The sequence below is a fragment of the Ventrimonas faecis genome (assembly GCF_040096075.1).
GTDB lineage: Bacteria > Bacillota > Clostridia > Lachnospirales > Lachnospiraceae > Brotaphodocola > Brotaphodocola faecis.
Genome location: NZ_JBBMFJ010000002.1, coordinates 1 through 57,671 on the forward strand (window position 1 = coordinate 1; position 57,671 = coordinate 57,671).

A 57,671-nucleotide genomic window follows, 5' to 3' on the forward strand; every position below is an offset into this window, starting at 1 on the left:
CAGGCAAAAATCCCATTGCCGAAGGCAATTTTCAATGGATTTTTGCCCGTAACTGTGAGGGTACTGAACAGTTACGGCTGAACGAAAATAAATGGGTGAAATGGAACAGAAAGCAGCAGGAAAGAAAATGGAAGTATATGTATCCGTGATGCGGGTGGATGCCGCACTTACAAAAAAAGAAGAGGACGAATTAAAGAGCCGTCTGTCCGCGGCAAGACAGGAAAAAATAGAACGGCTCCGGTACGAGGCAGATAAAAGGCTGTCTTTGGGTGCCGGTCTTCTTCTGGACCAGGGACTGAAACGGTTTGGTCTCCGGGAACAAACCGAAGCATTTGGAACTGTGGAAAACGGAAAACCATGCCTGCTGTGTCATCCGGAAATTCAGTTTAATCTGTCTCATTCCGGCTCCATGGTCATGGCCGCTTTCTCTTCCTGTCCGGTGGGCTGTGATGTGGAGAAAAAGCAGAAGGCGCGCATGGATGTGGCGAAGCGCTTTTTTGCTCCGGCGGAGCAGCGGGTTCTTCTTTCGGCGAAAACAGAGGAAGAACGGGATCTTCTGTTCAGCCGCCTGTGGACCTTAAAGGAAAGTTATCTGAAAGTGGGAGGCCAGGGAATGGCTATGGCCCTTGACAGCTTCACAATGGAACTTGGCGGGCAGCCAAGGCTGGTGGGAACGGAAGAAGGCCGGTACCGTTTTCAGGAGTTCTCCCTTTTTGATTACTGCGCGTCCGTGTGTGTGCAGCGGAAGGAACCGGGGAAAGGCGAGACGTTTTTTTTCTCTTTTCAAAACCTGGAAGATATGGTATGATACCGATAGAATTTAAAAGGAGACGTATGACCATATGGACATGAAACGAGTGTTTTTGAAGTTAAGCGGTGAAGCACTTGCCGGACCGAAAAAAACCGGTTTTGACGAAGATACAGTCAAAGAGGTTGCCAGACAGGTGAAGATTTCCGTCGATGCGGGCGTACAGGTCGGCATCGTCATCGGAGGAGGCAATTTCTGGAGAGGACGCACCAGCGACGCGATTGAGCGTACCAAAGCAGACCAGATCGGCATGCTGGCTACCATCATGAACTGCATTTATGTTTCGGAGATTTTCCGCAACGCAGGCATGAAGACCGAGGTTCTGACTCCGTTTGTATGCGGCGCGGTAACAGAACTGTTTTCCAAGGATAAGGCAAACCGTTATTTTGAGGAAGGCAAGGTTGTCTTTTTCGCAGGCGGCACCGGACATCCGTATTTCTCTACCGATACCGGCATCACACTGCGCGCGGTCGAGATGGACGCAGACTGCATTCTGCTTGCGAAATCCATCGACGGTGTCTACGACAGCGACCCGGCCAAGAACCCGGACGCAAAGCGTTACGACACCATCAGCATTCAGGAGGTCATCGACAAGAAGCTTGCGGTGGTAGATCTGACAGCATCCATCATGTGCATGGAGCACAAGATGCCAATGGCAGTATTCGATTTAAACGAAAAAGACAGCATTGCAAACGCAATGCAGGGAAAAATAAACGGCACCATCGTGACCGTCGATTAACAGGAGGAAACTATGCAGGAACACTTAAAGTTATACGAGGACAAAATGGAGAAATCCCTGGACGTGCTGCTTGACGAATACGCATCCATCCGCGCAGGCCGTGCCAACCCGCACGTTTTAGACCGCTTACGCATTGACTACTACGGAACCCCAACCCCGATCCAGCAGGTCGGCAACGTAACCGTTCCGGAGGCACGCATGATCGTGATCCAGCCGTGGGAGAAGAGCCTGTTAAAAGAGATCGAGAAAGCAATCCTGGTTTCCGATCTGGGCATCAACCCGACCAACGACGGCAACGTGATCCGTCTGGTATTCCCGGAGCTGACCGAGGAACGCCGTAAAGATCTTGCGAAGGATGTCAAGAAAAAAGGTGAGGGCGCAAAGGTTGCCATCCGCAACATCCGCCGCGATGCCATGGACAGCATTAAGAAAATGGAAAAAGCAGGCGACATCTCTGAGGATGATTTAAAGCAGGGCGAGGAGAAGATCCAGAAAATCACCGACAAGATGATCGAGAAAGTGGACAAGGCCATTGAGACAAAGACCAAGGAGATCATGACCGTCTAGTCCCTGGGAATGAATGAGAGCAGAGAGGGGGAGAGCGATCTTCCCCCTTTTCTTTGCTCCGTTGACGCTGGCACTTCATGTGCGAGGTCATTCGCATGGGCGTTTTACAATGCATGGATATATGGAGGAATACAAATGTCTGAACGATTAGAGGGAATGGTGATCCCGAAGCATGTAGCCCTGATTTTAGACGGCAATGGCCGCTGGGCGAAAAAACGTGGCCTGCCGCGTTCTATGGGACACAAGGAAGGCTGCGTGACCGTGGAGAAGACCGTAGAGATTGCGGCCCGCATGGGAATTGAATATTTAACCGTATATGGTTTTTCCACGGAGAACTGGAAGCGTTCCGCGGAGGAGGTGGGCGCGCTGATGCAGCTGTTCCGCTTCTATATGGTGCGTCTGTTAAAGGTGGCGTCTGCCAACAATGTCCGCGTGAAAATGATCGGAGACCGCACCCGGTTCGACCAGGATATCATTGACGGGATCAACCGTCTGGAATCCGAGACGAAGGACAACACCGGCCTGACTTTTGTCATTGCCGTAAACTACGGCGGCCGGGACGAGATTACCCGGGCCATGAAGAAGCTGGCTGCGGACTGTGTGAGCGGAAAACAGAACCCGGATGAGATTACGGAGCAGACGGTGGCTTCTTACTTAGATACCGCAGGCATGCCGGATCCGGACCTTTTGATCCGTACCAGCGGCGAGATCCGCCTGTCCAATTATCTTTTATGGCAGCTTGCCTACACGGAAATTTACGTGACGGACTGCCTGTGGCCGGATTTTGATCAGGAAGAGCTGGAGAAGGCCATTATTGCCTATAACCAGCGTGACCGCCGTTACGGTGGAGTGAAACAGGCATAAAAAGGAGGGGACCGGATGTTTACAAAACGGCTTGTAAGCGGTATTATTCTCGTTATTCTTGCTATTATAATAGTGGGAAAGGGCGGTGCCCTTCTGTACGGAGTTACCGCGTTAATTTCCCTGATCGGTCTGTTTGAGCTGTACCGGGTTCTGAAGATTGAAAAGAACGCCATGGGCGTGGTAGGGTACCTCACAGCCATTTCCTATTATGGCCTGGTCTGGTTTGACGGCCACCATTATGTGACCCTGATGGCCATTGCGGCCCTGATGGTCATGATGGCCATTTATGTATTCACGTTCCCGAAATACCGGACTGAAGAGGTGGCGGAATCCTTCTTTGGCGTGTTTTATGTGGCGGTGATGCTGTCCTATCTGTATCAGGTCCGCGCCATGGGAGATGGAAAGTATCTGGTATGGCTGATCTTTTTAAGCTCCTGGGGCTGCGATACCAGTGCCTACTGTGTCGGCATGCTGCTTGGAAAACACAAGCTGGCTCCGGTCTTAAGCCCGAAGAAATCCATTGAGGGAGCTGTGGGTGGCGTGGCAGGCGCCGCGCTTTTAGGCTTTTTGTTCGCCACGGCATTTGGTGGCAAGATGACGGAGCTGATGTACCCGCGCCTGGCCTGCACGCTGGCCTGCGCCATTGCGGCAGTCATTTCCCAGATCGGGGATCTGGCAGCATCCGCCATTAAACGAAATCACAACATTAAGGATTACGGCAACCTGATCCCGGGACACGGCGGCATTCTGGACCGGTTCGACAGCATGCTGTTTACGGCTCCGGCAATCTTCTTTGCCCTGCTGTTTCTGCCGTAGCATAAATACCGGCAGAAGTGTTCTTTCTGCCGGTATCGAAACTTACATGCCATCTCATGGAAAAGTGGGCTGGCAAAAAGGAGAGTACAAATGAAGCGTATTGCGATTTTAGGTTCTACCGGCTCCATCGGCACTCAGACCCTGGAAGTCGTAGAGAACAATCAGGATATTCAGGTAACCGCTCTGGCGGCCGGAAGCAACATCAGGCTGTTGGAGGAGCAGATCCGCAAATTCCATCCGACCTTAGCATGTGTCTGGGATGAGAAAAAGGCTGCGGAGTTAAGAACAAACATCGCGGATCTTTCTGTAAAGGTGGTAAGCGGCATGGACGGTCTGCTGGAGGTTGCCGTGCAGCCGGAGGCAGAGATTCTGGTTACCGCCATTGTCGGCATGATCGGCATCCGCCCGACCATTGCGGCCATGAAGGCAGGAAAAGATATTGCCTTAGCAAACAAGGAGACTCTGGTCACGGCCGGACACATCATTATGCCGCTGGCAAAGGAAGTTGGCGTGAAGATCCTTCCGGTGGACAGTGAACACAGTGCCATTTTCCAGAGCTTAAACGGCGAGGACAAAAAGGCCATCGACAAGATTCTTTTAACCGCGTCCGGCGGCCCGTTCCGCGGTTGGACAAAAGAGCAGCTGGCTGGTGTACGCCCGGAGGACGCCTTAAAGCATCCGAACTGGACCATGGGGCGGAAAATTACCATTGATTCCTCTACCATGGTCAACAAGGGCCTGGAGGTCATGGAAGCCCGCTGGCTCTTTGGCGTGGAGATGGACCAGGTGCAGGTGGTGGTGCAGCCGCAGAGTGTTATTCATTCCATGGTGCAGTTTGCGGACGGCGCGGTTATTGCACAGCTGGGTACCCCGGATATGAAGCTGCCAATCCAGTATGCGTTATACTACCCGGAACGAAGATTTTTGCCGGGAGAGCGTCTGGATTTCGCGAAACTGGGAAGTATTACCTTTGAGAATCCGGATATGGAAGTGTTCCGCGGCTTAAAGCTGGCTTACAAGGCCGGAAAGCGCGGCGGTTCCCTGCCGACGGTTTACAACGCGGCTAATGAGTGCGCAGTAGGAAAGTTCTTAAACCGTGAGATTTCCTATCTGACCATCATTGACATGATCGAGGGTGCCATGGAGCACCACAGGGTGGTGGAGAACCCGGATGTAGACGCCATTCTTGCGGCAGAGCGGGAGACTTATGAATATATAGAAAGCAGGTGGTAGTGTGTTGAATATTCTTGCAGCAGTGCTGCTGTTTGGATTTATTGTACTGGTGCACGAATTCGGACATTTTCTGCTGGCGAAATGCAGCGGAATCGGGGTTGTGGAGTTTTCTGTGGGCATGGGCCCGCGCATTTTCAGTGTGGAAAAGGGCGAGACCCGCTATTCCATCAAGGCGCTGCCCTTTGGCGGTTCCTGTATGATGGTGGGAGAGGACGCGGAAAACACGGATCCGAAGGCTTTTAACAACAAGCCGGTGTTATCCCGCATTGCGGTTATTGCGGCGGGGCCGGTTTTCAACTTTATCCTGGCGTTTCTGTTTGCCATGATCATTGTGGCACAGATTGGCCATGACGCGCCGGTCTTAACTGGAGTCATGGAGGGAAGCCCGGCAGAGGAAGCCGGACTTCAGGCCGGAGACTGCATCACAAAGATTAACGGACGCCACATCACGGCGTACCGGGATATCATGCTGTACACCTTTTCCCATCCGGGTCAGGAGATGAAGGTGCAGTTTACAAGACCTGCAGAGGCGGGAACGAAAGAAAGTGATGGTCCTACCAGCGGTTTTGTGACACTGACCCCGCGGTTCAGTGAGGAGTACCAGTCCTACATGATGGGCGTGCAGTTTGGCGGATACCAGAAGATTCATGGGATTGGCCAGCTCATTCATTACAGCGCCTATGAGGTGAAATACTGTGTCGTTTCTACCATTGACAGCCTGGGCATGCTGTTTCGCCGCCAGATCCGTGCAGATGAGGCGGTAACCGGTCCGGTTGGCATTGTCAACATGGTCGGGGAAACCGTGCAGGAGAGCCGCCAGATCAGTGCCCGCGCGGTCGTGCTTACGCTGGCGAACTGGGTGCTGCTTTTAAGCTCCAGCCTTGGCATTATGAACCTGCTGCCGATTCCGGCTTTAGACGGAGGCCGTCTGGTGTTTCTGCTCATTGAGCTGGTGCGCGGCAAGCCGGTGGATCCGGAAAAAGAAGGCATGGTGCATATGGCCGGCATGGCCGTTTTAATGGCACTGATGGTGCTGGTATTGTTTAACGATATTCGAAATCTGTTATAAAAAGGGGAAGAGCATATGGAACGGAGAATGACGAAGGAGATCCGGATCGGAAACCGGAAGATTGGCGGGGGAAACCCGATTCTGATCCAGTCAATGTGCAACACGAAAACGGAAGACGCGGCAGCAACCGTGGCCCAGATCTTAAGGCTGGAGCAGGCTGGCTGCGATATCATCCGTGTGGCTGTGCCGACCATGGAAGCGGCAGAGAGCTTAAAGGCCATCAAACGCCAGATCCATATTCCGCTGGTGGCAGACATTCATTTTGATTACCGCCTGGCCATTGCAGCCATGGAGTGCGGAGCAGACAAAATCCGCATCAATCCGGGCAACATCGGAAGCGCGGAGCGGGTGCAGGCTGTGGTGGATAAGGCAAAGGAATACGGCGTGCCGATCCGCGTGGGTGTCAACAGTGGTTCTCTGGAAAAGCCGCTCATTGAAAAGTATGGCGGCGTGACGGCAGAGGGCATTGTGGAGAGCGCCCTGGAAAAGGTAGCCATGATCGAGCAGATGGGCTACGACAATCTGGTCATCAGCATCAAGTCTTCTGACGTTCTTATGTGTGTGAAAGCCCACGAACTCATCAGCAAAAAGACGGATTATCCGCTCCATGTGGGCATTACCGAGTCCGGTACCCTGACTTCCGGCAACATCAAGTCCGCGGTAGGCCTTGGCATCATTCTGCATGAGGGCATTGGCGATACCATCCGTGTTTCCTTAACCGGAGACCCGGTGGAGGAGATCAAGTCCGCAAAGCTGATCTTAAAGACCCTGGGACTCCGGAAGGGCGGCGTGGAAGTGGTTTCCTGCCCGACCTGCGGAAGAACCAAGATCGATCTTATCGGTCTGGCAAACCAGGTAGAAAATATGGTAACGGAATTTGACCAGCTTGACGTGAAGGTGGCCGTGATGGGCTGTGTCGTCAATGGACCGGGTGAGGCCAGAGAGGCGGATCTTGGCATTGCCGGCGGCTGCGGCGAGGGACTTCTGATCTGCAAGGGCGAGGTGATCCGCAAACTGCCGGAGGACCAGCTGTTATCTGCCCTTCACGCGGAGCTGGCTGCACTTGCGAAGGAACAGGGGAAGTTGTAATACATGAAAGCATTTTTGGAAGTATTTCCGGGATTACATATGACAGACCAGATGCAGGAGCTTTTAACCCTGGTAAACGTGGACCGTGTGTCCATGACCAGGGATAGAAGCTCTCTTCGTGTTTATATCGTAAGTCCCCGTCTGATCGACAAACGAAATATCTGGTCGCTGGAAAAAGGAATCCGGGATCAGCTGTTTCCGGGCAAGCAGATCCAGATCCGTATTTTTGAGAAATACACGTTGTCGGAGCAGTATACGCCGGAAAAGCTGCTGACGGCCTACCGGGACAGCTTACAGGCGGAATTAAAAGAGTACAGCATTGTAGAGTATTCCATTTTCCGAAAGAGCAACTGCACCTTCCCCAAGCCGGATCTTCTGCACATGACGGTGGAGGATACCATGGTGAACCGGGACAAGGCCGGGGAACTGAAGCGCGTGCTGGAAAAGGTGTTTTATGAACGCTGCGGACTGCCGGTGGAGGTAGAGTACGAGTATGTGTCCCCAGTCCGGGCCAAAGCGTCGATCCAGAGAGAGCTGCAGGCGCAGCAGGAAGCGGAGCGCATGACGGCGAAGGTGGCGGCGGTGCTGGGACTGAACGAGGCCACCGTAACGGACGGCGCCTATGCAGGAGCCGCGGACGGAAGCGGCGTGCAGGGTGGTGCCGGGCAGAACGGCGCTCATGGAGGCGGTGCCGGGGCAAATGGAGCAGCAAGAAGCCAGAAAAATGGCAAGGCCGGCAGCACCGGAAAGACGGGGGCTGCTGCGGCTGGCAAGGCAGCAGGCGGAAACGCCCAGGGTGGTAAATCCGGCGGCTTCACCGGCGGCGAGGCGAGACCCGGGCAGCTGCGTTCCGGCGGCAAAAAAGACTTTAAGAAGAATGACTGGAGTTCCGGCGGTTACCGCAAGAAATCCGACAACCCGGATGTGCTGTTTGGCCGTGACTTTGAGGATGACTTTACCACCATTGAAAAAATTGAAGGCGAGATGGGTGAGGTAACCGTGCGCGGCAAGATCCTGGACAAGGACAGCCGGGAGCTGCGCAGCGGAAAGACCATCATTATCTTCCATATTACGGACTTTACGGACACCATTACGGTCAAGGTTTTTGCCAATGAAGACACGCTGGAGGACTTAAATGCAGCCATTAAGCCGGGGACCTTTATCCGGCTCTGCGGCATGACTACCATTGACCGGTTTGACGGTGAGCTGACCATCGGCTCCGTACGCGGCATCAAAAAGGCAGAGGATTTCACCAGCAAGCGCATGGATCACAGCCCGGTAAAACGGGTGGAGCTGCACTGCCATACCAAGATGAGCGATATGGATGGCGTGTCCGATGTGGCCAGCATCATCAAAAAGGCCAAGGAGTGGGGCATGGAGGCCCTGGCGGTTACCGACCATGGCTGTGTGCAGGCCTTTACCGAGGCCAGTCACGCCCTGGACAAGAACGACCCGTTTAAGATGCTCTACGGCGTGGAGGGCTACCTGGTAGACGACATGAAGGACCTGGTTGAGAATCCGAAGGGACAGACTTTCGCGGATTCCTTTGTGGTGTTTGATATCGAGACCACCGGTTTCAGCCCGGAGAAGCATAAGATTATCGAAATTGGCGCGGTCAAGGTGGAGAAAGGCGTCATTACCGATAAATTCAATACCTTTGTCAATCCGGACGTACCGATTCCCTTTGAGATCGAACAGCTGACCGGCATCAACGACAACATGGTGCTTCCGGCGCCGAAGATCGATGTAATTCTGCCGCAGTTCCTGGAGTTCTGCGAGGGCTGCAGCCTGGTGGCACATAACGCTTCCTTTGATGTGAGCTTCATCGCCCGGAACGCGGCGCTTCTCGGACTGCCCTTTGACCCGACGGTGCTCGATACCGTGGCGCTGGCAAGACATCTGCTTCCGAACTTAAACCGTTTCAAGCTGGATACGGTGGCGAAGGCTCTGAATATTTCGCTGGAGAACCATCACCGGGCGGTGGACGATGCGGGCTGTACCGCAGAGATCTTTGTGAAATTTATTGAAATGCTGAAGGACCGGGGTGTGGAAAATCTGGAGCAGTTAAACAGCATGAGTACGCTGAATGCGGACATGATCAAGAAGCTTCCGACCAACCATATCATCATCATTGCGAAGAATGAAGTAGGGCGCATCAACTTATACCGTCTGGTATCCTGGTCCCACATCGATTATTTCGCAAAGCGTCCCCGGATTCCAAAGAGTGTGCTGAACCAGTACCGGGAGGGACTGCTCATCGGTTCCGCCTGCGAGGCGGGCGAGCTGTACCAGGCGCTCCTTCGGGGACTGCCGGAGACAGATATCATCAAGATCGCGAATTTTTATGATTTTCTGGAGATTCAGCCGCTTGGAAACAATGCCTTTATGCTGCGGGATGAAAAGAGCCCGGTGAAAACAGAAGAAGATCTGAAGGATTTAAACCGCCGCATTGTAAAGCTGGGAGAAACCTTGAATAAACCGGTCTGCGGCACCTGCGATGTACATTTTTTAAATCCGGAGGATGAGGTATACCGCCGCATTCTGATGGCGGGTCAGGGCTTCTCCGACGCGGACCAGCAGGCACCACTGTACCTGCGTACCACGGAGGAGATGTTAAAGGAATTTGACTACCTGGGCCCGGACAAGGCAGAGGAGGTCGTCATCACCAACACCCGCATGATCGCGGATATGTGCGAGAAAATCTCGCCGGTACGGCCGGATAAATGTCCGCCGGTTATTGAAAATTCCGATGAGACTCTGCGTAAGATCTGTTACGATCAGGCGCATGAGATGTATGGCGAGGATCTGCCGGGAATTGTTTCGGCGCGTTTGGAAAAGGAGTTAAACTCCATTATTTCCAACGGATTCGCCGTGATGTATATCATCGCCCAGAAACTGGTTTGGAAGTCCAATGAGGACGGCTATCTGGTTGGCTCCCGAGGTTCTGTAGGTTCTTCCTTTGTGGCAAACATGGCAGGTATCACGGAGGTTAACTCCCTAAGCCCGCATTACCTGTGTCCGAAATGCCATTATTCGGATTTCGACTCCGAGGATGTGAAGAAGTTCTCCGGTATGGCGGGCTGCGATATGCCGGATATGCGCTGCCCGAAGTGCGGAGCCATGATGACAAAACAGGGCTTTGATATCCCGTTTGAGACCTTCCTGGGATTTAAGGGAGATAAGGAGCCGGATATCGACTTAAACTTCTCCGGTGAGTACCAGAGTAAGGCTCATGATTACACGGAGGTTATCTTCGGAAAAGGACAGACCTTCCGCGCGGGAACTATTGGTACCCTGGCGGACAAGACAGCGTTCGGTTTTGTAAAGCGCTACTACGAGGAGCGCGGTGTTCACAAGCGAAACTGTGAGATTGACCGCATTGTACAGGGATGTGTCGGTGTGCGGCGTACCACCGGACAGCATCCGGGCGGTATTGTCGTACTTCCGATCGGAGAGGAGATTTATTCCTTTACCCCGGTCCAGAGGCCGGCGAACGATATGACAACCTCCACGGTTACGACGCATTTCGATTACCACTCCATTGACCATAACCTGTTGAAGCTGGATATTCTGGGCCATCAGGACCCGACCATGATCCGTATGCTGCAGGACTTAACCGGTCTGGATCCGGTAAAGGACATTCCGCTGGATTCCCCGGAGGTGATGTCCCTGTTCCAGAACACCTCAGCTCTTGGCATTACGCCGGAGGATATTGGCGGCTGTAAGCTGGGCGCGCTGGGTATCCCGGAGTTTGGTACGGATTTCGCAATGCAGATGTTAATTGACGCGCAGCCCAAATACTTTTCCGACCTGGTCCGTATTGCCGGACTGGCCCATGGTACGGACGTATGGCTGGGTAACGCGAAGGACCTTATCTTAAGCGGGCAGGCTACCATTCAGACCGCCATCTGCTGTCGAGATGATATCATGGTATATCTGATCCAGATGGGGCTGGAGGAGGGACTTTCCTTCACCATCATGGAGAGCGTGCGAAAGGGCAAGGGCCTGAAGCCGGAGTGGATTGAGGAGATGAAGAAGCACGATGTGCCCCAGTGGTACATTGATTCCTGCTTAAAGATTAAGTACATGTTCCCGAAGGCCCACGCGGCGGCCTACGTTATGATGGCATGGCGTGTGGCATACTGTAAGGTATTCTACCCGCTGGCTTACTACGCAGCGTTCTTCAGCATCCGTGCCAACGGCTTTTCCTATGAGCTGATGTGCCAGGGACGGGATAAGCTGGAGTACCATCTGGCGGACTTTAAGAAACGCGCGGATTCCCTCTCCAAGGCAGAGCAGGATACGCTGCGTGACATGCGTATCGTCCAGGAGATGTATGCCCGGGGCTATGATTTCATGCCCATTGACATTTACCGGGCCCAGGCAGACCGCTTCCAGGTCATCGACGGTAAGCTGATGCCGTCCTTAAGCAGTATTGCCGGACTGGGACTGAACGCGGCAGAGGGTGTGGTATACGCGGCCAAGGACGGCCCATTCCTTTCCAGGGAAGATTTCCGTGCCCGCACCAAGGTCAGCAAGACCATCTGCGACCTGATGAGTGACCTGGGGCTTCTTGGGGATCTGCCGGAGAGCAACCAGCTGTCGCTGTTTGACTTTTAAGGAACCGTCGGCGCTTTCTCGGGTGCAGACAATATTTTTCGACAGAATACGCAAAAGAGATTTACAAGCAGAGGCATCCCTGGTTATAATAAATTAGTTAGAGTTTTATCAGTTAGAAATTCGCAGGAGATTTTTGAAATCTCAGAATAGAAATAAAGGGAAAGTGAGAAACAAAAGATGGGAATTGTAGTGATCGGCGCTGTATTTATGGATTTGAAGGGATATTCCACATCCCCGTATATCCCCTCCGGGCGGAATGCCGGAATTATCGTGCAGAACCACGGCGGAGTGTCCAGAAATGTGGCGGAGGATATCGCGAATGTGGAGCTGAAGCCGACCTTTGTAAGCCTGGTAGATGACAACTCCATGGGAGAGGACATTATCCGCAAGCTGGACCGCCATAAAGTCAATACGAAATACATCCGCAGACTGCCGGATGGCATGGGTACCTGGCTGGCGGTATTTGACCATGAGGGAGATGTGGTGGCCTCCGTGTCCAAGCGCCCGGATTTGGCACCCATCGGAGACATTTTAGACCAGCAGGGAGACGAAATCTTCAAGGATGCGGACAGCATTGCGGTGGAGATCGACATCGACAAGGAAATCATCAAGAAGATTTTCTACTATGCAGAGAAATACCAGAAGGATGTGTATGCCCTGGTATCCAATATGACCATTGCGGTAGAGCGCAGGGATTTCTTAAGAAAGACCTCTTGTTTTGTCTGCAACCAGCAGGAGGCAGGCATTCTGTTCTCGGAAGACTATGAGAGCAAAACTCCGCAGGAGATGGCAGAGATCCTGGCAGACCGCATCAAATCCGCGCGCATTTCCCGCATGGTAGTGACTATGGGGGAGTATGGTGCTGTCTATGCGGACAGCGAGGGAAATTATGGTTCCGTTCCGGCTTTAAAGGTCGATGTAGTGGACACCACCGGAGCCGGGGACGCGTTTTTCGCAGGTGTCTGCATGGGCCTGACTTACGGAAAGACCATGGAGGAGGCCTGCAAGATCGGCACCCGCCTGTCATCGACCGTTATCACAACGTCTGAGAATATCTGCCCGCGGTTCATGCCGGAGGAGTTCGGACTGAAACCGGTTCAGGATTAAATGAGAAAATTTACGCAGGAGAAACAGATCCTGTGAAATGATACGGAAGGGAAAAGAACATGGAGAGCATCATAATCGGAATTGCCGGCGGATCCGGCTCAGGTAAGTCTACCTTTACAAACAGAATCAAAGCTTATTTTGGAGATGACGTGGCGGTCCTGTACCACGACAATTATTACCGCTGTCAGGACGGTGTACCGTTTGAGAAGCGCGTGAAGGTGAATTACGATCATCCGGATTCGCTGGAGACGGATCTTCTGGTAGAGCATTTAAAGGAGCTGAAGGCAGGAAAGTCCATCGACTGTCCGGTGTATGATTACAGCCAGCACAACCGTTCCAGTGAAACGGTACGGGTAGACCCGAAGCCGATCATCCTTGTAGAGGGAATCCTGCTTTTAGCCGATAACCGCCTGCGTGATCTTCTGGATATCAAGGTTTATGTGGAGGCCGATGCAGACGAGCGTATCCTGCGCCGTATTTCCAGGGATGTATCCGAGCGCGGACGTGACTTAAACGGCATCATCGAGCAGTACTTAACCACGGTAAAGCCGATGCACTATCTCTATGTAGAACCGACCCGTTCCAAGGCCGATGTGGTCATCAACAGCGGAAAGAACGACGTAGCCTTTGACCTGTTTGTATCCAAGATCAGTCGGCTTCTGGAAGAACGGGAAAAAGAAAATTAAAAAATAAAAAAACTATAAAGTTTTAGTTGTGGCCCGTCATCTTTTCTGATACAATAAATCCAAATACTCTGCCGTGACAAAATGTAAAACTGTCACGAAGGAGGCTAAAAGGAGAAACTACAAATGAAAGAAAAGAAAGAACGGGCCAAACGTCTGCCCACTTTTGCGGAATCGATCACACCGATCGTCGCAATGCTCCTGATCCTTACCATCGGAAAAGGCGTATTCGGCTACAGCACAGAGCCGCTTCTGATCATGGTAGCTGCAATCGCAGCATTTATCGCATTCCGTGTAGGCGTTACCTGGGATGAGATGATGGATGAGATCTGCACCAAGATCGCAAAGGGCATGCCGGCCATCCTGATTCTTTTATGTGTTGGCGCTATGGTTGGTACCTGGATGGCAGCCGGTACCATTCCGATGATGATTTATTACGGCGTCCAGATCGTAAACCCGAAATTCATGCTGGTTACTGCGTTCCTGATCGAGGCAGTGGTTTCGGTTGTTACCGGTACCTCCTGGGGTTCCGTTGCAACCATGGGTGTTGCCCTGATGGGAATCGCAAGCGCCCTTGGCGTATCCCTTCCGGCTACCGCAGGCGCCTGCATCGCAGGTTCCTACTTTGGTGATAAGATGTCTCCGCTGTCCGATACCACAAACCTGGCTCCGATCGCGGCAGGCAGCACACTGTATGAGCATATCGGACATATGTTCTACACCACTGTCCCGGCAACCATCGTTTCCCTGGTGGTATATGCCATTGTTGGTATGAACGCAGATGTAAGCGCAGATATTACTTCTGACACCGTTACTACTTTATTAAGCCAGCTTTCTTCCATGTACAGCTGGAACCTGCTGATCATCATTCCGGTAGTGATCGTGCTGGGCGGCTCCCTGCTTCAGAAGCCAACCATTCCGGTTATGCTTCTTTCTACCTTTGTAGCAGGCTTGGAGAGTGTCTTCATTCAGCACGTAGCGTTAGGAGATGTGTTAAAGGCAACCGTAAACGGTTTTAATGTATCCATGATCCACCGTGCAGGATTTGACACCGAGACCTGTTCCGAGGCCGTAACCAAGCTGTTAAACCGCGGCGGTATGAACGGTATTATGAGCACCACACTTCTGGTATTCTGCGCATTCTGCTTCGCAGGTATCATGAGCCGGACTGGCTGTCTGGATGTGGTACTCCAAAAGATCTTAAGCGTGGCAAAGAGTACCGGTGCGCTGATCACCGCAACCGTTGCAGCCTGCATTACCATGGCACTGACCACCGGTAACTCTTACCTTGCCATTCTGATTCCGGGCGAGATGTTCCGTGACGCTTACAAAGAGCGCGGGCTTGCGGCAAAGAACCTGTCCAGAACCCTTGAGGATGCCGGTACCGTAGTTGTACCGCTGATCCCGTGGTCCGCAGCAGGTGCTTACATGGCTTCCACCCTTGGCGTAGAGACTCTGGATTACCTTCCATGGGCAATCCTGTGCTACACCGGCTGGATTTTTGCGATCATCTGGGGCTTTACTGGATTTGGTATTGCCAAGCTCGATGATGAGAAGAAAAAGGAGAACTAAATACGATGTCCAGAGTGCTTTTGATTAAAAACGCGAATCTGTATGATCCGGATCGTAGATGAAAAAGTATTTCCTGTGGCAGAACACATCGATCCACCGGAACTTTCTGTTCCGGTGGAAGTTGTTTCTGCAGATGGAAAAGCACTGGTAAAAGGCACCTTTGAGACAGACTGACAGAAGCTTTGAAATAGAAAAGCGGAAAAGAAAGAGACAGGAGAATTGACATTATGATCAAGTTACTGAAAAATGCGAATGTGTACGCACCGGAGAAACTGGGAAAGAAAGATATCCTTATTGAGGGGGAAAAAATCCTTCTGATGCAGGATACTATTGAGGGATATGAGGGACTTCCGGGAGTGGAAACCTATGATCTGGAGGGAAAGACCGTTGTTCCGGCTTACATTGACATGCACGTGCATATCACAGGCGGCGGCGGAGAGCAGGGTCCGGCATCCCGTGTACCGGAATCCCAGCTCAGTGAATTCTTCAAAAATGGTATTACCACGGTAGTCGGACTTCTGGGAACCGATGGCGTAACCCGCAGTGTGGAAAATCTGGTCGCAAAAGCTCGCGCCCTGACCGAAGAGGGCATGACCGTGTATACTCTGACCAGTTCCTATGGTTACCCGCCGACCACCCTGACCGGAAGTGTAGAGCGCGATATCATCCTGATTCCGCCGATGATCGGTGTGAAGGTAGCGGTATCGGACCACAGAAGCTCCAACCCAGGCGGAGAAGAGCTGATCGCGCTGGCTACTGCAGCGCGCAGAGCCGGCTTACTCAGCAATACCCCTGGCCTGGTAACCATGCACATGGGTGACGGAGAGGGAAGACTGGATCCGATTTTCTATGTGCTGGATCATTCCGACGTTCCAGCCAAGAACCTGCTGCCGACCCACATCTTACGCAATCCTGGCCTGATTGATGCCGGCGCGGATCTGGTACGCCGTGGCGGCTACATTGACTGCACCGCCGGCGCCGATGATGTGGAGGTCGAATCCGATGCTCTGAAGCTCTATGAGCTGTTGCACCGCGAAGGTGTGAGCCTGGATCATGTAACCATGTCCAGTGACGCGTTCGGAAGCCAGCCGCGCTTCAACGAAGAGGGCGAGTGCATTGGCCTGACCTACGCGTCCCCGAAGTATCTGCACCGTACCATCCAGATTCTGGTAAGAGAGGGCATGCCGCTGGAGGATGCCTTACAGCTTCTGACCAGCACTCCGGCCGTACTCCTTGGCAAAGAAGGAATTAAGGGCTGTGTAGCGGAAGGCGCAGACGCAGACCTTCTGGTACTGGATGAGAATCTCAACATCAACAGCCTGTTTGCCCGCGGCAAGGTCGCTGTGTGGGAGCAGGAAGTGAAGATGAAGGGCAGATTCGAGCAGTAAGGAAAAACATACAGGAGAGGGACTGTGACTGACTTATACTTTTTTATACTGACTGCCATCAACCTGTTCGTCCTGATTTTTATGTGCGGTCTGGTGAAGTTAAGCGAAACCCTGAATCCCAAACAGGCAAAAGGGTTTCTTGCCACATTTATTCTGATTGGCGGAATCTCCATACTGGAGATGATTTCCGTGCTGGTGGATGACGGACCGGTCTGGCTGCGCTGGCTGAATGTGATGTCCAACTATCTCGGATTCGGCCTGACACCGGTTGTCCCAATCTGTCTGGCTTATACGCTGGAACGTTCCGAGCGTATGTCCTGGGGGTTGAAAATTGCGGCGGCTGCAGAAATTCTGTATCTGCTGGTTCTGACGGTCTCCCTTTTCTCCAGCGGACTGGTATTTACGGTGGATGCGGCAAATCACTATTCCAGACAGAAGGGGTTCTACATCTACATGATCATGTATTATGCGGGAATTATGTATTTGCTGGTAAAAACGCTGGAGATGGCGCGAAACTTTCAGAATCGTGGGAAGGAGCTGATTTATAGCCTGACTGGGTTTCTGGCAGTGGGAACTCTGGTCCAGGTGCTGATTCCATCGGTACATATTACCTGGCTTTGTGTCACGCTCATTGCGGTGCTGTATTTTCTGTACTGCAATGAGATGTGGAACCAGTTAGACGGCCTGACCGGGTTGCTGAGCCAGAAGAGCTACTTAAACCGGACTCTGAATCTGCGTCCGGAGGACCGGATGCTGATTGTGCTGGATCTGGACGATTTTAAGTATATCAACGATACGTACGGCCATTTGGCCGGAGACCGGTGCCTGAGGGAAATTGCCGGATGCCTGAAAAAAGCCTATAGCCGTTATGGAAACTGTTACCGCATTGGAGGAGATGAATTCTGTGTTCTTTTGCGGGAACCGGAAAAGGAAGAACTCTGCAAAGAGAAATTCTTCTGGGTGATGGAAAAACGCAGAAAGGTGGTTTCCATTCTGCCGTTTGTCTCCTATGGCAGTGCGGAGCTTCTTGAGCAGGAGAGTATCCGCGACACCAAGGCGAGAGCAGACCAGAAAATGTACGAGGATAAAAAGGAACACAAGGAGAGAAAGGGCAGATGATGAACAGTCCCATTATCGAGTTTGATGTGCACGGAATGCGCACGGAAGATGCGGTTGCGGCCATTCAGAAAAAGGTGGATCAGGCCGGAACTGCCGTCTACAAGATCCGGGTGATCCACGGATACAATGGCGGTACCCGGATCCGCTCAGCTATCCGGGAAGAGTTCAGTTATGGACGGGAACCGAAGGTAAAGCGCATCACAATGGGCGCAAATGAGGGGATTACGGAACTGATTTTGCGGGAATTATAAAAGAGAATGAACGTGGTGGTTGTGGAATGAAATTCATTTCGCAGCCGCCACGTTTTTCATTTTCGTCATTTTTACCAATAAAAATCAGGGGGAAAACGAGAGGAAAAAATCATGCAGAAATCTTGTGTACTTGTCGACAAGTGCACAAATGGAGGAGAGAAAGATGGAGGAAGAGAAACAGTTGTCAAAATAATAACGAAATAAAAAGCAATTTGGGAGGTCCAATACGGGTTTTTACAGACAAAAAGTATGTTTACATCGACATGTTTGCATTGTCTTGATGTAATTTGCGTATTTTTCTGATTTTCTGTCAGCATTTTTTCTTTATTTTAAAGTGGATCAACCAATTACACTTTGTTAAGAAAATTACGCCCAAAAACGGTGAGATTTTCTTGTAAAAGTTACATATTGAACAAAAATGTCACTCTGAATATAATCTGAGTATCAAAAATGACCGCGGACATGAAAAACGTAATGAAATTTCAATCTCGAGATTTACTGAATGGGTTAGCAAGTACTGGTATTGGTTTAGCGAATTTTGGAGGTGTTTCTATGTTTTTTCTGTTTCTGCTGGCGATGATCCCGATTCTCTGGCTGGTGATCGCACTGAGTGTTTTAAAGATGCCAGGGCACAAAGCCTGTTTTCTTGCGTGGGTCCTGACAGCACTGTTATCCATGTTCTGCTGGAAATTTCCGGCAGGGAATATGGCAACGGCAACGCTGGAAGGTGTGCTGAATGCATTATGGCCGATCTGCCTGGTCATCATTGCAGCGCTCTTTACTTACAATCTAATCTTAAAGACCGGTGCAATGGAAGAGATCAAAAAGATGCTGGCCAGTGTATCGACCGATAAGCGCGTGCTGCTTCTTTTGATTGGCTGGGGCTTTGGAAACTTTATGGAAGGTATGGCGGGCTTTGGAACCGCGGTTGCGATTCCGGCATCTATGCTGGCTGGTATCGGTGTGGATCCGATCGGAGCAGTAGTCGGGTGTCTGGTTGTCAATTCCACGCCCACCGCGTTTGGTTCTGTCGGAGTTCCGACGGTGACACTGGTTTCCGTAGCGGGAGTGGAGACCATGGCATTATCCACCCATGTGGCAATGCTTCAGGCAATTCTGGTCATCCTTTCTCCATTCCTTCTGGTGGTGATCGGTTCCAGAAGCATCAAAGCACTGAAAGGCATGCTTCCCATGATCCTGATTGCGGCGCTGTCTTACCTGATTCCCTGGTATGCGGCGGCCTGCTTCATCGGACCGGAGCTTCCGGATATCATCGGTTCCATCTGCTCCATGGTCTGCATCGTGCTGGCATCAAGAGTGCTGAACCGCGAACCGGCTCCGGAGTATTCCATTGAGGTATCCGGGGAGACAGAGGGACACAGCTTCTCCGTGGGAGAAGGCTTAAAGGCCTGGTGCCCATTCGTTCTGATCTTTATTCTGCTGATGGCAACCTCCAACCTGTGTCCGCCAATCCATAACGCGATTGCCGGAATCAAAACTTCAGTGCAGGTATACAGTGGTGAAAACGCCGGAAAGCTTTCCTTCAGCTGGATCAACACACCGGGTGTGATCATTTTCGTGGCAGCCATCATCGGCGGCCTGGTACAGGGATCTACACCTGGAGTCATGGCAGGGGTACTTGCAGAAACCCTGAAAAAATACTGGAAGACCATCGTTACCATCTGTTCCGTCATGGCAACCGCAAAGATTATGAGCTACAGCGGCATGATCTCTGACATTGCAACCCTGCTGGTGGCAATTGCCGGAAGCGCGTATCCGTGTATCGCGCCACTGATCGGAGGGGTAGGAGCTTTCGTAACCGGCTCCGGCACATCCACCTGTGTCCTGTTTGGCGGACTGCAGAGCCAGACGGCAGTATCCCTGGGATTTGATCCGTCCTGGATGGCAGCAGCCAATGTATGCGGCGCCGGTATCGGCAAGATGGTGTGCCCGCAGAGTATTGCAATCGGCGCGGGAGCCATCGGAGCAGTCGGATCAGAAAGTAAGATCCTGGGAGCGGTATTTAAGTATTTTGCACTGTTCGTAGTGCTGGCCGGTGCCATCTGCTACGCAGGCGTGCTGATGGGGATCTGATCCCTCAGCACTTGATAATTAAGATAACAATTTCTGAAAGGGAGGAATCAACATATGAGTTACATTATTTCTGAAGACGGCAAGGAGCTTTTAAAAGATGTCCGTGATTTCTGTGTGAACGAAGTCAAAGAGCAGGTAAAGGAATACGATATTTCCGGTGAATGGCCAAAGGAGATTTACGATCAGGCCATCGAGATGCAGCTTCACATGATGGATGTGCCGGAAGAGTACGGCGGACTTGGCCTGGATCATATGGATCAGGCAGCCATCGTAGAGCAGATCGCCTGGGCGGATGCCGGTGTGGCAGTTACTTTAAACGGTAACGGACTGGCTTTAAAACCGGTACTTCTGGCAGGCAATGAAGGGCAGAAACAGAAATGCTGCGATATCATCATCAACGGAGGTTTTGGTTCTTTCGCACTGACCGAGCCGAACGCGGGATGTGACGCGGGAGCAGGAAAAACTACCGCAGTCCGCGAGGGCGATGAGTATGTATTAAATGGAAGAAAGTGCTTTATCACCAACGCCAGCGTGGCAGATTTCTTTGTAGTGACTGCCATGACCGCAAAGGATCAGGGAACCAAAGGCATTTCCGCTTTCCTGGTATATAAAGGAACCCCGGGCTTAAGCGTTGGCAATCATGAGAATAAGATGGGTATCCGCTGCTCTACCACCAGCGATGTAATCTTGGAGGATGTCAGAATTCCGGTGGAGAACCGTCTGGGTGAGGAGGGAACCGGATTCATTACCGCTATGAAGACTCTGGATCTGGCACGTACCTGGTGCGCAGTCATCGGTGTCGGCGTAGCACAGAGATGTATCGATGAGGCAGTGGCTTATTCCAAACAGAGAGTACAGTTCGGAAAGCCGATCTGCAAGAATCAGGCAATCCAGTTCAAGATTGCGGACATGGAGATCCGTACCGAGGCTTCCAGACAGCTGATCGCGCACTCCATCCGTCTGGCAGACATGGGACTTCCGTTCAGCAAAGAGTCAGCAGCAGCCAAATGCTTCACAGGTGATTCTGTGATGCAGACCGCTATCGATGCCGTACAGATTCTGGGCGGTTACGGTTACAGCCGTGAGTATCCGGTAGAAAAACTCATGCGCGACGCGAAGATCTTCCAGATCTTTGAGGGAACCAATGAGATCCAGCGTATGGTAGTCGGCAGAGCCGTGATTGGAAAGTAAGACAGGAAAGATATAGCAGGAGGATATAGAATATGGATATTCTGGTATTTGTAAAACAGGTTCCGGATGACAGCGTGGAGATCCATCTGGACGGGGCTGGCGTACCGGCAGTAAAAGATGTAGAGAAGGTAACCAACGCGTTTGATACTTATGCACTGGAGCTTGCAGCCCGCTACACCGAGGCAAACGGAGGTGAGGTGACTGTGGCAGCCATCGGTACTGAGGACTGCACCAGCATGATGAAGAATCTGCTGGCAGTTGGCGCAAAAAAAGCATACTTATTCAAAGATGATGTTTTCGCAGGCGCAGATGAGGGCGCGGTTGCGGCTTATCTGGCAAAGGCAGTAAAGAAATGCGAAGCAGAGAACGGTCAGCCCTACGGCATGATCCTCTGCGGCAAGGAATCCACCGATGAGATCAGCGGCCAGGTTGGCGCACGTCTGGCAGAAATCCTGGGAACCGGATTTGTATCCAGCGTGATCGAGGTAGAGCCGCAGGAGGAAGGCCTTGTGGCAAAGCAGGAGACTGAGGAAGGCTACATCCGCTACAGCGTGGCACAGCCGGCAGTCTTCACCATTGCAAAACCGGCTTATGATCCGCGTTATCCAAACATCAAGGCAAAGCTGGCAGCCAGAAAAGCCGTGGTTCCGGTATTTACCGCAGCAGACGCAGATGTTTCCAAAGAAGAAGCAAAAGTATCCTTAAAGAGCTACAGTGAGCCGCCGAAGAGAACGGCAGGTGTTCGCATCAAAGAAAAAGAAGCAGCAGAAGCTGTCCGCAAGGCAATGGAAAAAATGCTTCAGGATAAGGCATTGTAAGGAGGAAACCGCAGATGAAAGTACTGGTATATATTGAGACAAAAGAAGGAAGCCCGGTACAGGGAAGCCTGGAGCTTCTGACCGCCGCAAAGGAACTGGGAGAAACCCTGGCGGTTGCGGTAGAGGATAAAGATGCCGCAGAGAAGGCAGCAGCTCTTGGCGCAAAGGTTACGGTATTAAAGACCGGACATGCTTCTGAGGATGCACAGACTGCAGCCTTAGAGGGATACATCAGGGAAACTCAGCCGGAGCTGGTTCTGTTTTCTGGCACCCAGATCGGAAAAGACCTGGCACCGCGCCTGGCACAGCGTTTCGGCGCAGGCTGTGTGACCGATGTAACCGCAATTGAGAAAGCCGGAGAGGGTGTGGAGTTTGTACGCCCGGCATACGGCGGAACCGTTCTGGAGCGCCTGGCAGTGTCCGGACCGGTTCAGTTCGCAACGGTCCGCAGCGGAAGCTTTGCAAAGCCGGAGGCAGCAGAGGGCAGTGTGGAAGAAAAAGACGCGCCGGTAGCAGCAGAAGCATTGAAGGCAAAAGTGATTGACGCGGCAAAAGAGATTGCGGAGGCCGTTGACCTGGAAGGTGCGGATGTTATCGTAACCGGAGGACGCGGCATGGGTGACGCAGAAGGCTTTAAGCTGGTAGAAGAGCTGGCAGCGCTGCTTGGTGGCGTAGTCGGCGCATCCCGTCCGGCCATCGAGGAGGGCTGGGCATCCCGTGCCCATCAGGTAGGACAGTCCGGCAAGATTGTTGCGCCGAAGCTGTATATCGCCTGCGGTGTATCCGGAGCCATGCAGCATGTATCCGGCATCATGGGATCCAAATATATTGTAGCCATCAACAAAGATGAGGCTGCTTCCATCTTTGATATCGCGGATGTAGGAATTGTGGGAGATGTCAAAGAAATCATTCCTCTTCTGATGGAAGAGATTAAAAACCGCAAATAAACTTGATGATTGGGGCGCTTACCCTTATAATATGAGGAGGAATTACAATGGAAAAATATAATCAGCTGAATCCGGAAATCATTGCCCAGATTCAGACAGTGTCTGATCATGTTCTCGTTGGAGACGATATCAACGTAGATTATGCCAGAGATGAGATGCCGATTTACGGCACCCATATGCCAGACCTGGTGGTACAGCCAACTTCCACGGAGGAAGTGGCTGCAGTCATGAAAATCTGCTATGAAAATACCATCCCGGTAACCCCGAGAGGCGCAGGCACCGGTCTTGCAGGCGGCGCAGTTCCGCTGCTGGGCGGAGTGCTTATGGATACCTCCAAGATGAACCGCATCTTAAACTACGATATGGAAAACTTTGTTGTAGAGATTGAGAGCGGTGTGCTCTTAAATGATCTGGCCAATGACTGCTTAAGCAAAGGCATGATGTATCCGCCGGATCCGGGTGAAAAATTTGCCTGTGTGGGCGGCAACGTTTCCACCAACGCAGGCGGCATGAGAGCAGTCAAATACGGAGCAACCCGTGATTATGTACGTGCCATGACCGTAGTCCTGCCGACCGGCGAGATCACCCATCTGGGCGCTACCGTATCCAAGACTTCCTCCGGATACTCTCTGTTAAACTTAATGATCGGTTCCGAGGGAACTCTCGGCATCATCACCGAGCTGACCTTAAAGATCATTCCGGCACCGAAGGTTGTGGCATCCCTTATCATTCCGTTTGAGGACTTAAACACTGCGCTTTCCACCGTTCCGAAGATTAAAATGTCCGGCTTAAATCCGCAGGCCATCGAGTTCATGGAGCGTGAGATTGTTTTAAGCTCCGAGCGCTACATTGGCCGCAGCGTATTCCCGCAGGAACTGGAGGGACAGCAGATTGGCGCTTACCTTCTGGTAACTCTGGATGCAGGCAGCCAGGATGATCTGGACACCATGCTGGAGCAGATGGCAGAGCTGGTTTTAGATGCTGGCGCTATGGATGTTCTGGTAGCAGATACCCCAGCCAAGATCAAGGATGCCTGGGCAGCACGTTCTTCCTTCCTGGAAGCCATCATGCACGAGACAAAGCTGTTAGACGAGTGTGACGTTGTAGTTCCGGTCAATAAGATCGCGGATTATCTGGATTTTGTCAACAAGACCGGCGAAGATTGCGGACTGATCATCAAGTCCTTCGGCCACGCAGGTGACGGAAACCTTCACATCTACCAGTGCTCCAATGATCTGGAAGAGGAAGAGTTCAAGTCCCGTGTCGACAAATTCTTTGAGATCATTTATAAGGAAGCTACCAACTGTGGCGGTCTGGTATCCGGTGAGCACGGAATCGGTTCCGGCAAGATCAAATATCTGGTAGATTCTGTCGGAGAGACCAACATGGCTCTCATGGAAGGCATCAAGCGTGTCTTCGATCCGAAGATGATCTTAAATCCTGGAAAGGTCTGCTATCGTCTGTAGGAGGATGAAGTTTACTTGGAAGAGAAAAACAGCCAGAAAGCATACGAACGAGTATTTGATTATTTTACGGCGGAGATTACCTCAGGCAATCTCCGCCTGAATGATAAGATCCCAACGGAGCGCGTTCTGTCGGAAACCTTAAAGGTCAGCCGCAATTCCGCGAGAGAAGCGCTTCACGTTCTCGAGATGATGGGGCTGATCGAGTGCATTCAGGGGAGCGGGAACTATATCCGCTGTAATACAAAGGAATACATGACCAGGCTGATGTCCCTGACTATGGTACTGCAGCATATCAATCATACAGAAGTATTTGAGCTGCGCTGCGGATTTGAACAGACAGCCCTCTCGGCGGCTATGGAAGACGCAAAACCGGAGGAACTGGCCCGGATGAAGGAAGTACTGGAAAAGATGGACCAGCCCATGAGTGCTCAGGACAGTGCTGCCCTGGATGTGGAATTTCATAAGATCTTAATGGAGATGTCCCACAACCAGCTGATGATCTTTTATGTGGATCAGATGGAGGATCTTTTAAAGCTGTTTGTGAAGGACTTAAGAACGTCGATTCTTTCGGACCGGCGGCGTGCCGCAGTGCTCCGGAAAGCACACTGGGATATTTATGAGGCGCTTGCGGCCCGCGATGAGGCGGCGGGCGCGAAAGCGTTAAAGAAGCATTTTAATGTAGTGCGCAAGCATCTGAAAAAACTGATCGAAACCTGATATAAAACCATGCGGGGATGTCTTAAGGCAGCCCCGTTTTATTTTGGCCGTACGGTTAACCTGCGGATATGTCCACCCGCGGATAACTGCTGCAGTGTCACAATGGCCATCACATGATATCCGCCAAAACACGCGATAAACTCTGCCTGGGACGGGCTTAGGACCGTCGGCTCCAGAATGGAGTACTGGCGGCAGAGAAATTTATTCCGGAAGAACATGGAGATGGCTTCTTTTCCGTACAGATGGTAGTCATGCTGGGGCGTACCGTTGGCACAGTAGTCGCAGTAATGGCCGTCCCTGGTAAAGAGATTCCCCAGACCTTCATAATCTTTATTTTCTATGGCATCAATGTATTTTTCAATGGGCAGCATCTGACAATTCCTCCTTTTAATAAACTTTTTCCGTATTTAAGAGCGCGTCGGTACCGCCATCCACGAACAAAACGATGCCGTTGATGCCACAGGCCTTTTCGGAAGCCAGAAATACGATGGCCAGGGCAATTTCTTTGGGATCCATGAAGGTTTCCTGTCCGTAGCGGGTCGGAATGGGCAGGGCATTTAAGGAGGCTTTGGCGCTGTGGGACATGGTGGCGGTCATGGCGCTTCCTACGTTACCCGGAGCCACCGCATTGATGCGCACACCGTTGGCTGCGTAGGAGGCAGAGTGGCGGCGCACCCAGCGGGCCAGCGCGTATTTGGAGGCGGCATAGATGCTGTTTCCCACGCTTAAATCGGAGGCATCCAGAGAAGAAACGACGCTTCGGATTTTGTGCTCGTCATCGCTGTTGTTGTTTAACAGATCCGCAATGTCCATCCGGGCAATGTCCTGGGAAATGACATTGGAGGAGACGGCCACACAGCATCCATGCTTTTTTTCCAGGAGATCATAGGTGCCCTTGATCACAGAGACTGCGCCGAAATAGTTCAGGGAAATGATCTTTGTAAGACTTCCGCAGGCACCGGATACAGCAGCACTTAGGATGAGCCCGTCCAGGCCTTCCGGGTGTAGGGCGTGCAGCTCATCAATTACCTTCTGGCGGCCTTCCAGAGTCGTCAGGTCTGCGGTGATATCTCCTTTCAACAGGTCAATGTTGATGACTTCATGACCTTCTTTTTTCAGTAATTCTACGGTTTTGGCTCCGATTCCGTGTGAGCCGCCGGTTACAGCGTATATGCCCATGGTGGGACCTCCTTTTGTCACAACATCGCAAAGCCCGGCTGGGGGGCCAGGCTTGCGAATGTTGAGGATTGGAAATGATATTTAGCAAACATGTTTTTAGTAAGCAGCCTTGAAGATGCCGATCACCTGTTCTTTGGTTGCCTTTCTCGGGTTCGTGAGCTGGCAGACATCCTTCATGGCGTTTTCTGCCATGATACCGAAGTCTTCCTCTTTGACACCCAGTCCGCGCAGGTTCTTCGGGATGCCGACCTGTTCGGAAATCTGACGGATGGCAGCAATGGCTTTTCTTGCCGCGTCCATGGTGGAGAGACCGTCAATGTTTTCACCCATGGCTTTTGCGATATCGCGGAAGCGGTTTGCGTTGCCGATCAGGTTGAATTCCTCTACGTGCGGCAGCAGGATTGCGTTGCAGACACCGTGAGGAAGGTTGTAGAAACCGCCCAGCTGGTGAGCCATAGCGTGAACATAACCGAGGGAAGCGTTGTTGAAGGCAATACCAGCCAGATACTGGCCGTAGGCCATCTTGTCACGGGCCTTCATGTAAGTGCCGTTTGCAACTGCCTTTGGCAGATACTGGGTAATCATGGTGATGGCCATGAGGGCAGCGGCATCGGTCAGCGGGTTGGCATCGGTGGAAACGTAAGCCTCAATGGCGTGAGTTAAAGCATCCATACCGGTTGCGGCAGTCAGTGACGGCGGCATGCCTACCATTAACTTCGGATCATTGATTGCAATCTGCGGGGTGACGCGCCAATCGACAATGGCCATTTTTACATGGCGGCTGGTATCGGTAATGATACAGAAACGTGTGATCTCGGAAGCAGTTCCGGCGGTGGTGTTGATGGCGATCATCGGACACATCGGCTTCGTGGATTTATCCACACCTTCATAATCCCGGATGTCGCCGCCGTTGGAGGCAACCAGGCCAATGGCTTTTGCACAGTCATGGGAAGAACCGCCGCCCAGGGAAATGATGGAGTCACAGGCTTCTGCTTTGAACATTTCCAGTCCGCTTACGACATTGGTATCCTTCGGGTTCGGCTCTGCACCGCCAAATACGACGCTCTCAACGCCTGCACTCGTTAAAATTTCCTGAATGGAAGCAGCCATGCCGGAGGAAGCAAGGAAGGAATCGGTTACGATCAGTGCCTTCTTGCCGCCAAGGCTCTGCATCAGGGTGCCGGCCTCCTGTACGGAATCTTCACCGAATAAGTTTCTGGTAGGTAAGAAATAGTAAGTTGTTGCCATGAGATACACGCTCCTTTTTCTTTATTTGAGTGTCCACGGGGCGGCGGGCTGTTCATGTGGGGGAACCTTTTGTGCCGTCCCTGTGTGTTTGTCATGGCAACATCATAGCAACGATTTGGTGCTTGAAAAACAACCAAAATAAAAAATAAATTAGATACCAGATTTACCACTGGATAAAGATATTCCCCAGACGCCGTACGGTTTCCACCAGTGTCCGCTCATCCAGGTCACAGTAGTTTAAGACCAGCACATGCTCGTATTCCGGCTGTATTTCCGTACAGAATTCAGAGAGGCAGGCCAGGTTGATGCCCTTGCTTCTGGCGGCCCAGCGGATCTCCACATCGGTCATGGAGGTGTCTAAGTAGACCAGAAGATGGGTACCGCAGCTTCCGCCGGTAATGCGGGATGCCGGAATCAGGCTGCTCTGCTTGATGATGCGCAGGAGCCGTTCTCCTTCCTGGCGGTAATATTTTTTCAGGCGGCTCAAATGCCGCTCAAAGGAACCATTTTCGATAAAGCGGGCCAGGGCATACTGTTCGCAGCTGGAAGCGGAGTTGGAGTAGAAGTTGGCGCGGGAGATGTAGCGTTCCATCAGCTTTTTCGGAAGCACCATGTAGCTGATGCGGATGGCCGGAGCCAGGCTTTTGCTAAAGGTGTTCATATAGATGACCCGGTGGCTTAAGTCCATGCTTTGCAGGGCTGGGATGCTTTTGGTGGAGTAGCGGAACTCACAGTCGTAATCATCCTCAATAATATAATGGTCCGTGGCTTCGGCAGCCCAGGAAAGCAGTTCCTGGCGCCGCCCGGCAGTGGTTACGGTGCCAAGCGGATAGTGGTGCTCCGGAGATACATGGACAATGTTTGCTCCGCTTCCGCGAAGACTATCCATGGAAATGCCGGATTCGTCCATTTCGATGCTTCTCCAGGGAAGCCCGAATTCTTCATAAATGCGTGGGATTTTGCGGTATCCGGGATTTTCTGCGCCGTATATGGAGTGCGCGGGCAAAAGCTTGATGAGCTTTTCGTAAAGATATTCAATGCTGGCGCCGATGACAATGCACTCCGGGGAAATATTCATGCCTCGGGATCGGTACAGGTAGTCGGCAATGGCACGGCGCAAGGCGGGAACTCCGAGAAAATGTGCCCGCTGCACCAGCTCCAGGTCATATTCACTTAAGACCTCCCGCATGGTCTTGCGCCAGAGGGAGAAGGGAAATTTTTCGTAAATGGTATTATTGGAGGTAAAGTCCGCATACCAGTTATCTTCTTTATAGAGTGGTTCGGAGTCTTCCGGATCACGTTCTTCTTCGGGGACCTGGGCAAAAGAGGAATGCATGGAAAATGACGTCTGCTCCGGCGTGGTTTCCAGTTCCGCTGCAAAGTAACCACGTTTCTCCTCGGAAGTGATATAGCCTTCTGTCAGCAGCTGGTCATAAGCGTTCATGACCGTGCGGACACTGATCTGGTTGTCTGATGCCAGTTCCCGTTTGGAAGGAAGTTTTGTTCCTGCCGGGATGCGTCCGCTTAAGATGTCTTCCTTCAGACAGTGGTATAAATACTCGTAAAGGGGATGGGCTCCCCGTTTGGAAAAGTCGTAAATCAGCATAATCTGGTATCCTCATTTGGTAAAAATCTGGTATCAATATAATCCCATTATAGCGCGAATGTATATATTTGTCTGTATTTTTCGTAATGTTTTGCAAAGTAAAATGCTATGCAGAATGTAAAAAAGAATGTTATAATAAGCAAAACAGAGTATTCTCTAAAAAAATAAGACGGGAAAGATCATGCATGGAGATGCAGAAGAAATTGGTAAATACGAAATTAAAATCAAAAGACAATCGGATTAGCAGCACAAGTGGAATCCGGCAAAAAATGAGCTTTATCAGATGTTCTGTGATTTATGGAGAGAAGTGGAGACAACATGGCTGTAACATATTACTATGATCACATGACTAAACCAAAGCAGGCGGCTTACCGGAGCATGCTTGCCGGTCTCACAGAGCTTTCCGACAGCTTTCAGCTGCCTCTTTTGGACGCGAAGGAACTTTCTGAGGTATTTCTGCTGCTGAGGCTGGACCATCCGGAACTGTTCTGGGCATCGGGATTTCATTTCCTCCACTATCAGGATTCTCCCAATCTCATTATGAAGCCGGAATATCTGTTTGACAAAAGCAAGGTGCGGGAACACCAGAAGGCCATGGCGTCCCGGGTGGAAAAGCTGGCGCGTCCGGCAAAAACGCTTTCCGAATGGGAAAAGGAAAAATACATTCATGATTTTATCTGTGAAAATATCCGGTATGACAAATTAAAGAAGGCCTATTCTCACGAAATCATTGGCCCGTTAGGGCAGGGGGTGGGAGTCTGCGAAGGCATTGCCAAAGCAGTGAAGGTGCTGTGCGATGCGCTTGGAATCTGGTGTATGATCGCCATCTGCGGCAATAACCCGGAAAAGGAGATCAAATACCGGCACACCTGGAACATTGTCCGCATTGACGGGCAGTATTATCATCTGGACGCCACCTTTGACAACAGCCTTGGAAAATGCAGCGTGACCGGGGAGGAAATCCGTTATGATTATTTTAATCTGGATGACAAAAATATCTTCCGGGATCACGAACCGCTGATTGCTCCGGCGCCTGCCTGCACCAATGGTGACCACTTTTATTATAAAGAAAAGAAACTGTCTTTCACAAAGCAGGAGGATGTAAAGAAGCGGGCATTGCAGGCGGCAAAGAAGGGCAGACTGCTGACCTTTCACTGGCGGGGCGGCTATCTGACGAAACAGGTTCTGGAGGAGCTGCTGGAGCAGATTTCCGAAGCGGGAAAGGAGCGGGGAAAAATTCCCCATGTGAGCTTAAACTGGTCCCAGGCAGTTTTAAGGATCCGTTATACCGAAGAACCGGCACCGGAGCTGGAGCCGGATGTGAATATGGAAGAAGCCAACGAGGGGGAACAGGAATAGCTATGAACGCATACCGAATGCTGGAAATACTGGGAGAGCAGAATCAGTTTGAACTTTTAGAGGGCGAGAACGGGTATCACACGCCGCAGGATATCCGTCTGGTCTACCTGATGAATGATGCGGCCGAATGTTTTCTGACTTTCCGGAACGCGCGGATTACGGGAGAGTATCTTCCGGATTACAGCGGAGAACTGGGAACCCGCCTGGATCGGAATGAGGAGCGTTCCTCTCTGGTGGTGCATCAGGGACACAATGTCTTTACGATCTTTTTTGAGACACTGGAAGCGGAATATGAACTTTACAATTATGGCGAGATTGGCCATTTCTGGGTAAAGGGCTATGAATACTTAAGGCAGCTGGAGTACCGCATTGCCATTTTGTGGGATAAATTTGAATATATGGGAGAGGACTGCTGCGGGGAACTGGAGGCAAAGCTTGCCTGGCTGGCAAAGTTCCCACCGCTTAATTTTACCTGCTATCCGTCTGTGCCGCCCCAGTATCTTCCGGACCGGGAAGATGGCTGGCAGCTGGCGCCGGAGGCTTTGGAGATTATGATGGATCTGGCAAAAGAAGCCGGGGATGCGTCTTTGCTTCGCGCGCTGGAACTTTACGGAAAACATTCCGGCCGGTGGATGACAAAGTATATCGCGATGCTCTTACACTGGAAGAAACATGCAAAGACGGTGGATCTGCTGACAGAAAAACTAAAGCAGGCGGCATCTGTCCATCCATGCCGGAGCTTTGGACCGGAGCGGGACGCGCAGTATGCGCTGATCATGAAGGCAGCCAGAGCGGGACAGCAGGCACTGGCAGAAAAGGGCATTCAGTCGGTAGTCCTTCGGGAGGAGCCCTTTGTGCATGCCAGTGATACGCTGGATTTTAAGAGCCATCTGATGATCTGGATGCCCGGCATCTTAAACCGAAAAACTGAGATCCGGACGTTTACCTATGAAAAAACGAAACATAAGAACAGTGCGTCGGCACGTCCATAATTTGCTGCGGCAATCTGGCGGAGGCCGGGACTTTTTAACAGAGTCCCGGCTTTTTTCTTGTCTAATCCGTGGAAAACAGTTATAATGATTCATGAATATTTACAAAAGGAATGGAAATGCAAATGAAAATGAAACTTTTACTGTCACGCCGTCGGCCGTCAGAATCTGGAACGGCCTGTGACGCGTCCCGGAGCATTACACAGGATGTGGCGGTCTGCGGCTTATTTGCAGCACTGATCGCGGTGGGTGCTTTTATGAAGATTGTAATCCCGGTAGGAGCAGATACCATGAATTTTACCTTGCAGTGGCTGTTTGTGCTGTTAGCAGGGCTGCTTCTTGGCTCCCGCCGGGCATTCCGGAGTGTCACCGTTTATCTGATCACCGGCCTGATCGGTTTCCCGATTTTTGCCCGGGGCGGCGGCCCGGCTTATCTGCTGCGGCCAACCTTTGGATTTCTGCTGGGCTTTGCCCTGGCGGCATGGGCTATTGGCTTTTTATGTGAAAAGCTTCGGCCAACGAAATCCGTTACCTGGTTTTTTACCACGCTGGCTGGATTTGTGATCTACTACGGAATGGGAATCCTCTATTTTTATATGATCACACATCTGCTGGCATCCCAGACACCGGTGGAAATTGGCGTAATCTTCGGAGTATACTGCCTGCCGACCATGCTGCCGGACCTGCTGCTCTGCGTGCTGGCGGTTATGCTGGCGGGACGGTTGAGACCGGCGGTTTCGGCGGCGCTCAAAGCCTGAATAAGGCCAGAGGTGTCCGGGAATACTTTACAGAAAACCATACATTTTTACAGGTTTATGTTTTGCAGGAAAGAAGGAGAAGAATATCATGAACAAGAAACTGGCAAAACTTGGAGCGGCATCACTTCTGGCGGTGGGTGCCGGAACCATGCTGATGAAAAAAGGCGGCATGAAGTCCCGGAATCCGGAAACAAAAGCACAGCGTGAGAAGGAGTTGAAAGAATTCCGCAACACAGAGCGCGGCAGACAGGCGAAAAACAGCAAGGGCATTTATTATTCCAACGGCAACTACGAAGCGTTTGCCCGCCCGGAGAAGCCAGAGGGCGTGGATGAAAAATCTGCCTATATTGTGGGAAGCGGCCTGGCCGCTCTGGCTGCAGCCTGCTTCTTAGTCCGTGACGGACAGATGAAAGGCGAGCACATCCACATTCTGGAGGCTATGGACATTGCGGGAGGTGCCTGCGATGGTATTGAAGATCCGCTCCGCGGCTACGTGATGCGCGGCGGCCGTGAGATGGAAGATCATTTCGAGTGCCTGTGGGATCTGTTCCACAGCATCCCGTCCCTGGAGACACCGGGTGCTTCCGTGCTGGATGAGTATTACTGGTTAAACAAGCATGATCCGAACTATTCCCTGTGCCGCGCCACCAAAAACCGCGGCGAGGATGCCCATACCGATGGCAAGTTCAACTTAAGCCAGAAGGGCTGCATGGAGATCATGAAGCTGTTCTTCACCCGGGATGAAGACCTGTACGATAAGAAAATTGAGGATGTATTCGATGACGAAGTCTTCGGTTCCACCTTCTGGCTGTACTGGCGCACCATGTTTGCCTTTGAGACCTGGCACAGTGCCCTGGAGATGAAGCTGTACTTCCAGCGTTTCATCCACCATATTGGAGGACTGCCGGATTTCTCTGCTCTGAAATTTACCAAGTACAACCAGTATGATTCCCTGATCCTGCCGATGCAGAAATATCTGGAGAACGCAGGGGTGCAGTTCCAGTTTAACACCCGCGTCACCAACGTGCTGTTTGACATTGAGGGAGCAAAGAAGACCGCAAAGAAGATCGTCTGCACCGTAAATGGCATGGATACCGAGATTCCGTTAACCGAGAAGGATCTTGTATTCGTTACCAACGGGAGCTGTACCGAGGGCACCATCTATGGTGACCAGAACCATGCGCCGGATGGAGATGCGGAAAAACGTGTCAGCGGCTGCTGGGAACTCTGGAAAAACATTGCAAAGCAGCATGAGGCGTTCGGACATCCGGAGAAGTTCTGCTCAGATATCCAGAAAACCAACTGGGAGTCCGCGACTGTTACGACTTCCGATGATAAGATCATTTCCTATATCCAGAAGATCTGCAAGCGCGATCCTAGAAGCGGCCGCGTAGTAACCGGAGGCATCGTCAGCTGCCAGGATTCCAAATGGCTGTTAAGCTGGACCATCAACCGTCAGGGTCAGTTCAAGACCCAGAAGAAGGAAGAGGTCTGCGTCTGGGTATACAGCCTCTTTACCGATGTTCCGGGTGACTATATTAAGAAGCCGATGAAGGAGTGTACTGGTAAGGAAATCACCGCAGAGTGGCTGTATCACCTTGGGGTTCCGGTGGAGGAAATCGATGAGCTGGCAGAGAACCACGCAGTCTGTGTGCCGACCATGATGCCGTATATCACCGCATTTTTCATGCCAAGACGAAAAGGCGACCGCCCGGATGTCATCCCGGATGGCTGCGTAAACTTCGCGTTCCTGGGCCAGTTTGCTGAGACTCCGCGTGATACCATCTTCACCACCGAGTATTCTGTCCGCACGGCCATGGAATCCGTATATGGCCTGCTTGGCGTAGACCGCGGCGTGCCGGAGGTATGGGGCAGCGTGTATGACATCCGTAACCTCTTAGACAGTACCGTGAAGCTGATGGACGGTAAGTCCCCGCTGGAGATGGAGCTTCCGGGACCGCTTAACATGTTAAAGAAACCGCTCTTAAAGAAATTAAAGGGAACTGTGATCGAGAAAGTTCTGCGGGATCATGATGTGATCCGGGACGGAATGATCTGAAATTCATATTAAAAGCAATCGAAATGCCGGGTAAGTACCCCAAAAAGGGTGCCGCCCGGCATTTGCTTTAATTTAGAAGCAAGAGCGATTATTTAGAATTTTTCCGTGTGGTTTGCCGCTTTATAAATCTGGTAAATCTCTTCTTCTCCCAGAACCTGGAAGGTTCCAATGGTCCGGGTGCGGTGGTAGGTGCAGCGGTATGCGAGATCATGGAGGGTCACATCATCCTGGACCCCGATATCTTTATTTTCTTCCAGGGAAGCAGGCATGCCGATGGAACGGAAGAATGCCACGGTTTTCTCAATGCCGGACAGTGCGGCTTTGGTGTCATCTGTTTCCGCGATACCCCATACATTTCTTGCGAAACGCGCGAAGCGGGACGGTTTTGTCTGGTAAACAGCCTTCGCCCAGGAACCCCAGACGGTAGCCAGAGAAGCACCGTGGGCGGTGTCAAACATGGCAGAGAGTTCATGTCCCAGCTGGTGCACCGCAAAATCCTTCATGCCGCCGAGGCCGGTCAGTCCATTGTGGGAGAGAGAACCGGCCCACATCAGCTCGCTCATGGAATCATAATCCTTAGGATTCTGCACGGCAACGCGGCCTTTGGCAATGACAGTGCGCAGAAGTGCCTCCGCAATGGCATCGGTCAGCTCGTTCTCATAAGGGTTGAAATACCGGTCCATGGTGTGCATCATGATATCGGTTACGCCGCAGGCCACCTGATAGGGTGGGAGTGTCATGGTCAGCTCCGGGTTCATGATGGCAAAACGTGGGCGGTTTAATTCCGTGCCAAGTCCGCGCTTGACACCCGTTGCGAGATTGGTCAGAACCGCGGAATCGCTGGATTCACTTCCGGCAGCTGAGATGGTCAGAACGGCACCCACCGGCAGTGCGTGGTGTGGTGTCTTTTCTCTGGTCCAGAATTCCCAGATGTCGGTTGGCGCATTGGCTGCGCCGATGGCAATGGCTTTCGCGGTGTCAATGACAGAACCGCCGCCTGCTCCGATCACGAAATCCGCGCCACATTTCAGGGCCAGCTTTACGCCCTCTCTGGCATGTTCCAGAGTCGGGTTTGCCTTGGCGCCGCCAAAGAGTTCGTAGGAAATCTGACTGTCGGTTAAGGTCTGGCAAAGCTGGTTTAACAGGCCACTGCGTTCAATGCTTCCGCTTCCGTAGACAAGAAGTACACGGTTTCCACCGTATTTGCGGATCTGCTGTGCCAGCTGCAGCTGGGTGTCTTTTCCAAATATAATTTCCGTTGGAGAATGGTATGTAAATGCATGCATGATAAATCCCTCCTTTTCCTCAGAAATATCGTAACTGTTCAGTATCCTCACAGTTACGGGCAAAAATCCATTGAAAATTGCCTTCGGCAATGGGATTTTTGCCTGCAAGCCCATGTTTTCATACGGTCAGCGCAGTGAATGCGCAGACCTACTGAACAGTTATAAAAATATCATAACATGAATGCCCGTGAAATTCTAGCGGATTCGTTAAGGCTTACGCGTTGTCAGCGATTTCATCGAGCGAACCAAACCGGTAGCCCATCTCTTCCCATTTTGTCAGAAGTTCATCTAAAATTTCTCTGTTGGTTTTCGAGGTGCTGTGCAGCAGTACAATGGCACCTGGGTGGATGCGACCTAGCAGCTTTTTAAAGGCTTCCTCATGGGTCGGCTGTTTGTTTTCATACCAGTCCACGTAGGCGAGACTCCAGAAAAAGGTGTGATATCCCATTTCCTTTGCCATCTTTAAATTCGATTCGCTGTATTTTCCCTGGGGCGGCCGGTAATATTTTTTCATGGCCTGCCCGGTGATTTTCTGATATTTCTGTTCCAGCCTGGAAAGTTCCTCCGAAAAAGAGGATTGGTTCGCAATTTTAGACATATCCGGGTGGTGCCAGGTATGGTTCCCAACGGTGTGTCCTTCTGCCACCATGCGTTTTACCAGATCCGGGCTGGTTTCCAGAAAGTTACCGACCAGGAAGAAAGCGGCAGGAGCATGATGCTTTTTCAGGGCATCGAGGATGGCCTCTGTGTTTCCATTTTCATATCCGGCATCAAAGGTAAGGTAGAGGACGGATTCGCTGGTATCGGCAATGTAATGGGCCTGGAACTGTTTTAAGTAGTCTGAAGTGGCATTGGCCACGGGCGGTTTTCCTTCCTGCTGAAAGCTCAGACCCCAGTTTTCACAGGAAGCCGCGGCAGTAACCGATTCCGTTTTGCGGAACGAGGAGACGGTGTGGGCCAGAACATTTCCGGCAAAGAAAGAACACAAAAACAGGGTGGCGGCGGCAGCCAGTCGTTTGCAGACCTGGCGTTTGGGGTGGGGGAAAAACGGCATGAACGTATCTCCGGTCAGAGTTTCTTCTTTCTATATTTATGGAAGAACGGAACGTTTCAGAATCAGTTGCGGTTTATATTGCGCAGAAACCACAGCCCGTAACAAAAATAGCATGACAAGATTAAGAAAGTTGTCATGTTTCAGGAAACGAATGTATGCTATAATGCCTAAGGAATCGCACAAAAACAAGGATAAGAAAAACATGGGGAGAATATACTACATGAAGCATAGAAATAAAATACAGATCCTGGGCCTGGGACTTGCCCTGGCCCTTTCTCAGGTCAGCAGCGCATTCGCGTCAGCCGGAACCGTAACAGTGGGAAAGGCGCCTGGAGAGACCGCAGCGCAGGCTGAGACCAGTGCGGCACAGACACAGGAAGGACAAAGCGCTTCCGGAACGGTTGTGACAGCGGGAGACAGCAAAGTTTCTGACCGTCCGTTTGTGCTTCCGGCAGCAGATGGGGCAGCGGCAGAAGCGGTAGAAGCCGTAATTCTGCAGGGCGGCCCGGGCACGGTCTCTGCAGGAACTGGAACCGTGGGAGCAAATACAGGCACAGCAGAAAATAAAACTGCAGGAAATTCCAGTACCGCTGCGTCCGCGGCAGATATCAAACAGCCGGAAGTGGCGGCTGAGGGCGCGGTTTTGTTGAACGCAGCGACCGGTGAAGTCCTTTACGGCAAGAATCAGGACCAGCAGTTTTATCCGGCCAGCATCACGAAGGTTATGACGGCTCTGGTGGTTCTGGAACATTGCAACCTGAATGATACCGTCACGTTTTCAAAAACAGCAACTACAAATCTGGAATCCGGCGCGGTGGCACTTGGTGTATCCGAGGGAGACCAGCTGACGGTAGAGCAGTCTCTGTACGGCCTTTTATTAAAATCAGCCAATGAGATTGGAAATGGTCTGGCAGAGCATGTATCTGGCAGCGTCAGCGCGTTTGCGGATCTGATGAATGCAAAGGCAAAAGAGCTTGGCTGCAAAAACACTCATTTTGCGAATCCGCATGGCTTAAATAATGAAAGCCATAAAACAACGCCGTACGATATGGCACTGATTCTCCGGGCGGCCGTAGCCAACGATACCTTCCGCAGGATTGACACGACGACATCCTACGAGTTTCCGGCCATCAAAAATGCAGCGGCCCACACCATTACCATGGGCCACAAGATGATGTATAAAACGGATTCCCGCTACTACGAGGGCATCATTGGCGGAAAGACCGGATATACGTCCAAAGCGGGCAATACCCTGGTAACCGCGGTAGAGCGGGATGGCGTGCGTCTGATCGCGGTAGTTATGAAGGCAAAAGGGACCCATTATACAGATACCAAAGCCATGCTGGACTATGGATTTGCATTGCACGCTGCGGGAAAAATCTGATGATCCGAATCCCAGAAAGGTTTGAGTGAGCTTTGAATACAGAAATGAAAATCCTGTCGGCCGTTGTGGCCGGAGGTGCTGCCGCGGCAGCCGTAGGCCTGGTCCGCTCCGGGTATGAGCGCAGGCATTTTGTGGTGGAGGAAACCACAATCTATTCCGAAAAGATCCGCAACCCGAGAACCCTGGTGTTTCTGACAGACCTGCATGATAAAGAATTCGGCGAAGCAAACAGCCAGCTCCTTGGATCAATCCGAACCATCCGGCCGGATTTAATCCTGATTGGCGGTGATGTGATGGTGGCAAAACCTGGAAAGGCCAGTCTGGAAGTAACCAGACGGTTTCTGGATGGGTTGTGCCAGCTGCAGGCCCAGACCACGGGAGAAAATACCGGAAAGCCTTTCCGCATTTATTATGGAAACGGCAACCACGAGCAGCGTCTTGGCCGGGAATATAAAACATATGGAGAAATGTACCGGGAGTTTCGCAGAATCCTGAAGGACCGGAACATTTCGTATCTGTCAGACCGGTCTGTAAATTTAAGTGAACAGATCCGCATCAGCGGCCTGAATCTGGATCCGGCCTGCTACCGTGACTTTATTCCGGCCCGTATGACCACAGAGTATCTGGAACGACATCTGGGCCCCGCAGATGACAGCCGGTTTCAGATTTTGCTGGCACATTCCCCGCTTTATTTTGAGCAGTATGCGGACTGGGGCGCGGACCTGACCCTGTCCGGCCACTTCCACGGCGGAACCATCCGGCTTCCCTTTGTGGGCGGAGTGATGACGCCGCAGTACCAGTTTTTCCATCCGTACTGTGCCGGTGAGTTTGAAAAGGATGGAAAGCATATGATTGTAGGGCGCGGTCTTGGCACCCATTCTATCAACATCCGTTTCTGCAACCGTCCACAGCTGATGGTGGTGCGGCTTTTGCCAAAACCGGATGAACCGGAAGACTGATATCGAAATTCAGCTTAAAAACCTCTGTTTCTGTATGTTTACAGGACAGGGGTTTTTTGTTATACTGTACTATACGTGTCCGTCTGCCCGGACGGGAGAGCGAAAGAACGGCTGGTCCAGGAGGTATTTGGGAACAGAACATGGCGATTTCTTATAAGCTGGAGAAGTTTGAAGGTCCGCTGGACCTTCTGTTACATCTGATTGAAAAGAATAAAGTAGATATTTATGATATCCCCATTGTGGAGATCACAAAGCAGTATCTGGACTATGTGAACCAGATGGAAAAAGAGGATTTAAACATTGTCAGTGATTTCCTGGTTATGGCAGCCACGCTTCTGGATATCAAATCCCGCATGCTGCTTCCGGCCCCGGAGGTGGAAGAGGGCGAAGAGGAAGACCCGCGGGCAGAGCTGGTGGCAAGGCTTCTGGAATACAAAAAGTACAAGCTCATGGCACAGGAACTGGCCGATATGGAGGATGCGGCCGGAGATGTTTTGTTTAAGGCTCCGACCGTGCCGAAAGAGGTCGCAAAGTATGAGCCGCCGGTAGATCTGGACAAACTGTTAGATGGGCTGACACTTGCAAAGCTGCAGCGGATTTTTGATTCCGTTATGCGGCGCCAGAAAGAGAAGATCGATCCGATCCGAAGCAGATTCGGAACCATCAAACGGGAACCCATCAGTCTGGAAATGAAAATTATGGATGTGATGCATTATGCCAGAAAGCACCGCAAATTCAGCTTCCGGCAGATGCTGGAACGCCAGCAGGACAAGCTGGAAGTGGTAGTGTCCTTTCTGGCAATTCTGGAACTGATGAAGATCGGCAAGATCCATCTCACTCAGGAACACACCTTTGACGATATGTGGATCGAGACACTGGAACAGGAAGGCGAAGAGGGCGAGCTGGAGCTGGAAGACTTAAGCGGCCTGGAAGGATAAATATATGGGTAATTTTTTTGAGGAAGACGACGATGATCCGGTAGATCTGGCGGCCGTAGAAGCCAGACATGCCGAGATGGAGGCGGAGGCTGAGGTAGAGCGGCTGGAGACAGAATCGGCATCTGCCGGGCAGAAAACAGCAGAAGACTGGGAGGCCATCATCGAGGCTGTTTTGTTTACCATGGGCAATTCCGTGGAGCTAAAGCAGCTGGCTGTGGCCATCGGCCAGAGTGAAGACATCGCGAAACGCGTGGTTTTGCATCTGCAGAAGCGCTATGAGGAAGAAAAGCGCGGCATGCGCATTCTGGAACTGGAAAACGCGTACCAGATGTGCACCTGTGCGGATTATTACGAGAATCTGATCCGGGTGGCGGCAACTCCGAAAAAACATGTGATGACGGATGTGATCATGGAGACGCTGTCCATCATTGCTTACCGGCAGCCGGTGACCAAGATGGAGATCGGCAAGATCCGCGGCGTCAATTCCGACCATGCGGTGAACCGTCTGGTGGAATACGGACTGGTCTATGAGGCCGGAAGACTGGACGCGCCCGGCCGGCCGGCACTGTTTGCGACCACGGAGGAGTTCCTGCGCCGGTTTGGTGTCAGCTCTATGGTGGATCTTCCGACCATGAATCCGGAACAGGAAGAGGAAATCATTCAGGAAGTGGAAGAAGAACTGCAGATGAAGCTTGGCGCGCAGGGAGAAGCAGATGGCAGCACCCCGGAATCTGTATCAGAGGTGGTTGAAGAAGTGCTGAAAGAACGTGAAGGAGAGGAAATCTTTGCGGATTCGGAAAGCGACGGACTGGAAACTGTGGAAACAGAGTACAGCGACGAGGAAAATAAAGAGAAAGAGGAATCAGATCATGCAGAAGATCAGAATTAAATATTTTCACGATGACATGGAGAAATTAACTTATATCGATGGCAAATCCGACTGGATCGACCTTCGGGCTGCGGAAGACGTAGAGATGAAGGCCGGTGAGTTTAAACTGGTACCGCTGGGCATCGCTATGGAACTGCCGAAGGGCTATGAGGCCCATGTGGTACCGCGAAGCAGCACCTACAAGAACTTTGGCATCATCCAGACCAACCATATGGGAGTCATTGACGAGAGCTATTGCGGGGACAACGATCAGTGGTTCTTCCCGGCCTATGCATTACGCGATACGAAGATCGGCAAAGGGGACCGCATCTGCCAGTTCCGCATTATGGAGCATCAGCCGGCTATTTTATTCGAAGAGACCGATTCCCTGGATCATGAGGACCGGGGCGGTATTGGCAGTACCGGAAGAAGGTAGAAAACATGGGAAACGAACGGAACACAGAACGGAGCAGATCATCTGCAGCCAGAAAAAGCAGCCCGGCAGCAGGCAGAAGCCAGACATCCGCAAATGGCAGGTCACGCTCGGCAAGCGCGCTGGATGGCAGTGCCTATTCACCAGTTCGCGCAAGACAGATCGCACGCCGCCGCAGACAGCGTCAGAGACGCCGCCGCCAGATGATGGCAGCCTTTGTGGCAGTGGTTTTACTGGCCGGAGGCGGAGCATATGGTGCCCGTCAGGCATGGCTTCAGAAGCACCGTCAGGAATATGCGGAGCAGGGACTGGCCTGTCTGGAAAGTCAGGACTATGCCCAGGCCATCAACGCGTTTGATGATGCCATTGCGCTGACCCATGGCCGCATCGGCACCTTTGAGAGCCAGATGATGCTTTACCGGGCGGAGGCGCAGTACCGCAGCGGGGATTATCAGTCCGCGCTTGCGACCTACGAGTCGCTTTACGCGAAGGATGAGAGCAATGAAATCTATAAGACCGGTCTTGCCCTCTGCCTGTTGGAAACAGGAGACTACGACCGGGCGAAGAGCCTTGGCGTAATCCAGGGCCAGGTGTACAGCCGCATTGCAAAGGACCAGATCAATGCCGGAAATTACGATGACGCCTTAAGCACCATCGAGACCGGTTTCTCCGAGGCTGGCGCCGACGAAGTGGGCCGTGAAGAACTGACCTACAATCAGGCCGTGGCCTGGGAGTATAAGGGCGATTACAAGAAAGCCCTGGAAATTCTGGAGGACTACGACCAGAAATATACAGCAGAAGGAAACGCAGCCCGCGAGCTGGCATTTTTAAGAACCCGTCAGGGCAACCATTAGGAGCATAGAAGAATTTATGGCAGAATTATTTGATATGAAAGAAATCGAGGAGCGGGTGATTCTCATTGCCGTCAGCACGGATGATGAGGACGATACCCGCGCTTCCCTGGATGAGCTGGAAGAACTGGTAAAGACTGCGGGCGGCATTACCGTAGATAAAATGATCCAGAACCGTGAGCGCATTCATCCGGGTACCTATCTTGGAAAAGGAAAAATTGACGAGGTGCGGGAGCGAATCTGGGAGCTGCAGGCTACCGGTGTTGTCTGTGATGATGAACTTTCCCCGGCGCAGCTTCGCAATCTGGAGGATGCGCTGGATACCAAGGTCATGGACCGTACCATGGTCATCCTGGATATTTTCGCGTCCCGCGCGACCACCAGCGAAGGTAAAATTCAGGTCGAGCTGGCCCAGTTAAAATACCGGGCGGCCAGACTGGTGGGTCTGCGTAGTTCCCTGTCCCGTCTGGGCGGCGGTATCGGTACCAGAGGCCCGGGTGAGAAAAAACTGGAGATGGACCGCCGTCTGATTCATGAGCGCATCGGCCAGTTAAAATCGGAGCTGGAAGAGGTGAAACGTCACCGCGATGTCATCCGCAAGCAACGGGAGAAGGCCCACACTCCGGTGGCAGCCATTGTCGGCTACACCAACGCGGGTAAATCCACGCTGTTAAACCGTCTGACGGATGCGGGTATTCTGGCGGAGGACAAGCTTTTCGCAACCCTGGATCCCACCACCCGGAATCTGGAACTGGAGAGTGGACAGCAGATCATGCTGACGGATACCGTCGGCTTTATCCGCAAGCTGCCCCATCACCTGATCGAGGCATTTAAGAGTACGCTGGAGGAAGCAAAGTACAGCGACATCATCCTGCATGTGGTAGACTGTTCGAATCCGAACATGGATATGCAGATGCATGTGGTGTATGAGACCCTGCGGGAGCTGAAGGTAGAGGACAAGATCATTGTCACCGTGTTCAACAAGATCGACCAGAAGGAAGACGGTGAATTTCCAAGAGATCTCCAGTCTGACTACCAGGTGCAGATCTCCGCAAAGACCGGGGCAGGCGTACCGGAACTGCTGGATACGTTAGAACAGATCCTGCGCAGCCAGAAGGTGTACCTGGAGCGGGTATTCTCCTACCAGGAGGCAGGCAAGATCCAGACGATCCGCAAGTACGGCGAACTGCTGAGCGAGGAATATCAGGCGGACGGCATTGCCGTGAAGGCCTATGTTCCGGCGGAGCTGTTCGGAAGTTTGATCGTGACAAAATAACAGAAGAGTAAGTTTATTTGAGGGCCCGGCAACGCCGGGCCCTCGTGTATGATCCGGGAACAGGAGTTACGCTCCATATAACTCCCCGATTCCCGATACGCCCACATAAATGTGCGAGATCTTATACCAGGTGGCAAAATCCACCACGCCGGTCTGGGGCAGGCCGAAGATGGACTGGAATTCCCGCACCGACGCGGCGGTAGCCGGTCCGTAAACGCCATCCGCGTTTACCCGGGGAATCGCAGTGTAGACCGTGGCAATGGCATCTAACTGTTCCTGCAGCTGCATGACCTTCTGGCCGGAAGAACCAATGCTCAGGTCATAGCCGGGCCAGGAAGCGGGAATACCGGAAATCTCTTCGGCCGTATTGATGTAGATGCTGTCTCCGTAGTAGTGACGCAGGATTTCAATCGGGCTGTAGCCGCGTTCGCCCAGAGAGCAGGAGCCCCACTGGGTCATCCAGCCGCGGTTTAAGCACTGCACCTGTCTGCCGTCACAGTACTGGGTCAGAATGGGCTGTCGTACGCCGGGACGGGAGAGGTAGTTGTCAAAAATTTCATCTACAATCACGGAAATGCTCTCAAAAATGTTTCGCCCCGGAATCCATTTATGGTCAAAGGCGGTGGATGAGGTGATGGTGAAGTCGTATCCTCTGTTCCGGTAGTGTTCGGTATAGACCCGGTTCAGCGTGAAGCTCATGATGGCCAGTACATTGGCTGTGATGGAGGCCTGGGGCCAGGTGGCGTAGATCTCGCTGGAGGCCACGTTTTTGATGTAATCTCGGTAAGGAACATAATAGTTCTCGGCGTTGCTGGTGGGCGGTCCGTCATGCACCACAATGGTCTGGGGGACTACCACGCGGCTTAAGACAATCTCGCCGCTTTCGTTGACCGGCTGAATTTCGTTTTCCGCAATCTTGGGCGGATAATTGCCGTACAGGGTGTGCTCCGGGATCACAATGGGATTTTCAACTGGCTCAGTATCTGTTTCCGGTTCCATGCGGATGGGCTGGATGGCCGTAGCATCCGGAAGTACCTCGGTTCCTTCCACGGTTACCGGCCGGAAGCCCGGTGCTTCTACCATAATGTTGTAATCGGAATAGGGCTGGCCTTCGCCGGGACGAAGGCTATATTCCAGTGGCGGCGCAGCCAGGCTCACTTCTTCAGTCTGGCCGGAGGCATTGGTGGAAAGCTCCTCTAACGGAGCCGTGGGTTCTCCGGAATATGTGATGGTGACTCTGGCATTGCGGATCGGAAAGTTGTTCTGGATATTTACGACATTGACCTGTAACAGACCGCTGGAGGAGAGTTCTGTTGAGGCGGTGCGGATGGATCTTGGCATAGGGCAGCTCCTTGAAAATTTCGTTTGGCTTATCATAACAGGATATGCAGAGAATGCAATGAACGTGAGAAACAGGCTGGCGAAAAGAATGCAGCGAAACACGGCAATGGAACTGCTGGAATGCGACAGAATAAAACAATAAAACAGGATAACTAAAAATAAGAAAGTATAAAAATAAATCAGCTTGCATAACCCTTGCATATCATGTATAATTTCATCAATTTGGGCAGACGTCATTGTATACAAAGCAGTCTGAAAAGGCCCAAAAGGAATCACCCCACAAACAATACGGATGAAAGAAAGGATAGGTACTCCCCCATGAAAGCATTTCTTATTCTGGAAGATGGCACCGTGTTCGAGGGAACCAGCATTGGCTCCACCCGCGAAGTCATCAGCGAAATCGTATTCAATACCTCTATGACCGGTTATCTGGAGGTCCTGACTGACCCGTCTTACGCAGGACAGGCTGTTGTTATGACTTACCCGCTCATCGGCAATTATGGTATTTGTTATGAGGATATGGAGTCCGACAGACCATGGCCGGATGGATATATTGTCCGCGAGCTGTCCCGTATTCCCAGCAATTTCCGCAGTGAGGATACCATTCAGAATTTCCTGGAAAAATACGACATTCCTGGCATCAGCGGCGTAGATACCCGCGCACTCACCAAAATCTTACGTGAGAAGGGCACCATGAACGGCATGATCACCACAAAGCAGTACGATGATCTCACCGATCCGATTGCCCGCATGCATGCGTACACCGTGACCGGAGTCGTAAAAAAGACCTCCTGCAAGGAAAAGTACATCCTTCCGGCATCCGATGAATTTGAGAAGCCGATCAAAAAAGTGGCGCTTCTGGATCTTGGAGCCAAGCGCAATATCGCCCGTTCCCTGGCAAAGCGTGGCTGTGAAGTCACCATCTACCCCTGTGATACAACTGCAGAAGAAATCCTCGCATCCCATCCGGATGGCATCATGCTGTCCAACGGTCCTGGAGATCCGAAGGAAAATGTGGAGATCATCAAAGAAATCCGCAAGCTGTACGAATCCGATGTGCCGATTTTTGCAATCTGCCTTGGCCACCAGCTTATGGCACTGGCCACCGGAGCCGATACCTTCAAATTAAAATACGGCCATCGCGGCGGCAACCATCCGGTGAAGGATGCCGAGACCGGACGCGCCATCATCTCATCCCAGAACCATGGTTACGCAGTGGATCCGAAGAGCCTGGATCCTAACATTGCCATCCCGGCATTCACCAACGTTAACGACGGAACCAATGAGGGCCTGAAGTATGTTGGAAAGAATATTTTCACCGTACAGTACCATCCGGAAGCCTGCCCGGGACCACAGGACTCTGCGTACCTGTTCGACCGTTTTATCAACATGATGGGAGGAAATAACTAATGCCAAAGAATCCTGATATTAAGAAAGTTCTTGTACTTGGATCTGGCCCGATCGTCATCGGCCAGGCTGCTGAATTTGACTATGCCGGAACCCAGGCCTGCCGTTCCTTAAAGGAGGAGGGCATTGAGGTTGTTCTGTTAAACTCCAACCCGGCAACCATTATGACCGATAAAGATATCGCAGACCGCGTTTACATTGAGCCGCTGACCCTGGAAGTGGTAGAGCAGCTGATTAAGAAAGAAAAACCGGACAGCGTGCTTCCGACCCTGGGCGGCCAGGCAGGACTGAATCTTGCCATGGAGCTGGAGGAAGCAGGCTTCTTAAAAGAGAATCATGTCCGCCTCATCGGTACCACTGCCCTGACCATTAAAAAGGCAGAGGACCGTGAGATGTTCAAGGAGACCATGGAGAAGATCGGCGAGCCGGTGGCTCCGTCTGACATCGTGGAGAACGTGGAAGATGGTCTCCGCATCGCGGACCAGATTGGTTATCCGGTTGTACTTCGCCCGGCCTACACTCTGGGCGGCAGCGGCGGCGGTATTGCCGATAACCCGGAACAGTGCCGCGAGATCCTGGAGAACGGCCTGCGCCTTTCCCGTGTAGGACAGGTTCTGGTAGAGCGCTGCATTGCCGGATGGAAAGAGATTGAGTACGAGGTAATGCGCGACAGCGCCGGCAACGTGATCACCGTCTGCAACATGGAGAATCTGGATCCGGTTGGCGTTCACACCGGCGACAGCATCGTTGTGGCTCCGTCCCAGACCCTGGGCGATAAGGAGTACCAGATGCTTCGTACCTCCGCGTTAAACATCATCAGCGAGTTGGGCATCACCGGCGGCTGCAACGTACAGTACGCCCTGCACCCGACCAGCTTTGAGTACTGCGTCATCGAGGTAAACCCGCGTGTAAGCCGTTCTTCCGCGCTGGCTTCCAAGGCCACCGGTTACCCGATCGCGAAAGTAGCAGCGAAGATTGCTCTGGGTTACACTCTGGATGAGATTAAGAATGCTGTTACTAAGAAGACCTACGCAAGCTTCGAGCCGATGCTGGATTACTGTGTTGTCAAGATGCCGAGACTTCCGTTTGATAAATTCATCAGCGCAAAACGTACCCTGGGAACCCAGATGAAGGCAACCGGCGAGGTTATGAGTATCTGCACCAACTTTGAGGGTGCCCTCATGAAGGCCATTCGTTCCCTGGAGCAGCATGTAGACTGCCTGCTTTCCTACGACTTTACCGGACTGGATCACGATGAGCTGATCGAACAGCTTCATGTAGTGGATGACCGCCGGATCTGGGTTATTGCAGAGGCACTGCGCCGCGGTATTTCTTATGAGGAAATTCACGATATTACTAAGATTGATTACTGGTTCATTGACAAGCTGGCTATCATCGTGGAGATGGAGAATGCCTTAAAGAACGGTCCGCTGACTCCGGAACTTTTAAAGGAAGCAAAACGCATTGAGTTCCCGGATAACGTGATTTCCAGACTGACCGGTGTATCCCAGGATGAGATCAAGGCCATGCGCCACGCAAACAACATCCGCGCTGCTTACAAGATGGTAGATACCTGTGCGGCAGAGTTTGCGGCAGAAACTCCGTATTATTACTCCTGCTTCGACGGCATCAGCGAGGTAGAAGAGGAACATGCAAAGAAAAAGGTTCTGGTACTTGGTTCCGGCCCGATCCGGATCGGCCAGGGTATTGAGTTCGACTTCTGCTCTGTACACAGCACCTGGGCTTTTGCGAAGGAAGGCTATGAGACCATCATCATCAACAACAACCCGGAGACCGTAAGTACCGACTTCGATATCGCGGACAAGCTGTACTTTGAGCCGTTAACCCCGGAAGATGTAGAGAGCATCGTAGACATTGAGAAGCCGGACGGTGCCGTGGTACAGTTCGGTGGACAGACCGCCATCAAGCTGACAGAGTCCCTTATGAAGATGGGCGTGCCGATTCTTGGTACTGCAGCAGAAGATGTAGACGCAGCGGAGGACCGCGAACTGTTCGATGAGATTTTGGAGAAATGCCAGATTCCGAGACCGGCAGGACACACCGTATTCACTGCGGAGGAAGCAAAAAAGGCAGCCAACGACCTGGGCTATCCGGTTCTGGTAAGACCGTCCTACGTACTGGGCGGCCAGGGCATGCAGATCTGCATCAACGATAATGATATCGACGAGTTCATCGGCATCATCAACCAGATTGCGCAGGATCATCCGATCCTTGTCGATAAATATATTGTGGGTAAGGAAATTGAGGTCGACGCGGTATGCGATGGCACCGATATTCTGATTCCGGGTATCATGGAGCATATCGAGCGTACCGGTGTTCACTCCGGTGACAGTATCTCTGTTTATCCGGCACCGAGCATCACCCCGGAAATCGAGACGAAGCTGGTGGACTACACGGAGAAGCTGGCCCGGGCCCTTCATGTCAAAGGCATGATCAACATTCAGTTTATCGTGGCAGATAACGAAGTTTACATCATCGAGGTAAACCCGCGTTCCTCCAGAACCGTGCCGTACATCAGCAAGGTAACCGGAATCCCGATCGTTCCTCTGGCAACCCAGGTGATCTGCGGACACACCTTAAAAGAGCTTGGCTATGAGCCTGGCCTGCAGAAGAAAGCCGATTACATTGCCATCAAGATGCCGGTATTCTCCTTCGAGAAGATCCGCGGCGCAGATATCAGCCTTGGACCGGAGATGAAGTCCACCGGTGAGTGCCTGGGTATCGCAAACACCTTCAACGAGGCTCTGTACAAGGCCTTCGAGGGCGCAGGCCTGAAGCTGCCGAAGCACAAGAACATGATCATCACCGTCCGTGATTCCGAGAAGGAAAATGTAGTTCCGATCGCAAGACGTTTCCAGAACGTAGGCTACAAGATCTTTGCAACCCGCGGTACCGCGAAGGTCTTAAATGAAAACGGCGTGAAGGCTCTGACTGTAAGAAAGCTGGAGCAGGAATCCCCGAATATCATGGATTTGCTCTTAGGACATGAGGTTGATCTGGTTATTGATATCCCGCAGCAGGGCGCAGAGCGCAGCCATGACGGCTTTGTGATCCGCCGTAATGCCATCGAGACCGGTGTGCATGTTCTCACCAGCCTGGATACCGCAGGAGCACTGGCAACCAGCCTGGAGAACCGCGCGAAAGAGCTGACCCTGATCGATATCGCGAAGGTAAAACCGGTAATCTATAGTGGCATTGAGCGTGTAGAGAAGTTCTTAAAAGATGCAGATACGTATTATCTGGCAACCGTAGAAGGCGACCAGCCGCGTGTGCGCCCGTTCGGCACCGCGCACATCTTTGAGGGTAAGCTGTACATCCAGACCGGAAAGGTAAAAGATGTCTCCAAACAGCTGCACGCAAATCCGAAAGCAGAACTCACTGCATTCAAAGACGGAGAATGGATCCGTGTAACAGGAAAACTGGTGGAGGACGACCGCAGAGCGGCGCGGGAGTCCATGCTGAATGCTTATCCGTCCTTACGGAAGATGTATTCTGAGGATGATGGAAATACCGAGGTGTTCTGTTTTGAGAATGCCACCGCAACCATTTATGCATTCACCCATGCACCGGAAGTGATTAAATTTTAAATGAGATTTCAAAGGCTCCCCGGGAATTCCAGATACGGAACTCCCGGGGGTTTTTGATTTGCGAAATGCTGCAGGAATTCCCTGTGGCTTGTTTTTTGTGGGAAATTGGGCTATAATTTCCTTCATATGTAATAAAGGGCGGGGCGCTCCCGGGAATACGAAGGAGAATTTTGGATGAGAACAACTGGAATTGTAACAGACAGCCACAGCAGCATTTCACAGAGTGAGGCAGAGAGACTTGGGATCTTTGTGCTGCCGATGCCGTTTTATATGAATGGAACCTGTTATTATGAGGGAATGAATATTACAAGGGAGGAGTTCCTGGAACGTCTGGGCAGACTGGAGGACATCAGCACCTCCCAGCCATCTCCGGAGGCGGTCATGGAGCTGTGGGACAAGGCACTTTCCCAGTATGAGGACATCCTTTATATTCCGATCAGCAGCGGCCTGAGCGGTTCCTGTCAGACAGCCATGATGCTGGCACAGGAGGAAAAGTATGAGGGAAGGGTCTACGTTGTAGATAATGGTAGTGTGTCTACGCCGCTTCACCGGAGCATTCTGGATGCCCTGGAGCTTTTAGAGTCCGGCTGCAGCGCGGCAGAAGTGAAGGCGCGCATGGAGCAGGTGAAGACCAAAGCCGGTATTTATATTGCGGTAGATGATTTAAAATATTTAAAACACGGCGGCCGCATTTCTGCCGGTGTGGCACTTGTAGGAGGACTTCTGAATGTAAAGCCGGTACTTCATTTTGATATCGGCATTCTGGAACTGCATAAGAACTGCCGTGGCTTAAAGCGGGCGAAGCAGACTATGATCGAGGATGTGAAGAAGGTCATTGCCGAGTCCTATCAGCAGGAATATGATGCGGGAAACATGCACATTGTGGCGGCTTCCAGTGCCGGAAAAGAAGAGACAGAAGGTTGGGTCAAGGAAATCGAAGCAGCATTTCCGGGTCAGGCCATCCTCTGCGATGACTTGTCCTTTGGCGTAACCTGCCACATCGGACCGGGTGGCCTGGGGATCGGGTATACCTGTAAGCCATGATTTCCAGTACTTCCCAGTAGCTTTTCCATGTTCTGTATGGTAACATACTTTTGTAACAAATTTGAAATATTTATGTAACAAAAGGAGAAAAAGAACATGAAAAAACAGATCGCAACCACCGCAGCAGCAATGGCAGTAACCGCCCTGCTGGCCTTCCAGCCGATGACCGCATTTGCGGCGACTGCAAACTGTGGAAACGGAGCAAATAACCGGGGATGCACCATTCAGGTATGCCAGAGCTATGGCGGCAATACCGGAAACTGCAGCCAGAATAACAATGCATGCGGAAAGAATGGAAATGCCTGCAATCCTGCAGGAAACCGCGTAACAGCAGGGGTCAGCAGAAAGAACCTGTCCGGTAAAACCTGCAGCAGCCCGCAGATGATTTCCTATGTGATGGGAAGCTCTGCCTGCCGCAGATAATACATAGCAACACAAAGGGGCCTTTTATGGCCTCTTTTTTTATATTCTGTTTGACAAAGCACTAACAAAAAAACTATGCAAAGTGAAAATAAAATGAAAAAAATATTCAAAAAACACTTGCAAAATATACAAAAAGTGTTATAGTAAGAACAGAGTTAATGTTAATAAATTAACGAGTTAACAAAAGCATCTAAATAAAAAAAGGTGCTGCCTGACGGCGGCAGAATGGAGGAGCTATTATGGCTAGATTCACATTACCAAGAGATTTATATCACGGAAAAGGTGCATTAGAGGCATTAAAGACATTCGAAGGTAAGAAAGCAATCATCTGTGTTGGCGGCGGTTCCATGAAACGTTTCGGTTTCCTTGACAAGGCAAAACAGTACCTGGAGGAAGCAGGAATGGAAGTTCAGCTTTACGAGGGCATCGAGCCGGATCCTTCCGTAGAGACCGTTATGAAGGGCGCAGCAGCCATGGAAGCATTCCAGCCTGACTGGATTGTTGCTATGGGCGGCGGTTCCCCAATCGATGCAGCAAAAGCAATGTGGATCAAGTATGAGTATCCGGACATCACCTTTGAAGATATGTGCAAGGTATTCGGTATCCCGAAACTGAGAAGAAAAGCTCATTTCTGCGCAATTTCCTCTACTTCTGGAACCGCTACCGAGGTTACCGCATTCTCTATCATTACCGATTACCAGAAGGGCATCAAGTACCCGATCGCTGATTTCGAGATTACCCCGGATGTAGCAATCGTAGATCCGGATCTGGCAGAGACCATGCCGCAGAAGCTGGTAGCTCATACCGGTATGGATGCTATGACCCATGCAATTGAGGCATATGTTTCCACCGCAAACTGCGACTTTACCGATCCGCTGGCTCTGCACGCTATCAAGATGATCCAGAGAGATCTGGTAGATTCCTACAACGGTGACATGGCAAAACGTGATTCTATGCACAATGCACAGTGTCTGGCAGGTATGGCATTCTCTAACGCATTGTTAGGCATTGTTCATTCCATGGCTCATAAGACCGGTGCTGCATTCGCAGATTACGGCGCACACATTATCCACGGTGCAGCAAACGCTATGTACCTGCCGAAGGTTATCGCATTCAACGCAAAAGATGAGACTGCAAAAGAGCGTTATGGCGAGATTGCAGACTTCATGAAGCTGGGCGGCGAGAACCTGGATGAGAAGGTTGCTCTGTTAATTGCTTACTTAAGAAAGATGAACGACGACTTAAAGATCCCGCACTGCATCAAGAACTACGGCACAGACAGCTATCCGACCGAGCAGGGCTTCGTACCGGAAGAGGTATTCTTAGAGAGACTGCCGGAGATCGCAAAGAACGCCATCGCAGACGCATGTACCGGTTCCAACCCGCGTCAGCCTAGTCAGGAAGAGATGGAGAAGCTGCTTAAGTGCTGCTACTACGATACTGAGGTTGATTTCTAATTCTTCATACATACAATTTATAAACACCCCGCCGGGATTTCCCGGCGGGGTGTTTTTCGTGTTTGTTTACATCCATTTGCCCTATTGCTAATTTTGAAAAAGATACGTATAATAATCTATTGTGATTTTTAGGAAGAATGGGAAGGAAATACGATTTGATGAAGAGGCTGATTGCATATTTCAAAAAGGAGACGGTGCTCTGTGTGGCCATGCTCTTAGGTGTGGTTTCTATGTTCCTGGTTCATCCGGACAGCCAGTATCCGGAGTATCTGGATTACCGGACGCTGGCACTTTTATTTTCCCTGATGACAATTATGGAAGGATTTAAGCAGACAGGACTTTTCGGGGAGATTGCGCAGGTTCTGCTTACGAGAGTTCATACGTTCCGGCAATTATATCTGGTACTGGTGCTGCTGTGCTTCTTTTGTTCCATGTGGATTACAAATGATGTATCGCTGCTGACATTTGTTCCATTTACAATTCTGGTGTTGGAACTGGCTGGCCTGCAAAAGGAAATGATTCCGGTGATTGTCATGCAGACCATTGCGGCAAACCTTGGCAGTATGATGACACCGGTGGGCAATCCGCAGAATCTTTATCTGTATTCGGTTTCAGGCATGGATATGGGACAATTTTTGTTGATCATGGCTCCACTCAGTGTTCTTTCTTTTCTGATGATTCTGGGTGCTTGCATGCTGCACAAAAACTTTACACTGGATGCCAGGTGCCTGAAAGCAGGAACGACCTTTTCTGATACGATACCTGGAATGCAGAAAAAGGGAGAAAATTCCCGGAAGGACACCAGAAAACAGCAGAATCTGCTGTTGGGTGTTCTATTTCTGATCAGTTTGCTTTCCGTATTTCGTATTTTAAGCTGGCCTGTTCTTCTGTTGATCGTGCTGGCCGGATGTCTGTGCTTAAACAGTGTATTGCATGGAAACTTTCTTCCGAAAAAAGTGGATTACAGCCTGCTTCTGACTTTTTTAGCCTTTTTTATATTTATTGGAAATATGAAACGGATTGATCTGGTACGGGACTTCCTGGACCAGATGTTAACGGGAAGAGAATTACTGGTATCGTTTGGCTGCAGTCAGGTAATCAGCAATGTGCCGGCAGCTATTTTACTTTCCGGGTTTACGGATCAGTATGCGGCGCTTCTCCGGGGTGTCAATATCGGCGGTCTTGGCACGTTGATTGCATCTCTGGCCAGCCTGATTTCGTATAAATTTTTTGCTGAAAAGCAGGGACAATCTCCGAAATGTGGAACGAAACAGCGTTACCTGCTTCAGTTTACGCTCTGGAATGTGGGAATGGCGGCGGCCCTTCTGTTGGCAGCATTCATGTTAAGCTAGGCTGCCGCGTATGGATTCACCGGAATTATGAAATTTCACTTTTTACTTGATTTTTTTTCTTTTTATTAGGTATAATGATAACTCGAACATTTGTTTTATGAACAGTTTTATAGACGGAGGGGTAACATGGCAAATACACAGTATAACGCAGACAGCATTACAGTCCTGGAAGGTCTGGAAGCAGTGCGAAAACGCCCGGGCATGTATATCGGCGGCGTTGGCACAAAGGGACTCAATCACCTGATCTACGAGATCGTGGACAATGCGGTGGACGAGCATCTGGCTGGTTTCTGCAATACCATCTGGGTCACACTGGAGGCGGACGGTTCCTGCACGGTGAAGGACAGCGGCCGCGGCATTCCGGTGGAGATGCATAAAAAGGGCGTATCTGCGGAACGTGTGGTACTTTCCACCCTCCACGCAGGCGGTAAGTTTGACAATCAGGCCTATAAGACCAGCGGCGGTCTGCACGGTGTTGGTTCGTCCGTAGTAAATGCATTGTCAGCCCGCATGGATGTAAAAATCTACAAAAATGGTTTTATCCATCATGATGCTTATGAGCGCGGCATTCCGACGGTAGAACTGGAGAATGGCCTGCTGCCGGTTCTCGGCAAGACCAGACAGACTGGTACAGAGATTAACTTTCTGCCGGACGATGAGATTTTTGAAAAAACACGGTTTAAGGCAGACTGGTTAAAGAGTCGACTGCATGAGACAGCCTATTTAAATCCGGGCCTGATGATCTATTATAAGAATGCGCGGGCCAATGAGAAAGAAGAAATTACCTATCATGAGCCAGAGGGCATTGTGGCTTATGTCAAAGAGTTGAACCGGGGCAAGACAGCCATCCACGAGCCTGTCTATTTTAAGAAAGAAGTAGATAAGATCGAGGTTGAGGTAGCGTTCCAGTTTGTAGATGCATTTGAGGAGAATATTCTGGGCTTCTGCAACAACATTTTCACGCAGGAGGGCGGCACGCATCTGGCCGGATTCAAGACTCGTTTTACCCAGCTCATCAATTCCTATGCCAGAGAACTCGGCATCTTAAAAGAAAAAGACCCGAATTTTACCGGAGCGGATACGCGAAACGGCATGACAGCTATTGTGGCTGTGAAGCATCCGGATCCGATCTTTGAAGGCCAGACCAAGACAAAGCTGGCCAGTGCAGATGCCACCAAGGCGGTCTTCACGGTATCTGGAGATCTGCTGCAGCATTATTTTGACCGCAATCTGGAGACCTTAAAAGCTATCATCGGCTGTGCGGAGAAATCTGCCAGGATCCGCAAGGCAGAGGAAAAGGCTAAAACCAACATGCTCACCAAGTCTAAATTTTCCTTTGACAGCAACGGAAAGCTGGCAAACTGTGAGAGCCGGGACGCGGAGCTCTGTGAGATTTTCATTGTAGAGGGAGATTCTGCGGGCGGTTCTGCCAAGACGGCAAGAAACCGGAAGTACCAGGCCATTCTGCCAATCCGGGGAAAAATTTTAAACGTAGAAAAAGCTTCCATGGACAAGGTCCTGGCCAATGCCGAGATCAAGACCATGATCAATACCTTCGGCTGCGGCTTTTCCGAGGGCTACGGCAATGACTTCGACATTACCAAATTAAAATATAACAAGATCATCCTCATGACGGATGCGGATGTAGACGGCAGCCACATCGACACACTGCTTTTAACCTTCCTGTACCGTTTTATGCCGGAACTGATCTACAACGGACATGTCTATATTGCCATGCCGCCGCTTTACAAGGTCATTCCGTCCAGAGGACAGGAAATGTACCTGTACGATGACAAAGAACTGGAGCGTTACCGCAAAACTCACACGGGTGATTTTCGCTTGCAGCGTTACAAAGGTCTTGGTGAGATGGACCCGGAACAGCTCTGGGAAACCACCCTGGATCCGGAACGCCGCGTGTTAAAACGTGTGGAAATTGAGGATGCCCGCATGGCATCCGAGGTGACCGAGATGCTGATGGGCAGTGAAGTGCCGCCGCGCAAGCAGTTTATCTACGACCACGCGAACGAAGCAGAGATTGACGCATAAGGAGAGGAAACATGGCTGAGAAGATATTAACAACAGAATATTCCGAGGAGATGCAGCGCAGTTATTTAAACTACTCCATGAGTGTCATCACTGCCCGAGCCATCCCGGACGCAAGAGACGGCTTAAAGCCGGTACAGCGCCGCGTGCTTTACGATATGAGCGAGCTGCGCTTAGGGCATGACAAGCCACACAGAAAATCCGCGCGTATCGTTGGCGATACCATGGGTAAATATCACCCGCACGGTGACAGTTCCATTTACGAGACTTTGGTTGTCATGTCTCAGGAGTTTAAAAAAGGCATGGCACTGGTGGACGGCCACGGAAACTTTGGTTCCATCGAGGGTGACGGCGCGGCTGCTATGCGATACACCGAGGCGCGCTTAAAGAAATTTGCCGAGGAGGTTTACTTAAAAGATCTGGATAAAACAGTCAATTTTGTCTCCAACTACGATGAATCTGAGAAAGAGCCTGAGGTGCTTCCGGTCCGCGTTCCGAACCTGCTGATCAACGGTGCGGAGGGTATTGCGGTCGGCATGAGCACCAGTATTCCGACCCATAATCTGGGTGAAGTTGTAGATCTGGTAAAGGCCTATATTGACAAACCAGACATGTCCTTGGAAGAGATGATGGAGCTGATGCCAGGACCGGATTTCCCGACCGGCGGCATCATTGCCAATCAGAAAGACCTGCCGGCTATTTACGAGACCGGCGTTGGTAAAATCAAACTGCGCGGCAAGATCGAGGTGGAATTAGGCCGCAGAAAAGCAGACCGGGACAAGCTGGTCATCAGTGAGATCCCTTACACTATGATTGGCGCCGGCATTAATAAATTCCTGGTGGACATTGCGGAACTGGTAGAGAATAAAACGCTGTCTGATGTGGTGGATATTTCCAACCAGTCCAATAAAGAAGGAATCCGCATTGTCCTGGAACTGAAAAAAGATGCGGATATCGAGAAAATCCGCAACATCCTGTATAAGAAGACCAAGCTGGAAGATACCTTTGGTGTGAACATGCTGGCTATCGCCCATGGACGTCCGGAGACCTTAAATCTTCGCGGTATTCTGGAAAATTATCTGGAATTCCAGTACGAGAATACCACCCACAAATACCAGGCTCTGTTGGAAAAAGAACTGGAGAAAAAGGAAATCCGCGAAGGTCTCATCCGTGCCTGCGATGTAATCGACCTGATCATCGCTATTCTGCGCGGCTCCAAGAATTTAAAGGATGCCAAAGCCTGTCTTATGAATGGAGATATTTCCAAAATTCAGTTTAAGCATCCGGGCTTTGAGGAGGATGCAAAGCAGTTAAACTTTACGGAGAAGCAGGCCAACGCCATTCTGGAGATGCGTCTGTATAAACTCATCGGCCTGGAAATCCTGGCGCTTCAGAAGGAGTACAAGGAGTGCTTAAAGCGCATTGCCGAGTACGAGAAAGTGTTAAAGAGCCGCGATGGCATGAACAAGGTCATCAAGGAAGATCTGGATCACATTAAGGAAGAATTTGCTGAGCCGCGAAAGACTCTGATTGAGAACGGAAAAGAAGCGGTATATGAGGAGTCTGCTGTGGCTGTGGCAGAGGTTGTGTT

Annotated in this window: 49 protein-coding genes (1 of these 49 running past the window's edge); 42 read left to right on the plus strand and 7 right to left on the minus strand. The window is 51.4% G+C overall.

Going from position 1 to position 57,671, the window contains the following annotated elements:
- Positions 1-127 precede the first annotated feature (127 nt).
- The 22 genes from WMO41_RS01095 (at position 128) to WMO41_RS01200 (ending at position 25,158) form a co-directional block, all read left to right on the plus strand.
- Positions 128-808, plus strand: a complete 681-nt coding sequence (locus tag WMO41_RS01095; protein ID WP_349228235.1) for a 4'-phosphopantetheinyl transferase family protein — start codon at positions 128-130, stop codon at positions 806-808.
- 34 nt (positions 809-842) lie between these two features.
- Entirely contained in the window at positions 843-1,547 is a 705-nt protein-coding gene (pyrH, locus tag WMO41_RS01100) for a UMP kinase (RefSeq protein WP_118540425.1), read from the plus strand.
- A 12-nt stretch (positions 1,548-1,559) separates the two neighbouring features.
- Positions 1,560-2,114, plus strand: a complete 555-nt coding sequence (gene frr, locus WMO41_RS01105) for a ribosome recycling factor (RefSeq protein WP_118530644.1) — start codon at positions 1,560-1,562, stop codon at positions 2,112-2,114.
- A 135-nt stretch (positions 2,115-2,249) separates the two neighbouring features.
- Complete coding sequence (gene uppS / locus WMO41_RS01110) at positions 2,250-2,978, plus strand: undecaprenyl pyrophosphate synthase (RefSeq protein ID WP_349228236.1); 729 nt, start codon at positions 2,250-2,252, stop codon at positions 2,976-2,978.
- Between the two features lie 15 nt (positions 2,979-2,993).
- On the plus strand, positions 2,994-3,794 hold the full coding sequence (locus WMO41_RS01115) for a phosphatidate cytidylyltransferase (RefSeq protein ID WP_349228237.1): 801 nt from the start codon (positions 2,994-2,996) through the stop codon (positions 3,792-3,794).
- A gap of 90 nt (positions 3,795-3,884) precedes the next feature.
- Positions 3,885-5,027: a 1-deoxy-D-xylulose-5-phosphate reductoisomerase gene (locus WMO41_RS01120; protein ID WP_349228238.1), complete on the plus strand. Its 1,143-nt coding sequence runs from the start codon at positions 3,885-3,887 to the stop codon at positions 5,025-5,027.
- A gap of 4 nt (positions 5,028-5,031) precedes the next feature.
- Entirely contained in the window at positions 5,032-6,096 is a 1,065-nt protein-coding gene (locus tag WMO41_RS01125) for a M50 family metallopeptidase (RefSeq protein ID WP_494338408.1), read from the plus strand.
- 15 nt (positions 6,097-6,111) lie between these two features.
- Positions 6,112-7,185 (plus strand): flavodoxin-dependent (E)-4-hydroxy-3-methylbut-2-enyl-diphosphate synthase, encoded by a 1,074-nt coding sequence (gene ispG / locus WMO41_RS01130; RefSeq protein ID WP_349228240.1) that lies wholly within the window; start codon positions 6,112-6,114, stop codon positions 7,183-7,185.
- A 3-nt stretch (positions 7,186-7,188) separates the two neighbouring features.
- Entirely contained in the window at positions 7,189-11,805 is a 4,617-nt protein-coding gene (locus WMO41_RS01135) for a PolC-type DNA polymerase III (protein WP_349228241.1), read from the plus strand.
- Between the two features lie 177 nt (positions 11,806-11,982).
- Positions 11,983-12,912 carry a carbohydrate kinase family protein gene (locus WMO41_RS01140; protein WP_349228242.1) on the plus strand — a complete coding sequence of 310 codons (930 nt, stop codon included), beginning with the start codon at positions 11,983-11,985 and terminating at the stop codon, positions 12,910-12,912.
- A gap of 59 nt (positions 12,913-12,971) precedes the next feature.
- Positions 12,972-13,598, plus strand: a complete 627-nt coding sequence (gene udk / locus WMO41_RS01145) for a uridine kinase (protein WP_349228243.1) — start codon at positions 12,972-12,974, stop codon at positions 13,596-13,598.
- Between the two features lie 123 nt (positions 13,599-13,721).
- Entirely contained in the window at positions 13,722-15,167 is a 1,446-nt protein-coding gene (gene nhaC, locus WMO41_RS01150) for a Na+/H+ antiporter NhaC (RefSeq protein ID WP_349228244.1), read from the plus strand.
- Between the two features lie 42 nt (positions 15,168-15,209).
- The gene (locus WMO41_RS01155; protein WP_349228245.1) at positions 15,210-15,341 is read left to right on the plus strand and encodes a hypothetical protein; all 132 of its coding nucleotides are present in this window, start codon (positions 15,210-15,212) and stop codon (positions 15,339-15,341) included.
- Positions 15,342-15,394: 53 nt separating this feature from the next.
- Positions 15,395-16,555 (plus strand): beta-aspartyl-peptidase, encoded by a 1,161-nt coding sequence (gene iadA, locus WMO41_RS01160; protein ID WP_349228246.1) that lies wholly within the window; start codon positions 15,395-15,397, stop codon positions 16,553-16,555.
- A 24-nt stretch (positions 16,556-16,579) separates the two neighbouring features.
- Positions 16,580-17,674: a GGDEF domain-containing protein gene (locus tag WMO41_RS01165; protein WP_349228247.1), complete on the plus strand. Its 1,095-nt coding sequence runs from the start codon at positions 16,580-16,582 to the stop codon at positions 17,672-17,674.
- Positions 17,671-17,925: a Smr/MutS family protein gene (locus tag WMO41_RS01170; RefSeq protein WP_349228248.1), complete on the plus strand. Its 255-nt coding sequence runs from the start codon at positions 17,671-17,673 to the stop codon at positions 17,923-17,925. Before WMO41_RS01165 ends, WMO41_RS01170 begins: the two co-directional genes overlap by 4 nt.
- A gap of 552 nt (positions 17,926-18,477) precedes the next feature.
- The gene (locus WMO41_RS01175) at positions 18,478-20,019 is read left to right on the plus strand and encodes an L-lactate permease (RefSeq protein WP_349228249.1); all 1,542 of its coding nucleotides are present in this window, start codon (positions 18,478-18,480) and stop codon (positions 20,017-20,019) included.
- 54 nt (positions 20,020-20,073) lie between these two features.
- Positions 20,074-21,210: an acyl-CoA dehydrogenase family protein gene (locus WMO41_RS01180; protein WP_349228250.1), complete on the plus strand. Its 1,137-nt coding sequence runs from the start codon at positions 20,074-20,076 to the stop codon at positions 21,208-21,210.
- A 32-nt stretch (positions 21,211-21,242) separates the two neighbouring features.
- Positions 21,243-22,028, plus strand: coding sequence for an electron transfer flavoprotein subunit beta (locus WMO41_RS01185; RefSeq protein ID WP_177291875.1), 786 nt, complete (start codon positions 21,243-21,245; stop codon positions 22,026-22,028).
- A 14-nt stretch (positions 22,029-22,042) separates the two neighbouring features.
- A complete protein-coding gene (locus tag WMO41_RS01190) occupies positions 22,043-22,975 on the plus strand; it encodes an electron transfer flavoprotein subunit alpha/FixB family protein (protein ID WP_349228251.1) in 933 nt (310 codons plus the stop codon).
- Between the two features lie 47 nt (positions 22,976-23,022).
- Positions 23,023-24,441, plus strand: a complete 1,419-nt coding sequence (locus WMO41_RS01195; protein ID WP_349228252.1) for an FAD-binding oxidoreductase — start codon at positions 23,023-23,025, stop codon at positions 24,439-24,441.
- 15 nt (positions 24,442-24,456) lie between these two features.
- On the plus strand, positions 24,457-25,158 hold the full coding sequence (locus WMO41_RS01200; protein WP_349228253.1) for a FadR/GntR family transcriptional regulator: 702 nt from the start codon (positions 24,457-24,459) through the stop codon (positions 25,156-25,158).
- 38 nt (positions 25,159-25,196) lie between these two features.
- Here the strand turns inward: WMO41_RS01200 and WMO41_RS01205 are convergent, their stop codons facing one another.
- From WMO41_RS01205 to pdxR, 4 genes are all read right to left on the minus strand, one after another.
- Complete coding sequence (locus WMO41_RS01205; protein ID WP_349228254.1) at positions 25,197-25,529, minus strand: nuclear transport factor 2-like protein; 333 nt, start codon at positions 25,527-25,529, stop codon at positions 25,197-25,199.
- A gap of 16 nt (positions 25,530-25,545) precedes the next feature.
- On the minus strand, positions 25,546-26,337 hold the full coding sequence (locus tag WMO41_RS01210; RefSeq protein WP_349228255.1) for an SDR family oxidoreductase: 792 nt from the start codon (positions 26,335-26,337) through the stop codon (positions 25,546-25,548).
- Between the two features lie 96 nt (positions 26,338-26,433).
- Complete coding sequence (locus tag WMO41_RS01215) at positions 26,434-27,585, minus strand: iron-containing alcohol dehydrogenase (RefSeq protein WP_349228256.1); 1,152 nt, start codon at positions 27,583-27,585, stop codon at positions 26,434-26,436.
- 163 nt (positions 27,586-27,748) lie between these two features.
- Positions 27,749-29,191, minus strand: a complete 1,443-nt coding sequence (pdxR, locus tag WMO41_RS01220; protein WP_349228257.1) for a MocR-like pyridoxine biosynthesis transcription factor PdxR — start codon at positions 29,189-29,191, stop codon at positions 27,749-27,751.
- A gap of 297 nt (positions 29,192-29,488) precedes the next feature.
- Between pdxR and WMO41_RS01225 the strand changes: the two genes are divergently transcribed.
- The 4 genes from WMO41_RS01225 (at position 29,489) to WMO41_RS01240 (ending at position 34,356) form a co-directional block, all read left to right on the plus strand.
- The gene (locus tag WMO41_RS01225; RefSeq protein ID WP_349228258.1) at positions 29,489-30,550 is read left to right on the plus strand and encodes a transglutaminase domain-containing protein; all 1,062 of its coding nucleotides are present in this window, start codon (positions 29,489-29,491) and stop codon (positions 30,548-30,550) included.
- A gap of 2 nt (positions 30,551-30,552) precedes the next feature.
- Positions 30,553-31,542: a DUF3878 family protein gene (locus WMO41_RS01230; RefSeq protein ID WP_349228259.1), complete on the plus strand. Its 990-nt coding sequence runs from the start codon at positions 30,553-30,555 to the stop codon at positions 31,540-31,542.
- A 128-nt stretch (positions 31,543-31,670) separates the two neighbouring features.
- Complete coding sequence (locus WMO41_RS01235; protein ID WP_494338409.1) at positions 31,671-32,297, plus strand: biotin transporter BioY; 627 nt, start codon at positions 31,671-31,673, stop codon at positions 32,295-32,297.
- Positions 32,298-32,385: 88 nt separating this feature from the next.
- Positions 32,386-34,356 carry an oleate hydratase gene (locus WMO41_RS01240; protein ID WP_349228261.1) on the plus strand — a complete coding sequence of 657 codons (1,971 nt, stop codon included), beginning with the start codon at positions 32,386-32,388 and terminating at the stop codon, positions 34,354-34,356.
- A 92-nt stretch (positions 34,357-34,448) separates the two neighbouring features.
- Here WMO41_RS01240 and WMO41_RS01245 read toward each other — a convergent pair whose 3' ends face one another.
- Positions 34,449-35,642, minus strand: a complete 1,194-nt coding sequence (locus WMO41_RS01245) for an iron-containing alcohol dehydrogenase (RefSeq protein ID WP_349228262.1) — start codon at positions 35,640-35,642, stop codon at positions 34,449-34,451.
- A gap of 214 nt (positions 35,643-35,856) precedes the next feature.
- Positions 35,857-36,696, minus strand: a complete 840-nt coding sequence (locus WMO41_RS01250) for a polysaccharide deacetylase family protein (protein ID WP_349228263.1) — start codon at positions 36,694-36,696, stop codon at positions 35,857-35,859.
- A 220-nt stretch (positions 36,697-36,916) separates the two neighbouring features.
- On the opposite strand from WMO41_RS01250, the gene WMO41_RS01255 reads away from it, so the two are divergent.
- The 7 genes from WMO41_RS01255 to hflX all read left to right on the plus strand — a co-directional run bounded on the left by WMO41_RS01255 (position 36,917) and on the right by hflX (position 43,405).
- On the plus strand, positions 36,917-38,080 hold the full coding sequence (locus tag WMO41_RS01255; RefSeq protein WP_349228264.1) for a D-alanyl-D-alanine carboxypeptidase family protein: 1,164 nt from the start codon (positions 36,917-36,919) through the stop codon (positions 38,078-38,080).
- A 50-nt stretch (positions 38,081-38,130) separates the two neighbouring features.
- Positions 38,131-39,039 carry a metallophosphoesterase gene (locus WMO41_RS01260; protein ID WP_494338410.1) on the plus strand — a complete coding sequence of 303 codons (909 nt, stop codon included), beginning with the start codon at positions 38,131-38,133 and terminating at the stop codon, positions 39,037-39,039.
- Positions 39,040-39,179: 140 nt separating this feature from the next.
- Positions 39,180-39,977 carry a segregation and condensation protein A gene (locus WMO41_RS01265; protein ID WP_349228266.1) on the plus strand — a complete coding sequence of 266 codons (798 nt, stop codon included), beginning with the start codon at positions 39,180-39,182 and terminating at the stop codon, positions 39,975-39,977.
- A gap of 76 nt (positions 39,978-40,053) precedes the next feature.
- Positions 40,054-40,866 carry an SMC-Scp complex subunit ScpB gene (scpB, locus tag WMO41_RS01270; RefSeq protein WP_494338411.1) on the plus strand — a complete coding sequence of 271 codons (813 nt, stop codon included), beginning with the start codon at positions 40,054-40,056 and terminating at the stop codon, positions 40,864-40,866.
- The gene (locus WMO41_RS01275) at positions 40,847-41,281 is read left to right on the plus strand and encodes a dUTP diphosphatase (RefSeq protein ID WP_349228268.1); all 435 of its coding nucleotides are present in this window, start codon (positions 40,847-40,849) and stop codon (positions 41,279-41,281) included. Before scpB ends, WMO41_RS01275 begins: the two co-directional genes overlap by 20 nt.
- A 5-nt stretch (positions 41,282-41,286) precedes the next feature.
- Positions 41,287-42,132 (plus strand): tetratricopeptide repeat protein, encoded by an 846-nt coding sequence (locus WMO41_RS01280; RefSeq protein WP_349228269.1) that lies wholly within the window; start codon positions 41,287-41,289, stop codon positions 42,130-42,132.
- A gap of 16 nt (positions 42,133-42,148) precedes the next feature.
- Positions 42,149-43,405, plus strand: a complete 1,257-nt coding sequence (hflX, locus tag WMO41_RS01285; RefSeq protein ID WP_349228270.1) for a GTPase HflX — start codon at positions 42,149-42,151, stop codon at positions 43,403-43,405.
- 66 nt (positions 43,406-43,471) lie between these two features.
- Here the strand turns inward: hflX and WMO41_RS01290 are convergent, their stop codons facing one another.
- On the minus strand, positions 43,472-44,746 hold the full coding sequence (locus tag WMO41_RS01290; protein WP_349228271.1) for a peptidoglycan-binding protein: 1,275 nt from the start codon (positions 44,744-44,746) through the stop codon (positions 43,472-43,474).
- Between WMO41_RS01290 and WMO41_RS01295 the strand changes: the two genes are divergently transcribed.
- From WMO41_RS01295 to WMO41_RS01335, 9 genes are all read left to right on the plus strand, one after another.
- Entirely contained in the window at positions 44,733-44,888 is a 156-nt protein-coding gene (locus WMO41_RS01295) for a hypothetical protein (RefSeq protein ID WP_349228272.1), read from the plus strand. The genes WMO41_RS01290 and WMO41_RS01295 overlap by 14 nt on opposite strands.
- A gap of 176 nt (positions 44,889-45,064) precedes the next feature.
- Positions 45,065-46,156 carry a carbamoyl phosphate synthase small subunit gene (locus WMO41_RS01300; protein WP_349228273.1) on the plus strand — a complete coding sequence of 364 codons (1,092 nt, stop codon included), beginning with the start codon at positions 45,065-45,067 and terminating at the stop codon, positions 46,154-46,156.
- Positions 46,156-49,761 carry a carbamoyl-phosphate synthase large subunit gene (gene carB, locus WMO41_RS01305; RefSeq protein ID WP_349228274.1) on the plus strand — a complete coding sequence of 1,202 codons (3,606 nt, stop codon included), beginning with the start codon at positions 46,156-46,158 and terminating at the stop codon, positions 49,759-49,761. Before WMO41_RS01300 ends, carB begins: the two co-directional genes overlap by 1 nt.
- Before the next feature lie 174 nt (positions 49,762-49,935).
- Positions 49,936-50,805, plus strand: coding sequence for a DegV family protein (locus WMO41_RS01310; RefSeq protein WP_349228275.1), 870 nt, complete (start codon positions 49,936-49,938; stop codon positions 50,803-50,805).
- Between the two features lie 96 nt (positions 50,806-50,901).
- Positions 50,902-51,228, plus strand: a complete 327-nt coding sequence (locus tag WMO41_RS01315) for a hypothetical protein (protein ID WP_349228276.1) — start codon at positions 50,902-50,904, stop codon at positions 51,226-51,228.
- A gap of 239 nt (positions 51,229-51,467) precedes the next feature.
- On the plus strand, positions 51,468-52,685 hold the full coding sequence (locus WMO41_RS01320) for an iron-containing alcohol dehydrogenase (protein WP_349228277.1): 1,218 nt from the start codon (positions 51,468-51,470) through the stop codon (positions 52,683-52,685).
- A gap of 158 nt (positions 52,686-52,843) precedes the next feature.
- Positions 52,844-54,037: an SLC13 family permease gene (locus tag WMO41_RS01325; protein WP_349228278.1), complete on the plus strand. Its 1,194-nt coding sequence runs from the start codon at positions 52,844-52,846 to the stop codon at positions 54,035-54,037.
- 126 nt (positions 54,038-54,163) lie between these two features.
- Positions 54,164-56,083: a DNA gyrase/topoisomerase IV subunit B gene (locus tag WMO41_RS01330; RefSeq protein WP_349228279.1), complete on the plus strand. Its 1,920-nt coding sequence runs from the start codon at positions 54,164-54,166 to the stop codon at positions 56,081-56,083.
- Positions 56,084-56,094: 11 nt separating this feature from the next.
- Positions 56,095-57,671, plus strand: the 5' portion of a protein-coding gene (locus WMO41_RS01335) for a DNA gyrase/topoisomerase IV subunit A (RefSeq protein WP_349228280.1). The gene runs 658 nt beyond the window's last position; 1,577 of the gene's 2,235 nt are visible here — the first part of the coding sequence; it begins with the start codon at positions 56,095-56,097; its stop codon lies beyond the right edge, outside the window.

Excerpts from the sequence above, each read along its gene's own strand:
- WMO41_RS01095 (WP_349228235.1), top strand. The coding sequence starts at position 128 with ATGGAAGTATATGTATCCGTGATGCGGGTGGATGCCGCACTTACAAAA.
- pyrH (WP_118540425.1), top strand. The coding sequence starts at position 843 with ATGGACATGAAACGAGTGTTTTTGAAGTTAAGCGGTGAAGCACTTGCC.
- frr (WP_118530644.1), top strand. The coding sequence starts at position 1,560 with ATGCAGGAACACTTAAAGTTATACGAGGACAAAATGGAGAAATCCCTG.
- uppS (WP_349228236.1), top strand. The coding sequence starts at position 2,250 with ATGTCTGAACGATTAGAGGGAATGGTGATCCCGAAGCATGTAGCCCTG.
- WMO41_RS01115 (WP_349228237.1), top strand. The coding sequence starts at position 2,994 with ATGTTTACAAAACGGCTTGTAAGCGGTATTATTCTCGTTATTCTTGCT.
- WMO41_RS01120 (WP_349228238.1), top strand. The coding sequence starts at position 3,885 with ATGAAGCGTATTGCGATTTTAGGTTCTACCGGCTCCATCGGCACTCAG.
- ispG (WP_349228240.1), top strand. The coding sequence starts at position 6,112 with ATGGAACGGAGAATGACGAAGGAGATCCGGATCGGAAACCGGAAGATT.
- WMO41_RS01135 (WP_349228241.1), top strand. The coding sequence starts at position 7,189 with ATGAAAGCATTTTTGGAAGTATTTCCGGGATTACATATGACAGACCAG.
- WMO41_RS01140 (WP_349228242.1), top strand. The coding sequence starts at position 11,983 with ATGGGAATTGTAGTGATCGGCGCTGTATTTATGGATTTGAAGGGATAT.
- udk (WP_349228243.1), top strand. The coding sequence starts at position 12,972 with ATGGAGAGCATCATAATCGGAATTGCCGGCGGATCCGGCTCAGGTAAG.
- nhaC (WP_349228244.1), top strand. The coding sequence starts at position 13,722 with ATGAAAGAAAAGAAAGAACGGGCCAAACGTCTGCCCACTTTTGCGGAA.
- WMO41_RS01155 (WP_349228245.1), top strand. The coding sequence starts at position 15,210 with ATGATCCGGATCGTAGATGAAAAAGTATTTCCTGTGGCAGAACACATC.
- iadA (WP_349228246.1), top strand. The coding sequence starts at position 15,395 with ATGATCAAGTTACTGAAAAATGCGAATGTGTACGCACCGGAGAAACTG.
- WMO41_RS01170 (WP_349228248.1), top strand. The coding sequence starts at position 17,671 with ATGATGAACAGTCCCATTATCGAGTTTGATGTGCACGGAATGCGCACG.
- WMO41_RS01175 (WP_349228249.1), top strand. The coding sequence starts at position 18,478 with ATGTTTTTTCTGTTTCTGCTGGCGATGATCCCGATTCTCTGGCTGGTG.
- WMO41_RS01180 (WP_349228250.1), top strand. The coding sequence starts at position 20,074 with ATGAGTTACATTATTTCTGAAGACGGCAAGGAGCTTTTAAAAGATGTC.
- WMO41_RS01185 (WP_177291875.1), top strand. The coding sequence starts at position 21,243 with ATGGATATTCTGGTATTTGTAAAACAGGTTCCGGATGACAGCGTGGAG.
- WMO41_RS01190 (WP_349228251.1), top strand. The coding sequence starts at position 22,043 with ATGAAAGTACTGGTATATATTGAGACAAAAGAAGGAAGCCCGGTACAG.
- WMO41_RS01195 (WP_349228252.1), top strand. The coding sequence starts at position 23,023 with ATGGAAAAATATAATCAGCTGAATCCGGAAATCATTGCCCAGATTCAG.
- WMO41_RS01205 (WP_349228254.1), bottom strand. The coding sequence starts at position 25,529 with ATGCTGCCCATTGAAAAATACATTGATGCCATAGAAAATAAAGATTAT.
- WMO41_RS01210 (WP_349228255.1), bottom strand. The coding sequence starts at position 26,337 with ATGGGCATATACGCTGTAACCGGCGGCTCACACGGAATCGGAGCCAAA.
- WMO41_RS01215 (WP_349228256.1), bottom strand. The coding sequence starts at position 27,585 with ATGGCAACAACTTACTATTTCTTACCTACCAGAAACTTATTCGGTGAA.
- pdxR (WP_349228257.1), bottom strand. The coding sequence starts at position 29,191 with ATGCTGATTTACGACTTTTCCAAACGGGGAGCCCATCCCCTTTACGAG.
- WMO41_RS01225 (WP_349228258.1), top strand. The coding sequence starts at position 29,489 with ATGGAGAGAAGTGGAGACAACATGGCTGTAACATATTACTATGATCAC.
- WMO41_RS01230 (WP_349228259.1), top strand. The coding sequence starts at position 30,553 with ATGAACGCATACCGAATGCTGGAAATACTGGGAGAGCAGAATCAGTTT.
- WMO41_RS01235 (WP_494338409.1), top strand. The coding sequence starts at position 31,671 with ATGAAACTTTTACTGTCACGCCGTCGGCCGTCAGAATCTGGAACGGCC.
- WMO41_RS01240 (WP_349228261.1), top strand. The coding sequence starts at position 32,386 with ATGAACAAGAAACTGGCAAAACTTGGAGCGGCATCACTTCTGGCGGTG.
- WMO41_RS01245 (WP_349228262.1), bottom strand. The coding sequence starts at position 35,642 with ATGCATGCATTTACATACCATTCTCCAACGGAAATTATATTTGGAAAA.
- WMO41_RS01250 (WP_349228263.1), bottom strand. The coding sequence starts at position 36,696 with ATGCCGTTTTTCCCCCACCCCAAACGCCAGGTCTGCAAACGACTGGCT.
- WMO41_RS01255 (WP_349228264.1), top strand. The coding sequence starts at position 36,917 with ATGAAGCATAGAAATAAAATACAGATCCTGGGCCTGGGACTTGCCCTG.
- WMO41_RS01265 (WP_349228266.1), top strand. The coding sequence starts at position 39,180 with ATGGCGATTTCTTATAAGCTGGAGAAGTTTGAAGGTCCGCTGGACCTT.
- scpB (WP_494338411.1), top strand. The coding sequence starts at position 40,054 with ATGGAGGCGGAGGCTGAGGTAGAGCGGCTGGAGACAGAATCGGCATCT.
- WMO41_RS01275 (WP_349228268.1), top strand. The coding sequence starts at position 40,847 with ATGCAGAAGATCAGAATTAAATATTTTCACGATGACATGGAGAAATTA.
- WMO41_RS01280 (WP_349228269.1), top strand. The coding sequence starts at position 41,287 with ATGGGAAACGAACGGAACACAGAACGGAGCAGATCATCTGCAGCCAGA.
- hflX (WP_349228270.1), top strand. The coding sequence starts at position 42,149 with ATGGCAGAATTATTTGATATGAAAGAAATCGAGGAGCGGGTGATTCTC.
- WMO41_RS01295 (WP_349228272.1), top strand. The coding sequence starts at position 44,733 with ATGGATCTTGGCATAGGGCAGCTCCTTGAAAATTTCGTTTGGCTTATC.
- WMO41_RS01290 (WP_349228271.1), bottom strand. The coding sequence starts at position 44,746 with ATGCCAAGATCCATCCGCACCGCCTCAACAGAACTCTCCTCCAGCGGT.
- WMO41_RS01300 (WP_349228273.1), top strand. The coding sequence starts at position 45,065 with ATGAAAGCATTTCTTATTCTGGAAGATGGCACCGTGTTCGAGGGAACC.
- carB (WP_349228274.1), top strand. The coding sequence starts at position 46,156 with ATGCCAAAGAATCCTGATATTAAGAAAGTTCTTGTACTTGGATCTGGC.
- WMO41_RS01310 (WP_349228275.1), top strand. The coding sequence starts at position 49,936 with ATGAGAACAACTGGAATTGTAACAGACAGCCACAGCAGCATTTCACAG.
- WMO41_RS01315 (WP_349228276.1), top strand. The coding sequence starts at position 50,902 with ATGAAAAAACAGATCGCAACCACCGCAGCAGCAATGGCAGTAACCGCC.
- WMO41_RS01320 (WP_349228277.1), top strand. The coding sequence starts at position 51,468 with ATGGCTAGATTCACATTACCAAGAGATTTATATCACGGAAAAGGTGCA.
- WMO41_RS01325 (WP_349228278.1), top strand. The coding sequence starts at position 52,844 with ATGAAGAGGCTGATTGCATATTTCAAAAAGGAGACGGTGCTCTGTGTG.
- WMO41_RS01330 (WP_349228279.1), top strand. The coding sequence starts at position 54,164 with ATGGCAAATACACAGTATAACGCAGACAGCATTACAGTCCTGGAAGGT.